General features: G+C 32.0%; 53 protein-coding genes and 1 riboswitch. Of the genes, 49 read left to right on the forward strand and 4 right to left on the reverse strand.

The features are described 5' to 3' along the window. Positions 1-351: 351 nt before the first annotated feature. The 32 genes from BLV37_RS09420 to BLV37_RS09575 all read left to right on the forward strand — a co-directional run bounded on the left by BLV37_RS09420 (position 352) and on the right by BLV37_RS09575 (position 36,358). A complete protein-coding gene (locus BLV37_RS09420; RefSeq protein ID WP_091730487.1) occupies positions 352-1,128 on the forward strand; it encodes an ABC transporter ATP-binding protein in 777 nt (258 codons plus the stop codon). A 25-nt stretch (positions 1,129-1,153) separates the two neighbouring features. Next, a complete protein-coding gene (gene cobU, locus BLV37_RS09425) occupies positions 1,154-1,714 on the forward strand; it encodes a bifunctional adenosylcobinamide kinase/adenosylcobinamide-phosphate guanylyltransferase (protein WP_091730490.1) in 561 nt (186 codons plus the stop codon). Between the two features lie 58 nt (positions 1,715-1,772). Next, a complete protein-coding gene (cobS, locus tag BLV37_RS09430) occupies positions 1,773-2,507 on the forward strand; it encodes an adenosylcobinamide-GDP ribazoletransferase (RefSeq protein ID WP_091730493.1) in 735 nt (244 codons plus the stop codon). After that, on the forward strand, positions 2,504-3,862 hold the full coding sequence (locus BLV37_RS09435) for a cobyrinic acid a,c-diamide synthase CobB (protein ID WP_091730496.1): 1,359 nt from the start codon (positions 2,504-2,506) through the stop codon (positions 3,860-3,862). The genes cobS and BLV37_RS09435 overlap by 4 nt, the downstream gene beginning before the upstream one ends. Positions 3,863-3,876: 14 nt before the next feature. Then, positions 3,877-4,392: a cob(I)yrinic acid a,c-diamide adenosyltransferase gene (locus BLV37_RS09440; protein WP_091730499.1), complete on the forward strand. Its 516-nt coding sequence runs from the start codon at positions 3,877-3,879 to the stop codon at positions 4,390-4,392. A 43-nt stretch (positions 4,393-4,435) separates the two neighbouring features. Then, a complete protein-coding gene (locus tag BLV37_RS09445) occupies positions 4,436-5,053 on the forward strand; it encodes a precorrin-8X methylmutase (protein WP_091730651.1) in 618 nt (205 codons plus the stop codon). A gap of 9 nt (positions 5,054-5,062) precedes the next feature. Beyond that, a complete protein-coding gene (gene cbiD / locus BLV37_RS09450; RefSeq protein ID WP_208975242.1) occupies positions 5,063-6,178 on the forward strand; it encodes a cobalt-precorrin-5B (C(1))-methyltransferase CbiD in 1,116 nt (371 codons plus the stop codon). Further along, positions 6,175-6,795 (forward strand): precorrin-6y C5,15-methyltransferase (decarboxylating) subunit CbiE, encoded by a 621-nt coding sequence (gene cbiE / locus BLV37_RS09455; protein WP_091730504.1) that lies wholly within the window; start codon positions 6,175-6,177, stop codon positions 6,793-6,795. Before cbiD ends, cbiE begins: the two co-directional genes overlap by 4 nt. Then, entirely contained in the window at positions 6,788-7,378 is a 591-nt protein-coding gene (gene cbiT / locus BLV37_RS09460) for a precorrin-6Y C5,15-methyltransferase (decarboxylating) subunit CbiT (protein ID WP_208975243.1), read from the forward strand. The genes cbiE and cbiT overlap by 8 nt, the downstream gene beginning before the upstream one ends. Positions 7,379-7,389: 11 nt before the next feature. Next, entirely contained in the window at positions 7,390-8,145 is a 756-nt protein-coding gene (gene cobM / locus BLV37_RS09465; protein ID WP_091730507.1) for a precorrin-4 C(11)-methyltransferase, read from the forward strand. Further along, positions 8,142-9,155 carry a cobalt-precorrin 5A hydrolase gene (gene cbiG / locus BLV37_RS09470; RefSeq protein WP_091730509.1) on the forward strand — a complete coding sequence of 338 codons (1,014 nt, stop codon included), beginning with the start codon at positions 8,142-8,144 and terminating at the stop codon, positions 9,153-9,155. The genes cobM and cbiG overlap by 4 nt, the downstream gene beginning before the upstream one ends. Further along, entirely contained in the window at positions 9,156-9,896 is a 741-nt protein-coding gene (gene cobJ, locus BLV37_RS09475) for a precorrin-3B C(17)-methyltransferase (RefSeq protein WP_091730512.1), read from the forward strand. After that, positions 9,893-10,654: a precorrin-6A reductase gene (gene cobK / locus BLV37_RS09480; protein ID WP_091730528.1), complete on the forward strand. Its 762-nt coding sequence runs from the start codon at positions 9,893-9,895 to the stop codon at positions 10,652-10,654. The genes cobJ and cobK overlap by 4 nt, the downstream gene beginning before the upstream one ends. A 47-nt stretch (positions 10,655-10,701) precedes the next feature. Continuing rightward, a riboswitch (cobalamin riboswitch) is annotated at positions 10,702-10,885 on the forward strand. A 148-nt stretch (positions 10,886-11,033) separates the two neighbouring features. After that, positions 11,034-11,813: a sirohydrochlorin cobaltochelatase gene (locus BLV37_RS09485; RefSeq protein WP_091730531.1), complete on the forward strand. Its 780-nt coding sequence runs from the start codon at positions 11,034-11,036 to the stop codon at positions 11,811-11,813. 29 nt (positions 11,814-11,842) lie between these two features. Then, positions 11,843-12,895, forward strand: coding sequence for an ABC transporter substrate-binding protein (locus BLV37_RS09490; RefSeq protein ID WP_091730534.1), 1,053 nt, complete (start codon positions 11,843-11,845; stop codon positions 12,893-12,895). Between the two features lie 82 nt (positions 12,896-12,977). Next, positions 12,978-13,982: a FecCD family ABC transporter permease gene (locus BLV37_RS09495; protein ID WP_244270516.1), complete on the forward strand. Its 1,005-nt coding sequence runs from the start codon at positions 12,978-12,980 to the stop codon at positions 13,980-13,982. A 1-nt stretch (position 13,983) separates the two neighbouring features. Then, a complete protein-coding gene (locus tag BLV37_RS09500; protein ID WP_091730536.1) occupies positions 13,984-14,766 on the forward strand; it encodes an ABC transporter ATP-binding protein in 783 nt (260 codons plus the stop codon). Positions 14,767-14,791: 25 nt separating this feature from the next. Then, positions 14,792-15,628 carry an ABC transporter ATP-binding protein gene (locus tag BLV37_RS09505; protein WP_091730658.1) on the forward strand — a complete coding sequence of 279 codons (837 nt, stop codon included), beginning with the start codon at positions 14,792-14,794 and terminating at the stop codon, positions 15,626-15,628. A 1-nt stretch (position 15,629) separates the two neighbouring features. Continuing rightward, on the forward strand, positions 15,630-16,364 hold the full coding sequence (locus BLV37_RS09510) for an ABC transporter permease (RefSeq protein ID WP_091730539.1): 735 nt from the start codon (positions 15,630-15,632) through the stop codon (positions 16,362-16,364). A gap of 17 nt (positions 16,365-16,381) precedes the next feature. Further along, complete coding sequence (locus BLV37_RS09515; protein WP_342026607.1) at positions 16,382-17,413, forward strand: magnesium chelatase ATPase subunit I; 1,032 nt, start codon at positions 16,382-16,384, stop codon at positions 17,411-17,413. Between the two features lie 14 nt (positions 17,414-17,427). Continuing rightward, positions 17,428-19,293: a VWA domain-containing protein gene (locus tag BLV37_RS09520; protein ID WP_176967939.1), complete on the forward strand. Its 1,866-nt coding sequence runs from the start codon at positions 17,428-17,430 to the stop codon at positions 19,291-19,293. An 84-nt stretch (positions 19,294-19,377) separates the two neighbouring features. Next, the gene (gene bchH, locus BLV37_RS09525) at positions 19,378-23,097 is read left to right on the forward strand and encodes a magnesium chelatase subunit H (RefSeq protein ID WP_091730544.1); all 3,720 of its coding nucleotides are present in this window, start codon (positions 19,378-19,380) and stop codon (positions 23,095-23,097) included. A 164-nt stretch (positions 23,098-23,261) separates the two neighbouring features. Further along, complete coding sequence (locus tag BLV37_RS09530) at positions 23,262-23,852, forward strand: histidine phosphatase family protein (protein WP_091730546.1); 591 nt, start codon at positions 23,262-23,264, stop codon at positions 23,850-23,852. Positions 23,853-23,884: 32 nt separating this feature from the next. Continuing rightward, positions 23,885-24,397 (forward strand): ECF transporter S component, encoded by a 513-nt coding sequence (locus BLV37_RS09535; protein ID WP_244270517.1) that lies wholly within the window; start codon positions 23,885-23,887, stop codon positions 24,395-24,397. 10 nt (positions 24,398-24,407) lie between these two features. Further along, a complete protein-coding gene (locus BLV37_RS09540) occupies positions 24,408-25,160 on the forward strand; it encodes an AIR synthase related protein (protein WP_091730549.1) in 753 nt (250 codons plus the stop codon). Positions 25,161-25,368: 208 nt separating this feature from the next. Continuing rightward, complete coding sequence (locus BLV37_RS09545; RefSeq protein WP_091730552.1) at positions 25,369-27,198, forward strand: LTA synthase family protein; 1,830 nt, start codon at positions 25,369-25,371, stop codon at positions 27,196-27,198. A 161-nt stretch (positions 27,199-27,359) separates the two neighbouring features. Then, the gene (locus BLV37_RS09550; RefSeq protein ID WP_091730554.1) at positions 27,360-28,088 is read left to right on the forward strand and encodes a hypothetical protein; all 729 of its coding nucleotides are present in this window, start codon (positions 27,360-27,362) and stop codon (positions 28,086-28,088) included. A 16-nt stretch (positions 28,089-28,104) separates the two neighbouring features. Next, positions 28,105-30,369, forward strand: a complete 2,265-nt coding sequence (locus BLV37_RS09555) for a DUF3160 domain-containing protein (protein WP_091730557.1) — start codon at positions 28,105-28,107, stop codon at positions 30,367-30,369. A 206-nt stretch (positions 30,370-30,575) separates the two neighbouring features. Then, positions 30,576-31,154 carry a 30S ribosomal protein S4 gene (gene rpsD, locus BLV37_RS09560; protein ID WP_091730560.1) on the forward strand — a complete coding sequence of 193 codons (579 nt, stop codon included), beginning with the start codon at positions 30,576-30,578 and terminating at the stop codon, positions 31,152-31,154. A 240-nt stretch (positions 31,155-31,394) separates the two neighbouring features. Further along, the gene (locus BLV37_RS09565) at positions 31,395-33,332 is read left to right on the forward strand and encodes a YgiQ family radical SAM protein (RefSeq protein WP_091730563.1); all 1,938 of its coding nucleotides are present in this window, start codon (positions 31,395-31,397) and stop codon (positions 33,330-33,332) included. 141 nt (positions 33,333-33,473) lie between these two features. Beyond that, the gene (typA, locus tag BLV37_RS09570; protein WP_091730565.1) at positions 33,474-35,297 is read left to right on the forward strand and encodes a translational GTPase TypA; all 1,824 of its coding nucleotides are present in this window, start codon (positions 33,474-33,476) and stop codon (positions 35,295-35,297) included. A gap of 512 nt (positions 35,298-35,809) precedes the next feature. Next, complete coding sequence (locus BLV37_RS09575; RefSeq protein ID WP_091730568.1) at positions 35,810-36,358, forward strand: TetR/AcrR family transcriptional regulator C-terminal domain-containing protein; 549 nt, start codon at positions 35,810-35,812, stop codon at positions 36,356-36,358. Positions 36,359-36,372: 14 nt separating this feature from the next. Here BLV37_RS09575 and BLV37_RS09580 read toward each other — a convergent pair whose 3' ends face one another. Then, positions 36,373-37,419 carry a hypothetical protein gene (locus tag BLV37_RS09580; RefSeq protein WP_091730571.1) on the reverse strand — a complete coding sequence of 349 codons (1,047 nt, stop codon included), beginning with the start codon at positions 37,417-37,419 and terminating at the stop codon, positions 36,373-36,375. A 217-nt stretch (positions 37,420-37,636) separates the two neighbouring features. On the opposite strand from BLV37_RS09580, the gene BLV37_RS09585 reads away from it, so the two are divergent. After that, positions 37,637-38,977, forward strand: a complete 1,341-nt coding sequence (locus BLV37_RS09585) for a radical SAM/SPASM domain-containing protein (RefSeq protein ID WP_091730573.1) — start codon at positions 37,637-37,639, stop codon at positions 38,975-38,977. A 49-nt stretch (positions 38,978-39,026) separates the two neighbouring features. On the opposite strand, the gene BLV37_RS09590 is transcribed toward BLV37_RS09585, so the two are convergent. Then, positions 39,027-39,974: a calcium/sodium antiporter gene (locus BLV37_RS09590; RefSeq protein ID WP_176967940.1), complete on the reverse strand. Its 948-nt coding sequence runs from the start codon at positions 39,972-39,974 to the stop codon at positions 39,027-39,029. A gap of 149 nt (positions 39,975-40,123) precedes the next feature. Here BLV37_RS09590 and BLV37_RS09595 point away from each other — a divergent pair, with 149 nt between their 5' ends. From BLV37_RS09595 to BLV37_RS09665, 15 genes are all read left to right on the forward strand, one after another. After that, positions 40,124-41,611 (forward strand): leucyl aminopeptidase, encoded by a 1,488-nt coding sequence (locus BLV37_RS09595; protein ID WP_091730578.1) that lies wholly within the window; start codon positions 40,124-40,126, stop codon positions 41,609-41,611. 73 nt (positions 41,612-41,684) lie between these two features. Further along, positions 41,685-42,038 carry a DUF2680 domain-containing protein gene (locus tag BLV37_RS09600; protein ID WP_091730581.1) on the forward strand — a complete coding sequence of 118 codons (354 nt, stop codon included), beginning with the start codon at positions 41,685-41,687 and terminating at the stop codon, positions 42,036-42,038. A 112-nt stretch (positions 42,039-42,150) separates the two neighbouring features. Beyond that, positions 42,151-42,696: a chromate transporter gene (locus BLV37_RS09605; protein WP_091730583.1), complete on the forward strand. Its 546-nt coding sequence runs from the start codon at positions 42,151-42,153 to the stop codon at positions 42,694-42,696. Position 42,697: 1 nt separating this feature from the next. Further along, a complete protein-coding gene (locus BLV37_RS09610) occupies positions 42,698-43,222 on the forward strand; it encodes a chromate transporter (protein WP_091730586.1) in 525 nt (174 codons plus the stop codon). Between the two features lie 102 nt (positions 43,223-43,324). Continuing rightward, positions 43,325-44,227, forward strand: coding sequence for a hypothetical protein (locus BLV37_RS09615; protein ID WP_091730589.1), 903 nt, complete (start codon positions 43,325-43,327; stop codon positions 44,225-44,227). An 82-nt stretch (positions 44,228-44,309) separates the two neighbouring features. Further along, positions 44,310-45,257 carry a DUF4349 domain-containing protein gene (locus BLV37_RS09620; RefSeq protein ID WP_091730591.1) on the forward strand — a complete coding sequence of 316 codons (948 nt, stop codon included), beginning with the start codon at positions 44,310-44,312 and terminating at the stop codon, positions 45,255-45,257. 94 nt (positions 45,258-45,351) lie between these two features. Beyond that, complete coding sequence (locus BLV37_RS09625) at positions 45,352-46,194, forward strand: aminotransferase class IV (protein ID WP_091730594.1); 843 nt, start codon at positions 45,352-45,354, stop codon at positions 46,192-46,194. 101 nt (positions 46,195-46,295) lie between these two features. Continuing rightward, positions 46,296-47,726 (forward strand): TldD/PmbA family protein, encoded by a 1,431-nt coding sequence (locus BLV37_RS09630; RefSeq protein WP_091730596.1) that lies wholly within the window; start codon positions 46,296-46,298, stop codon positions 47,724-47,726. Beyond that, positions 47,726-49,030 (forward strand): metallopeptidase TldD-related protein, encoded by a 1,305-nt coding sequence (locus BLV37_RS09635; RefSeq protein WP_091730599.1) that lies wholly within the window; start codon positions 47,726-47,728, stop codon positions 49,028-49,030. Before BLV37_RS09630 ends, BLV37_RS09635 begins: the two co-directional genes overlap by 1 nt. Positions 49,031-49,109: 79 nt before the next feature. Next, positions 49,110-50,870, forward strand: coding sequence for an ABC transporter ATP-binding protein (locus BLV37_RS09640; protein ID WP_091730601.1), 1,761 nt, complete (start codon positions 49,110-49,112; stop codon positions 50,868-50,870). Next, the gene (locus BLV37_RS09645) at positions 50,867-52,621 is read left to right on the forward strand and encodes an ABC transporter transmembrane domain-containing protein (protein WP_091730604.1); all 1,755 of its coding nucleotides are present in this window, start codon (positions 50,867-50,869) and stop codon (positions 52,619-52,621) included. Before BLV37_RS09640 ends, BLV37_RS09645 begins: the two co-directional genes overlap by 4 nt. Positions 52,622-52,803: 182 nt before the next feature. Further along, positions 52,804-53,313: a GyrI-like domain-containing protein gene (locus BLV37_RS09650; protein WP_091730606.1), complete on the forward strand. Its 510-nt coding sequence runs from the start codon at positions 52,804-52,806 to the stop codon at positions 53,311-53,313. A gap of 41 nt (positions 53,314-53,354) precedes the next feature. Next, positions 53,355-53,549, forward strand: coding sequence for a DUF4177 domain-containing protein (locus BLV37_RS09655; RefSeq protein ID WP_091730609.1), 195 nt, complete (start codon positions 53,355-53,357; stop codon positions 53,547-53,549). A gap of 140 nt (positions 53,550-53,689) precedes the next feature. After that, positions 53,690-54,130, forward strand: a complete 441-nt coding sequence (locus BLV37_RS09660; protein ID WP_176967941.1) for a hypothetical protein — start codon at positions 53,690-53,692, stop codon at positions 54,128-54,130. 187 nt (positions 54,131-54,317) lie between these two features. Further along, positions 54,318-54,686 (forward strand): SdpI family protein, encoded by a 369-nt coding sequence (locus tag BLV37_RS09665; RefSeq protein ID WP_091730614.1) that lies wholly within the window; start codon positions 54,318-54,320, stop codon positions 54,684-54,686. Positions 54,687-54,881: 195 nt separating this feature from the next. On the opposite strand, the gene BLV37_RS09670 is transcribed toward BLV37_RS09665, so the two are convergent. Beyond that, on the reverse strand, positions 54,882-56,663 hold the full coding sequence (locus BLV37_RS09670; RefSeq protein ID WP_091730616.1) for a M3 family oligoendopeptidase: 1,782 nt from the start codon (positions 56,661-56,663) through the stop codon (positions 54,882-54,884). Positions 56,664-56,866: 203 nt separating this feature from the next. On the opposite strand from BLV37_RS09670, the gene BLV37_RS09675 reads away from it, so the two are divergent. Then, positions 56,867-57,268: a C-GCAxxG-C-C family (seleno)protein gene (locus BLV37_RS09675; protein WP_176967942.1), complete on the forward strand. Its 402-nt coding sequence runs from the start codon at positions 56,867-56,869 to the stop codon at positions 57,266-57,268. A 36-nt stretch (positions 57,269-57,304) separates the two neighbouring features. Here BLV37_RS09675 and BLV37_RS09680 read toward each other — a convergent pair whose 3' ends face one another. Then, on the reverse strand, positions 57,305-57,565 hold the full coding sequence (locus BLV37_RS09680; protein WP_091730622.1) for a cysteine-rich small domain-containing protein: 261 nt from the start codon (positions 57,563-57,565) through the stop codon (positions 57,305-57,307). Positions 57,566-57,671: the final 106 nt, after the last annotated feature.

A 57,671-nucleotide genomic window follows, 5' to 3' on the forward strand; every position in this document is an offset into this window, starting at 1 on the left:
ATAGGAGATAATGATGAACAATTAGTAAAAGAGATATCCCAATCTTAACCGCTAACTGCAACCTCGCATTATTAGCATTCATCTTTGAAAACTACCTTGCTGTTGGTCTAATCAAAGAGATGCAGCAACTGAAGTAAGCAGAATATGACGAGTAAGTCAGGAAGCATGCTCTCTAAGCAATAACCAAATGGTTTTGCAAGGTGAGGAAGAATTATCCTTCGCTAACTATTCTTAATTCTATTTTAGCATTAGGATATCTCGATTAAACATTGTAATTAAAATTAAATAAAAATAAATATGCTTAGACACCTGAAAATCTGGGTCTAAACATATTATACGAGGTGTATATTTATGAATACAGCTGTACACATAGAAAAATTAACTTTTAAATACGATACAGATGAGGTTCTTAAAGACATAGATATTGAAATCCCAAAGGGAAGCTTCGTAGGTATACTGGGACCTAATGGCTCTGGTAAAACTACACTTTTAAAAAATATATGTAATATTCTTAAGCCAGATAATGGGAAGATTTTAATAAACAATAAAAATGTGTCAAATATAAAATACAAGGAGCTAGCTAAAATAATAGCTGTTGTCCATCAAACTTCTGAAATTCAATTTCAATTTTCAGTTTTTGATGTGGTTTTAATGGGAAGGTTTCCTTATTTAAGCAGATTTCAGAGTGAAGGAAAAAAAGATATAGAGATTGCAAAGGAAGCCATGCTAAGCACAGGTACTTGGGAGCTTAGGGACAAGAGCATCAATGAAATAAGTGGTGGAGAAAGACAAAGAGTTATGATAGCTAGAGCCCTAACTCAGCAGCCACAAATACTCATATTAGATGAGCCCATATCACATTTAGATATAAAATACCAAATTGGGATACTAGACTTATGCAAAAAGCTTAATGTAGAAAACCAAATAACAGTAATAATGACTCTTCATGATATAAATCTAGCAGGAAGATATAGTGACTATTTAATCCTTCTAGATAAAGGAAGGATTAAAGTCATGGATACTCCTGAAAAAGTTCTTACACAAGAGAATATATCTAATGTATATGATATTGAAGTAGATATTCTCAAAAGAAATGGAGATAAAACACCTTATATTATACCAATTTAGGAAGAGCAGATAGAGAGGTGATTAAATGTCTAGATTTATATTAATAACAGGTGGAGCGAGAAGCGGTAAAAGTAGTTTAGCGGAAGCTAAGGCTAAGGAGCTTGGTGAAAAAGTAGTATATATAGCTACTGCTATAGGCTTTGATGAGGGAATGAAAGAGCGTATTAAAAAGCATAGATCACAAAGGCCTAGTACTTGGACAACTATTGAAAGATATAAAAGCTTTGCAAGTCTTGAATTAGAGGAAGGATTTCTAGAGTCCGATTTAGTCCTTTTAGATTGTATGACTCTAATGGTATCAAATTTATTATTAGAAAATGATATAGACTTTGATACGTGCTCTATGTCTCAAATAGATAATATGGAGAATAGAATATTTAATGATATAAGAGAATTAGAAGAAGTGATTTATAAGCATAAGAAACAGCTTATAATAGTTACTAATGAAGTAGGAATGGGATTAGTACCTTCCTATAGACTAGGTAATATATTCAGAGATATTGCTGGTAGGGTAAACCAATATCTTGCAGATAAAGCTGATGAAGTATATTTTACAGTATCAGGAATACCTCTGAAGATTAAGTGATAAAAACTGCTTTCACCCTAAAGTCCATGAAGGATTTATAAAATTAAGTGAGGTTAATATGAAAAGTTTATTATTGATGATAACATATTTTACACGAATACAGATTAAGTACAACCATGAGTATAAAGATAGAGATTTTATTAAGGGAATAAAACTTTTTCCCATTATAGGTTTAATTATAGGCTTTATTATGTACATTCCTGTATTCTTAAAAGATATTATACACATTCCAGTCATAGTATTATTCTCTTGGTTAATATACATATGGATAACTGGTGGACTTCATATAGATGGCTTAGGGGATACCTTTGATGGTATATTTAGTAACAGGGATAAAAGTAGAATCCTAGAAATCATGAGAGATAGTAGAATAGGTACCTTTGGAGTACTTGGAATAATATTATTAATTATATGGAATCTAGTCCTTACTTATTATATAGATTTACACCTACTTATTATAGTTCCTGTAGTTGGCCGTAGTGCTGCTATATTGTCTGCAGCAGCTAGTAAATATGCTCGAGAAGGACAGGGTATGGGGAAAGCGTTTATAGAGAATTGTAGACAAAGGGAAGTTGTTTTTTCTTTGATATTCGTCATAGGATTAAGCTTTATAATTGGTTACCCAGTTAGTTTAATAGCCTTATTACCTACACTTGCTCTTGCTCTTTCCATAACAAAATATATTAATAACAAAATCGGCGGAAGTACTGGAGATACCATAGGCTTTATTATAGAAATATCTCAATCAGTATTTATTTTATTTACTTATATAATAAAGGGGATAATAGGATGAAAAGAGTAGTGATAGCAGGAACTCATAGTGGCTGCGGGAAAACAACAGTAAGTTTAGGAATAATGGCAGCACTTACTAAAAGAGGTAAAAAAGTAGCACCTTTCAAAGTTGGCCCTGATTATATAGACCCTAGCTTTCATAGCTTCGTTACAGGAAATCTTTCATATAATTTAGATAGCTGGTTATTAGATAGTGACACAGTAAAATATCTGTTTAACAAAAATAAAAAAGGAATGGATATATGCATTATTGAAGGTGTTATGGGAATGCATGATGGTTTTGGAATAGATAATAGCAATGGGAGCACAAGTCACGTAGCAAAAATAACAAAAACTCCAGTTGTATTAGTAGTTGAAGCAAATGCCATGTCTACAAGTGCTGCAGCTCTTATAATGGGTTATATGATGTACGACAAAGAGGTACAGGTTAAAGGAGTAATATTTAATAAGGTATGTGGTGAAAAGCATTATGAAATGTTAAAGCTTGTTGTGGAAAAAAATCTAGGAATAAAAGCTTTAGGATATCTACCTAAAAGAGATGATATTTCTCTGAAAAGCAGACATTTAGGTTTAATTCCAGCAGATGAAGTAGAAGAGCTAAATAAAAAAATAGATGATTTAGTAGAGCTTGTAGAAAAGCATATTGACTTAAAGTCCTTAGAGGAAATTGGAGACGTAGAAGAAATAGGGATTGTAGAAAATCCTGCTAAAGATATATATATGAAATATAAAAGTCTTAAAATAGGAGTTCCTAGAGACAAAGCCTTTAGTTTTTATTATGGAGATAACTTACAGTTAATGGAGGAAGCAGGGGTGAAGCTTTTACCCTTTAGTCCTATAAAGGATAAACAAGTACCTAAGGAAGTAGACGGACTCTATATAGGAGGTGGCTTTCCAGAGATATTTGCTAAGGAACTAGAAGAAAACATTACTATGAGGGAAAATATAAAGGATTTACTTAACAATGGACTTCCAGCATACGGAGAATGTGGAGGACTAATGTATTTAACAAATGGAATATTAGACTTACAAGGAAAATATTATAAAATGGTTGGATTTCTCGATACAGAATCTATGATGACTAATAGACTTAATCGTTTCGGATACATAAATGTAGAGACTAAAACTGGAATTAAAATAAGAGCACATGAATTCCATAGATCATCTATAGAAGAAAATGAAAATCTAGAATATTACTATCATGTAACTAAGTATAGGGAAAAGTTTATAGGTCAATGGAAATGCGGATTAACCAAAAATAATGTGGTAGCAGGATATCCTCATATTCATTTCTATAGTAATTTAGATTTTTTAAAAGAATTTTTAGATAAATGTATAGAGTTTAAAAACAGATAACCAGGAGGGCTGAAATGGATAAAGGATACGTTCATGTATATACTGGGAATGGAAAAGGAAAGACAACAGCAGCTTTAGGCTTAAGTCTTAGAGCAATATGTGCAGGGAAAAAAGTATATTTTGGTCAATTCATAAAAGGCATGGAGTATAGTGAACTGAAAAGTCAAAGCTTATTACCAAACTTTGAAATACATCAATTTGGGAGAGATTGCTTCATATTTAACGATCCAACAGAAGAAGATATAAAACTAGCGAAAAAAGGTTTGGATACATGTAAAGAAGTCTTAGCAGAAGGTAAGCATCATATTGTTGTACTAGATGAACTAAATATAGCCATATACTACAATCTTTTTACTGCCGAAGAAGCTATTGATGCAATAAAAAACAGAGCTTCTCATGTTGAGGTTATAGTAACAGGTAGATATGCAGATGAAAAACTAATAGAGTTTGCAGACTTGGTTACAGAAATGAAGGAAATAAAACATTACTATAAGCAAGGGGTTTCTGCTAGAAAAGGAATAGAGAACTAAAGCCCAAACACTATACATTAATCCATGAGGAGGGTCAATATTGATTGACTATGTAAAAAACCCTAAAGAAATAGAAGAAAAAAGCTTTGAAATAATAACAGAAGAATTAGGAGATAAAAAGTTTGAGGAAAGTATGGGAAAAATAGTTAAAAGAGTAATCCATACTACTGCAGATTTTGAATATGCAGAATTACTAGAATTTCATCCAAATGCTATTGAGGCAGGAAAGAACGCACTTAAAGAAGGATGCTGCATATATTCTGATACACAGATGATAATAGGTGGAGTAAATAAAAAAAGCCTTACCAAGCATGGAGTACAAATATTTAATCTTGTTCACAATGAAGAAGTAACCAAAATAGCTTTAGAAACAGGCATGACTAGATCTATGATAGCCTTAGAAAAAGCAGTAGCTGATAAAAATATAAGAATATTTGCAATAGGAAATGCTCCTACAGCTTTATTCACTTTAAAAAGATTAATAGAAGAGGGTAAAGCAAAGCCTGACTTGATAATTGGAGTACCAGTAGGATTTGTTGGAGCAGCAGAATCTAAAGAATCTATCAGAGACTTAGACATTCCCTATATAATAACTAGGGGCAGAAAAGGTGGAAGTACAGTTGCTGCAGCAATAATAAATGCTTTTTTGTATATGATATAGGATTGTGCTATGTTGGAACATTATATTGTAAAAGATGGTAAAAAGCTAAGATACGGATATACAACAGGCTCCTGTGCAGCTGCAGCAGCTAAAGCTGCTACAGAAATACTTTTTTCTAAGAAAATATTAGATACTATAGAAATAGACACTCCAAAAGGGTGGAAGCTTAAGCTTAAGGTAGAGGAACCATCATTTGACAATAGTAGTGCAACCTGCTGTGTAAAAAAAGATGCAGGAGACGACCCAGATTCTACTGATGGGATAAAAATATATGCAAAGGTGACTAAAAATCAAGAGGGAGAAATTAATTTAACAGGCGGCACAGGAATAGGTATAGTAACTAAGCCAGGGTTATCGGTGCCTGTTGGAGAATATGCTATAAATCCTGTACCTAGAGAAATGATTCGAACAGAGGTTAGCAAGACTATTCCTAAAGGTCAGGGTGTGGATGTACAAATATATGCACCGGATGGAGTACAAATTTCTAAAAAAACCTTTAATCCTAAACTAGGAATTGAAGGAGGTATTTCAATAATAGGAACATCGGGAATAGTGGAGCCTATGTCTGAGGAAGCGCTTAAAAGTTCCTTAGAGTTAGAGTTATCTATATTAAGAGAGCAAGGAATAAAAAAAATAATATATTCGCCAGGGAATTATGGCAAGGATTTTGGGATAAACAACAATCTAGATGAAAAAATATTGGTCAAAATCAGCAATTATGTAGGCTTTATGATAGACAAAGCGGTTGAATATAATATAAAAGAAATATTATTTATAGGACATATAGGAAAGCTAGTTAAAGTTGCTGCTGGAATTTTTGATACTCATAGCAAAGTGGCAGACGGTAGGCTTGAAACTCTTGCAGCAAACTGTGCATTACTTGGGGCAAATCAACAGCTTATACAGCAAATAATGGAAAGCAATACTACAGAGGAGGCTATAGACTATATTTTACTTAATAATATGGAAAAAGTATTTGATTTTCTTGCTCATAAAATAAGTAATAAATGCGAAGAAAGATCTTATAACCAGATAAAATTTGGAACAATAATCTTTTCTTTAAAGCATGGAATGCTGGGCATGTGCAGTAATGGGACTCTAATGTTGGAGGAATACAAGATATGAACAAGATATCAGTAGTTGGAATAGGACCAGGTCATAGAGATTATATATTACCTAAGGCGTCAAAAATTATATCTCAATCAGATGTAATAATAACAGGGAAGAGAAATCTTGAAAGTATAGATGGAGGCCATAAAATTACTTTTATAGTAGAAAATAATTTAGCCCAAATGATAGATTTCATTAAAGAAAATAGAAAAGACAAAAAAATATCAGTAGTAGTTTCCGGAGATACAGGCTTTTATAGTATGCTTAGATACTTAAAAAAACATTTTTCAAATGAAGAAATAGATGTAATAGCAGGACTAAGTTCTATGCAATATATGTTTTCAAGATTAGGACAAAGCTGGGAAAATGCATACTTAGGCAGCCTACATGGAAGAGAAAATGATTTTGTTAGCAAGGTTAAGAAATATGAAAAGGTAGGTTTACTTACTGATAACAAGTGGACTCCAGATAAGATTGCTTTTGAACTGATGAAGAATGGTATAAACGAAAAAACAATGTATGTTGGAGAAAATCTATCCTATGAAAATGAAAGAATAATAAAGGGTAGTATTAAAGAATTCACTGAAAAAAAAGAATATCAGATTTGCTTGGTGGTGATTAGCAATGAGTAAATGGCCATACGATACATCAGGTATACCTGATTGCATGTTTAAGCGAGGAAAAGTACCGATGACTAAGGAAGAAGTAAGGGCTATTACTATAAGCAAATTAAGGCTAAGAACTATAGATAAAATAGTAGATATAGGTGCGGGTACTGGATCAATATCTATAGAAGCCGCTTTAGTTGCGAATAAAGGGAAGGTATATGCAGTAGAAAAGAATGGAGAAGGAATAGAACTTATCAAGGAAAATGCTTATATTTTCCAAGCAAACAATATAGAAATAATCGAAGGAATAGCTCCAGAGGTATTATGTCAAATAGGAAAGGTTGACAAGGTAATACTAGGCGGCACTGGTGGTAACATAAAAAGCATATTTGAATGGGTATCCCATAATTTGAAATCGAAGGGCATAATAGTAGTTAATGCTATTACAATAGAAAATCTGTATAAATCCATGGAGCTTATGAAGGAAAAGGAGTTTGAAAATATAGAAGTAATAAGCGTTTCCATATCCAAAGGAAGACCAATAGGTAATTTAACTATGATGGAATCCCAAAATCAAATTTACATTATATCTGCTAATAGAAAATAAGGAGGACTTATATGAACAAGGCGTATTTTATAGGTGCAGGTCCTGGGGATCCAGAGCTTATAACAATAAAAGGCAAAAAAATAATAGATGAATCAGATGTAATAATATATGCAGGCTCTTTAGTAAATGAACAAGTATTAGAAAATAGAAAAGAAGGAAGTGTAGTATATAATAGTGCGTCTATGACCTTAGAAGAGGTTATAAAGGTAATAGCTGAAAGCATCAAGGAAGGAAAAAAAGTAGCTAGAGTCCATACCGGAGATCCTAGCATATATGGAGCTATAAGAGAGCAAATAGATGCCCTTGAGGAGCTAGGCATAGATAGTCAGGTAATACCTGGAGTTAGTTCCTTTACAGCTTCAGCTGCAGCTATAAAAAAAGAATTTACACTTCCTAATGTTTCACAGACAATAATATGTACTCGATTAGAAGGAAGAACCAAAGTGCCTGAGAGAGAAAGCCTTGAAAGCTTAGCATCACATAAAGCCTCTATGGCAATATTTCTATCAGTTCAAATGATAGACAAGGTTGCAGAGAGGTTAAAGGAGCATTATGATGAAACTACACCAGTTGCAGTAATACAAAGAGCTAGCTGGCAGGATCAAAAGATAGTAATAGGGAATCTTAGTAATATAGCTGAAAAAGTAAGGGCAGAAGGTATAAGTAAAACAGCTCAAATTTTAGTAGGTGATTTCTTAGGGGACGAATATGAATTGTCTAAGCTATACGATAAGAATTTCAGTCATGAATATAGGAGTGCTAAATGAACTGGGCTATAGTTGCATTAACAAAAGATGGAACACAGCAAGGAAAAAAAATAAAAAAAATACTAAATAATATTAACTTAGAAATATATACGTTGAAGAAATGGTCTGACGAAGAAACTTTAGTAATAGATAAAAAGCTTGAAGAATTTGTAGGAAGTATATTTCACAAATATGATATTATAATTTTTATTATGGCTACAGGTATAGTTGTTAGGAGCATAGCCAAGCATATAGTAAATAAAACTACTGATCCTGGAGTTTTAGTCATGGATGAGAAAGGACAGTTTGTTATAAGCTTATTATCAGGGCACTTAGGTGGAGCCAATGAGGCTGCTAAGCTATTGGCAGATAAAATGGGAGGACAGCCTGTAATAACTACTGCTTCAGATGTAAAGGGTTTAATAGCAGTAGATACTTTAGCTCAAAAATTAAACTGCCAAATATCCAGTATGGATAAGGCTAAAAATCTTACAGGCCTTATAGTTAATAATGAGTCAGTACTTATTAAGTCTAATATTAATATTGACATGAAATTACCTGACAATATATTAACAGAAGGAGAAGCAAAGGGTACAATTTTTATTACAAATAGAGTTATAAACAAATTTAGTGAATATGAGGTGCAGCTAATACCTAAAAACATAGTTATAGGTATAGGTTGTAGGTCGGGAATTAGTGGTGAAGCCATAGTTAATGCAATAAAAGAAGCACTAGATTTATTTAATATAGATTATAGAAGCATAAAGCATTTTGCGACAGTAGATATTAAGCAGAATGAAGCAGGAATATTTGATGCTGCAAAACATTTTAAAACTATTGTTAAGATAGTTAATAGAAAAGAAATAAAAAACATAGAACATGAATTTCATTGTTCTGAATTTGTAAGAAAATCAATAGGAGTAGGTGCTGTATGTGAGCCTTGTGCTTTATTGACTGCTTCTAAAGGACATTTTTTAATGAGAAAAAAATCTTATAATGGAATAACCTTATCCATATGGGAGGAACTATAGATGAATAAAGCAGGTAAAATATTTGTAGTAGGTTTAGGCCCTGGAGACAGAGCACATATGACCTTAGAGGCTAAGGCTGTCATAGAAAAATCAGATGTTATAGTTGGATACAAGACCTATATAGATTTAATAAAAGATATGATAGAAGATAAAGAAGTATTTTCTAGTGGAATGAAAAAGGAAATAGAAAGATGTACAGAAACTTTAGAAATCGCGAAACAAGGGAAAGTCGTATCTCTAGTCAGTAGTGGAGATTCAGGCGTTTATGGAATGGCTGGAATAATGCTGGAGGTAGTCTCCAAAGCTGAAAGTGACATTAAAGTAGAGATAATACCGGGAGTTACAGCTTCTAATGCTGCTGCTGCCTCATTAGGCGCACCTATTATGCATGACTATGCTACTATAAGCTTAAGTGATTTGCTTACAGATTGGAGCCTAATAGAAAAAAGGCTTCACTATGCAGGACAAGGGGATTTTGTAGTATGCTTATATAATCCTAAAAGTAAAGGAAGGCAAAAACAAATTGAAATAGCTAGAGAAATATTACTAAAATACAAAAAACAGGATACTATAGTTGGAATAGTCAAAAATGCTAAAAGAGATGGAGAAACAGTTGTTATAACTACACTTAAAGATATGTTAAAACACGAGATTGACATGTTTACTACAGTTATAGTAGGTAACTCAAATACCTATTTAGTAAATGGAAAGATTATAACCCCTAGAGGATACAAACTATGATATTGGTACTATCAGGCACAGCTGATGGAAGAAAAATAATAGAAATCTTGTCTAACATAGGGTATTCGATTATAGCATCCACAGCTACAGAATACGGGAAGTTGTTAGTTGAAGCTAATAATAATTCAGTAGAGATAGTATCTAAAAGATTAGAAAAACCTGATATGGAAAAGCTAATTCTTAAAAAGGGAATAAAATATATAGTAGATGCTACACATCCCTATGCAGAAAATGTTTCAATAAATGCAATAGCTGCAAGTAAATCTACAGGCATAGAATATTTAAGATTTGAAAGAAAAGGCAGACTTTATAGTGGAGTACAATATTTTTCAAGCTATAATAGTGCAATAATGCATTTGAAGGAAACCAAAGGAAATATTTTATTGACTACTGGTAGCAATAAACTACATATATTCACATCTTCGCTTGATATTAGTAGATTATACGCAAGGGTTCTTCCTACTTATTCTGTACTTAAAAAATGTGAGGATTTAGGATTGCTTCCAAAGCAGATAATAGCAATTCAAGGACCTTTTACAAAAGAATTCAATAAAGCTATGTATGAAAATTATAGAATAGAATCTATGGTAACAAAAGATAGTGGAGATGTAGGTGGAACTACAGAAAAAATACAAGGAGCATTGGAAACAGGTGTAAATGTTATCCTTATACAAAGGCCTAATATAGAGTACACAAACTTATGTAATAGCATAGAAGAAGTTATAGAGATTGTTAATAAGAGATATAAAAAACAGTAGTTGAACAGTAGTCAAACTACCGTTCCATTATCGACAAATTCACAATTAAATAGTTTAAAATTACAGGTTCTTTTAAAAGATTAATAGGGAAAGCGGTGTAAATCCGCTACAGCCCCCGCTACTGTAAGTGAGAACGAAATCATTATTTACCACTGGAATAATATTTCTGGGAAGGTTTTGAGAGTAGGAAGTACCACAAGTCAGGATACCTGCCTGTAAATTTTATAAATAAGCCTTCGGTGGGAAGTGGTTATTTTATGTATAGTTTTTTGTGCATAGATAGAACCATAGTTTTAAGGCTGTGGTTTTTTTATTTGCTTAAATACTACTCCACATTACAGAAGGATGAGCATTAAATATAAAACATAAGGAGGTAATAATGGGAAAAGGAATTATTGTAGCAAGCTTTGGTACTAGTTATAAAGAAACTAGGAGACTATGCATAGAAAGCATAGAAAACAGAATTAGAAGGGAGTTTAGTGGATACCAGGTAGAGAGAGGATTTACTTCTCAGATGGTAATCAATAAACTAAAAAAGCGAGATGGAATTGTAGTAAACAATGTCACAGAAGCCTTACAAGAAATGGAGCGAGAAGGAATAACTAAAGTTTTCATACAGTCTCTTCACATAATACCTGGACATGAATACAATAAGCTATTAAAACAGGTAGAATTATTTAAGGAAAAGCATAAGCATATTACAGTCCATGTAGGAGCTCCATTACTATATGATTCTTCAGATTATGAGAATGTAGTTAAAGCTATTGAAATTAAGGATCTTAAACAAAACGAGGCAGTAGTATTTATGGGACATGGTACTGATCATATGTCTGATAGGAGCTACAGTTTATTGGAGAAATATTTTAGAAAGGAATATTCAGAAGATATATTTATTGGAACTGTAGAAGGCAGCACTACCTTGGAACATATAATACCTCAACTTATAGAGAAAAAAGTGACCAAGGTTAAACTAATACCTTTTATGCTGGTGGCAGGAGATCATGCAATAAATGACATGGCAGGAGAGCAAGAGGATTCGTGGAAAAGCATATTGAAGAAAAATGGATTTCAAGTAGAAGTATCTTTAAGTGGACTAGGTGAAGATGAAAAAATACAAGATATATTTGTATTACATTTAAAGGATGTTATAAACAATTAATTAAATAAAATTACTAGGAGGAATACCCTATGAAAAAATCAAGAATAATATCACTGTTATTAATAATTGTAATGCTAACTACAATTTTTACCGGATGTAGTAAAGGCAAGGAAACCGAAAATAATATACCCAATAGTGCTAGTGAAAGCAATAATGAAGATGTAAAAACAGATGACAATGAAGAATCGAATGAAGTGGTATCAGAGTATGGAGTAACTATAAATAAAGACAATGTTGTATTTACAGATGCTAGAGAAAAAGAAGTAACTATAAAGAAAAATCCCCAAAGAGTAGTTTGTCTATATAACTCTTATCTTGATATTTGGGATAGTTGTGGTGGAGAAGTAATAGGTAGAGTGGAGGAGTCAGAGGAAAAGCCTGTTGAAAGAGCTATGTCAGCCGAAGTAGTTGGAACTTCAGGTGCTCCAAGTCTCGAAAAAGTATTGGCACTAGAGCCAGATTTAGTTATTGTTACTAATGGATTTAAGGTTCAAGCGGAAATGGTTCCAGTATTTGAACAAAACAACATACAAGTTATTTCCTTAGGCAATGATTACTTAGAAGATTATTATAAAACCGTAAGACTTTTTACAGGAATAACAGAAAGAGAAGACTTATATGAAAAACATATAAATGAAGTTAAAAAAGGTGTAGATGAAATTATAGAAAAGGCACCTAAAGATAAAAACTATAAAACTTTAATTATTTTTGCTTCTTCAAAGAGCATTACAGTTAGAAACTCTGACTCAATGGTAGGAGAAATGCTTAAAGATCTAAACACAATAAATATATCTGATACGGAAACTGATCCAGCAAATGCTAGAGTTTTCAGTATGGAAAAAATAATACAAGAAGACCCAGATTTTATATTTGTACAAACTATGGGAAGTGATAAAGAAAAGATAATGGAAAGAATAAAGCAAGATGTGGAAGACAATCCAGCTTGGGCATCACTTACGGCTGTAAAGGAAGGCAAATATATAGTTTTACCAAAAGACTTATATCTATATAAACCAAATGCAAGATATGCAGAGGCTTATGAGGGATTAGCAAAGATACTCTATCCAGAAGTGTTTAATTAAAAATATAACATGGCTGTACAGTACTTTAAAAAAGTACTGTACAGCTTAAACCAAAAACCAAACTTAAGGAGAAGAGAAAGACATGACTAACAGTGATACAAAAAATGAAGTGATGAAAAAAAAGTTCATTTTATTTATTTTTATATGCATTTCTATAGCTAGCTTTTTTATAAGCATAGGAAATGGGGCTGTAAATATATCACCTAAAGAAATAATAAATGCCATATTATTTGATAAATCTACAGTAAATTATCAAATAATATGGAATGTTAGATTACCTAGGACAATAGTAGCTGCACTTGTTGGTACATGTCTAGCTTTATCAGGATCTATTTTGCAGGGAGTTATGAGAAATCCTTTAGCAGGTCCTAATATTATAGGAGTTTCATCTGGAGCAGGGCTTATGACTTTAATTATCCTAATCCTTTTCCCAGATTTTTATTATCTTGCACCTATAGGAGCATTTACAGGAGCATTGTTAGCCACTTTGTTTATATACTTTTTAGCATGGAAGGAAGGCGTAGTTCCCACTCGATTAATTCTAGCAGGAGTAGCAGTATCTTCTCTTTTAGGTGCGGGAACTAATGCATTAATGACATTTTATCCAAACAAAGTAGCAGGGGTTATAGGATTTATGGTCGGTGGACTATCAGCAACTAATTGGAAGCATGTGTATACTATATTCCCATATGCAACATTAGGTATAATTTTACTTTTATTAATACCAAATAAATTGAACATATTAATGCTGGGAGATGAAGTTGCAACAGGACTTGGAGTAAATGTAGAGAAGACTAGATTTGTTTTTATTATTATTTCCTCCTTATTAGCAGGTAGTGCTGTTAGTGTTGTTGGACTTTTAGGCTTTGTAGGGCTAATAGTGCCACATATTACTAGATTATTTATTGGCTCAGATTATAGATACTTACTACCAGCAGCTATTTTCACAGGTTCAAGTATAGTTATGCTCTGTGATACTGTTGCGAGGTTGTTATTTGCCCCTACAGAAATACCTGTAGGAATTATTATGTCAGCTTTAGGAGCGCCATTTTTCTTGTATTTACTTAGAAGAAAGGGAGAATATTAACATGGAAATGAGAATTGAAAACATAAGCGTAAATTATGGAGAGAAAAGGGCTATTAGAAATGCCAATTTTGACATAAATACTGGACAAATAGTAACTATCATAGGTCCTAATGGTTCAGGAAAATCAACTTTGGTTAAGGCAATGAGCAGATGTATAAAGCCTACAGAAGGTAATATTTATCTAGAAGGCATAAATATAAAAAATATAAACACTAAAATTATAGCACAAAAGATGGCTATATTACCTCAAGTAAAAAATGTATCTTCAGATATTTCTGTAGAAGAACTAGTATCTTATGGTAGATATCCTCATTTAAAGTTTAGTAAGAGACTGGGAAAAGAAGATATTGAAATAGTAGATTGGGCCTTAGAAAAAACAGGGCTTATTCATTTAAGAAAAAGATTTGTAGCAACACTTTCTGGTGGGGAAAGACAGAGGGCATGGATAGCTATGTCATTAGCACAAAAACCAAAAATACTTCTATTAGATGAACCTACTACTTTTCTTGATATATCTTATCAAGTAGAAGTTTTAGAACTAGTAAAAGAATTAAATCAAACTTTAGGCTTAACTGTAGTTATGGTTTTACATGATTTGAATCAAGCTGCCAGGTATTCAGACAAGATATTAGTTATAAAAAATGGTGAGCTTTGTGAAATAGGAAAGCCAGACAAAATAATAAAAGAAAAATTATTGAAAGATATTTTTAAAATAAATGCAGATATATATGAAGACAAGATAAATAACTGCCCCTATTTTATACCAAGAAAAAAAGTTACTTAAATAAATGTGTTGGAAGTGATTCATGATGATACAGATTGAAAATGTTACCAAAATGTTTGATGATTTTGTTGCTGTAAACAATGTAAGTTTAAATATAGCTAAAGGAGACTTCATAGGACTTCTAGGACCAAATGGAGCTGGGAAAACTACTATTATAAAAATGCTTACAGGCTTGTTAAAGCCAACATGTGGGAGCATATATATAAATGGTGAAAAAATGTCCCGGGATAATAAAAAAGCAAAAGAAATATTAGGAATAGTTCCTCAATATACTAATCTAGATAAAGAGCTGACAGCATATGAAAATTTAGTTTTTGCAGCAAAGCTTTTTAGGGTTGGGGACTACAAAAATAAAACAATGGAGCTTCTTAAATTTATGGAGTTAGAAAATTATAAAGACAGAAAGGCAATGAATCTATCAGGCGGAATGGCTAGACGATTGATGATAGCAAAAGCATTAATAAACGATCCAGAAATCATATTTCTGGACGAGCCTACTGTAGGAATAGATTTAAATGGTAGGAGAAAAATATGGGATATTTTGAAAACAATGAAAACCATGGGGAAAACTATACTATTAACAACCCACTATATTGAGGAAGCCGATTATCTATGCAATAAGGTATGTTTAATAGATAAAGGAAAAATAATAGACAATGATACTCCTGACAATCTTAAGAAGGAACTAGGAATTTATACTATGGAATATTTTGATGAAGAAATGAAAACCAAGTATAAATTTTTCAAAAATAAAGAGGAAGCAATAAAATACTCAAATAAAATTATGAGTTTAAATTATACACTCAGGGAAACTACATTAGAAGATGTATTTTATAACTTTACAAATAGGAAGGTAATATAAAATGGAAGTATTTACTGTAATGTGGAGAGAATTTATTTTTTTTAAAAGGAGAATTGGAAAGATTACCTCTACTGCTATAATGACACCTATCTTATATCTTATAGCCTTTGGCTGGGGGCTAGGAAGAGATGTAATCATAGAAGGCTCTAGTTATATGCACTTTATAATACCAGGAATTATAGCCCTTTCTACCATGAACACTAGCTTTAACGCAGTAGCTATGAGAATAAATATATCTAAACTGCATGAAAAAAGCTTCGAATACTATTTAACCTCTCCTGTTAGAATGCCATTGATGGCATTAGGTCATATACTATCAGGAGCCTTAAGAGGTATGTATGCAGCCACACTTATTATCCTTGTATCTTATCTTTTCGGAATCAAGATAAATATAGATAGTTATTTTATATTAATTTGCTTTTTAAATAGCTTTTTATTCTCTGCTTTTGGATATGGAGCAGCACTATCAATAGATAGTCACTATGATATGAATAGGTTTACTACCTATATAATGACACCTATGTCTTTTTTATGTGGAACCTTTTTCTCTTTAAACAATCTCCCTTTAATGATAAAGAAAATAATAAGTGTTTTGCCTCTTTCTCATGCATCTATTTCATTAAGAAACATTGTTTTAAAAGGTGAGTTTGACTATAAATCCATTATTGTATTATTTACATATTCTATAATCTTTTATTGCTTTGGAGTTTACATGAGTTTTAGAGAAATGAAGTAGAAAGGAATGTGATCAGCTTGCATACAGAAAACAATACAAATTATCCCTTTACTGCAATAGTAGGTCAGGAAAGTATGAAAAAAGCCTTGATTCTTAATATAATTAACCCTTCAATTGGAGGGGTTCTTGTTAGAGGCGAAAAAGGAACCGGAAAGTCTACAGCAGTTAGGGCTATTGTAGATATTTTGCCTAGTAGAGGAGAAATAAAGGATTGCATATTTAGCTGCGACCCATTAGATTTGAGCAGAATGTGTGAAGAATGTAAGGAAAAAACAGTTAACAATGAAAATATTAATATAAAAGAAGGAAAAATGAAAGTAATAGAATTGCCTATTAATGCAACAGAAGATAGGGTAGCAGGAACACTAGACATACAGACTGCAATAAAAAAAGGCGAGAAAAAATTTGAGGCTGGAATACTTGCATTCGCTAATAGAAATATTCTCTATATAGATGAGGTAAATCTATTAGATGACCATATAGTAGATATGTTACTAGATGCTGCAGCCATGGGAATAAATAATATTGAAAGAGAGGGTATATCCTATTCTCATCCCTCAAGATTTATTTTAGTAGGCACAATGAACCCTGAAGAAGGAGATATAAGACCACAGCTTATAGATAGATTTGGCTTAGTTGTAGATGTAATTGGTGAAAGAGACAATAAAAATAGAATCGAAGTAATAAAGAGACGTATAGAGTTTGAAAAAAATCCAAAAACTTTCATTAAAAGTTATGAAGAAGAAAATAATAAACTTGCAGAAAAAATAAGTAAAGCTAAAAATTTATTAGAACAAGTTAATTATGATGATTCTATACTAGAGTCTACAGTTAAGCTTTGTATAAAGCTTGGATTAGATGGACATAGAGGAGATATAACTGCTATTAAAACAGCCATTACTATTGCAGCCTTTGAGGGAAGAACATTTGTCACTAGAAATGATTTAGTCCAGGCATTAAAGCTTGTTATACCTCATAGAATGAGAAAAATGCCATTTGAAGAGGGAAACATAGATATTAAAAATATTTATGAACTACTAGAAAGCTAATGGGAGGTATGAAATTGAGTAAATGCATATATCCTTTTCCTGCAATAGTAGGTCAAGAAAAATTGAAAAGGGCTATATTATTAAACCTTGTGAATCCTAGAATTGGTGGAGTGCTCATAAGTGGTGAAAAAGGAACAGGGAAAAGCACTATTGTCAGATCTATACCTTCCATATCAAGCTCTGTTAAAGTAATAGAGTTACCACTTAATATTACAGAAGATAGGTTAATAGGTGGCATTGATATAGAAAAAGCCATTATATTTGGTAGAAAAGAACTCGAAGAAGGCATACTTAAAAAGGCAGATAGCAATATACTATATATGGACGAAGTGAATCTACTAAGTGATAGTATTATGAATACTGTATTGGAAGTAGCATCTTCGGGATTCAATATTATTGAAAGAGAAGGAATATCTTATAAACATAGGTCTAAATTTGTACCTATAGGTACAATGAATCCAGAGGAAGGTAGTATAAAGCCTTTATTTTTGGACAAGTTTGGGCTTTTTGTATCTGTAAAAGGAGATACTAATTTTCAAAATAGAATAGAAATTATAAAAAGAAGAATACAGTATGAAGAAGATAAAATGAGTTTTTATCAGCAATGGCTAGGTGAATGTGAAGAATTAAATAATAAAATAGAAAAAGCGAAAACTATTTTAAGTCAAATTACTATATCGGAAGAATTATTAAATATAATAGCCGATACACTGAATGCTTTTGCCTGTGAAGGGAATAGAACAGAAGTAATAGTTGTAGAAACTGTAAAGGCAATAGTTGCAATAGATAATAGAATAGAAGGAAATATAGATGATATAAAAGAAGCCTTTAGCTATGTACTGCCACATAGAATGAGAAAAAAACCAAAGGACAAAGAAAACACCAACAATAATGGGGACAATCAAGAAAATCAAAATAATAATGAGCATAGTAATGATAAAAACAATGAGATGGAAGATAGTGAAAGTCATGTAGAAAACATGACAAGTGACTTTGATAGCAAAGATGTAAAAGATTCACTATCAGATATAGAAGTTATAGAGAATATAGGGAATACTTTTAAAGCTAAAAATATGTATTTTAAAAATAAGGATAATAGATTTAGAAAGGGCTCTGGTAGAAGGAGCTTATCTAAAACCGAATCAAAGCAAGGAAGATATATAAGATACAGATCTAAAAACAAAGAAATAAGAGATATATCATTAGATGGAACACTAAGAGCAGCAGCTCCTTATCAAAAATTTAGAGAAAAAAATGGAGTGGCCATAGCCATAAAAAATAGGGATTTAAGAGAGAAAATACGAGAAAAACCAACAGGAGTGACTATATTTTTCCTAGTAGATGCTAGTGGCTCTATTTCAGTAAGAAAGAGAATGGAGGCAGTAAAAGGAGCTATAATGTCATTGCTAACAGATGCTTATGAAAAAAGAGACAAGGTTTCTCTAATAGCCTTTAGAAAAGAATCATCAGAAATTTTATTACAGACTACTAGAAGCGTAGAATTAGCAAAAAAACATTTAAGTGAATTACCTTCAGGTGGCAAAACACCTCTTTCTGCAGGAATGGATAAGGCCTATAACTACATTAAAAGCCAATGGATTAAAGATACAGATATGATACCACTATTAGTTCTAATATCAGATGGGAGAGCAAACGTATCTTTAACAGGAGAAGACCCCTTAGTAGAATGTAATGAAATTGCTGATAAAATTAGAAAAAAAGAAATAAAATCCTTAGTAATAGATACAGAAAATGGATTCTTTAAATTTGGAACATTAAAAGAGCTTTCTAGAAGAATGGGAGCAACTTATTTAAGTATAGAAGATTTAAGTGATAAATCCATATATAATTCTGTAAAGAATTTGACAATCTCTAACTAGCTAATTTAAAGACGAGTTTATTAAGAACAAATCAGATAATTATTATTTTATTTATGGCAGTTATCATATGGAGGAGATAGATAAATGTATAAATTAGTCGTAGTAAGTGTATCTAACCCTGTTATAGCAGATATAATAGAGGCTAAAAAAACTATTGAAGAAAAATACAAGAGTATTTTAGAAGTTAGGCTTTTTTTCGTTGGGAGAAAAGTAGAAGAAAAGGACTTAAAAGAAATAGAAGATACTATATTAAAAGGAGACTTTATAATACTTGATTTAATGGGAAGTGGAGAAAAAGTAGGTAAAACTTGCTTTAACGCATGTAAATCAAGTAATGGAAACATAGTGGTCATAGGCAATTTAGGTAGAAATAATTTAAACAAAATTTCAAAGCTAGGAAGCTTTTATGTAGACGAAATATCAAGTAAATTAAATAAGTCCAATAAAAAAATGCTTACAGACGAAATCTTAAATATGGCAAAGGAAGTAGAACTTTTAGAGAAAAATATTCCCATTGAGAAACGTAAGGATATTATCAACTATGTAAACATAGGAAGGTATTGGAAGAACGCTGGCTTAGAGGAAATAACAAATCTACTATATTTAATATTAAGGGATTATGGTAAATATGAAATGCTTCCAAAACCTAAGCTTCCTACTGAATATAATCCAATATCAATTTGCAAACCTACAAATATGAAAAGATTTGAAAATATAAATGAGTATGTGGCTTCGGGATATGTGGATTATCAAAAACCTACAGTTGTTATATTTTACTATGGGAATAGCTCTCCAAATAGGATACAAAAAGCCATAGGCAAAATATCAAATAGAATATCTGAATTTGCCAATATAATACCTATAGCATTTATGTCCTATGGAAGAAGACATTTGCAAGAAGTTGAAAAAATACTTTTCTCACCGACTTCTCCAAGCGTAGATGTAATATTAAACTTCATGTCATTTAGGTTAGGCTCAGGCCCCATGGGAGAAGATGAGCATGAAGCTATGGAATTGCTGAAAAAGATAAATGCTCCTGTACTACATCCATTTTTTATGCCTAAAAGACAAATAACTGAATGGTTAAGTTCAGAAAGGGGGATTAGCACTGCTGAATTTTTGACTACAGTCATGCTGCCAGAGCTAGATGGAGCTATAGAAACCTATCCTGTAGGAGCAATTGTTGAAAATAAATGGAACGAAGAATATGGAGTTGAATTAATAGAAGTAGATATTATTGAGGATAGAGTAATAAAATTGATAAATAGGATTAAGAAATGGATTGAGCTTAGGTATAAAGAAAATAAAGATAAAAAAGTTGCAATTATATGTTACAATTACCCACTATCAGAAGGAAACATATTCGGTGGTGCATTTTTAAATACCTTTGAATCTATAGAGAATATACTTAGCAGGCTAAAAAAAGAAGGCTATAGTGTAGAGGCTTTAACTAAAGAAGAATTAATGGACTATTTTACTGCTGGTAAAATAGTGAATTCTGGTAAGTGGGGAGAAGATCAGCTAAGTGAACACATGATTAAGTATGATTCTAAAAAATACATAGAGGAAATGAATAACACATTATATTACAAAGAAACTTGTAGTCAGTGGGGAGAAGCACCTGGAAATATAATGACAGAGGGAGATAAATTTTTAATACCAGGGAAGGTAATTCAAAATGCATTTATAGGCTTACAGCCTACTAGAGGAATACATGAAAATCCAGAAAAAGCATATCATGATAAAGCTCTCACACCTCATCATCAATATCAAGCATATTATAAATGGTTAAATGAAGAGTTTAATGCAGATATAATGATACATGTAGGAACGCATGGAACACTTGAATTTCTAAAAGGAAAAGAGTGTGGAATGTCATCTGATTGTTATCCAGACATGCTTGTATATGATATACCACATGCTTATATATATAATTGTACTAATCCAGCAGAATCTTCAATAGCAAAGAGAAGATCCCATGCAGTGCTAGTAAGCTATCAACCACCGCAATTTGTCCAAGGAGAGCTATATGGTGATTTGATAGAAATAGAATCATTAATAAATGAATACCACGTTTCAGAGCAAACAGATCCTACTAAATGTAATGATATTTTCAATAAAATAAAGAAAAAGGCAGAGCAATCAAATATAATTATTGAGGATCTAGATACTTTAGAAAATGAGCTTTATAGAATGAAAAGATCCTTAGTTCCTTATGGACTTCATACCTTTGGGAAAGGATATACAGAAGAGGAAGCTACTGAGTATATGAAGTTTATATTAAGATATGATAGATCTGAGGCAAAGTCCTTAAGAAGACTAGTATGTGAAAAAAATGGACTAGATTATGATGAAATTTTACAAACTAATAAAATAGATATTCTGCAAGAACTAGATGATAGGTCCTCAAAAATAGTAGATAATTTTCTGAAAGGAATAAAGGTAGAGAATGCATATCATGATACATTAAATTATGGGAAAAAGCATATGGAAAATGCAAAAAAGTGTAATGAAATGGAAGGACTTTTAAAGGTATTAAATGGTGAATACTTAGGAGCAAAATTAAGTGGTGATATTTTTAGAAATCCAGAAGTATTACCAACAGGGTATAATTTATTTCAGTTTGATCCTTATTCGGTACCTACTGAGGTTGCTTATGAAAGAGGATGGAGAATAGCAGAAAATACAATAGAAAAATTTATAGACGAAAAAGGAACATATCCTAATAATGTGGCTATAGTATTATGGGGAATAGAAACTTCTAGAACACAAGGAGAAACCTTAGGGCAGATCTTAAGCTATTTAGGAGTTAGAATATTAAAGCAAAAAGGCCAGTTTAATTTTAAATATGAAATTATTCCCATTGATGAGCTGAATAGGCCTAGAATAGATGTAACTATTGATATGTCTGGATTTTTTAGAGACATGTTTCCTAATATGGTAGAAGAGTTAAACAATATATTTAGAGATATTTATCTTTTAGAAGAGCCTGAAGAGCTAAATTATTTTAAAGCCAATAGTAAGAAAATTTATGAAAAGCTTATAAACCAAGGGTATTCAAAGGAAGAAGCAGAAGAACTATCATATGCTAGACTCTTTGGACCAAGAGAAGGAGAATATGGCAACGGTGTTACGAAACTAATAGAAAATAAAAACTGGGACATGGAATCTCAAATAGGAGAGTTATTTATTCAAAACACAGGAAATGTATATACAAAAAATTATAGAGGGAAAAAAGTTGAAGGTTTGTTTGAGGATATTTTATCTAAAGTAGATATAGTAACTCAAATAAGAAGTTATCATGGATATGAAGTTACAGACTTAGATGATTTCTATGGACATTTTGGGGGCTTATCTAAGGCTGTTGAAGTGTCTAAGGGTGAAAAACCTTTAATATATATTAATGACACTACTGGGGAAAAGATAGAAACTGATAATGTTGAAAATTCAATAGAACGTGGAGTAAGGACTAGATTATTAAACCCTAAATGGATAGAAGGTATGCTTCAGAATAAATATCATGGTGCTCAAAAAATAGAAAAGATATTTAAAAATCTAATAGGCCTTTCATCAACTACAAATGGAGTTAAAGGCTGGATATTTGATAGCTTACATTCCACTTATATTTCAGATGAAAACATGCGTGAAAAGATGAAGGAAAATAACAGATGGGCATACTTAGATATATTAGAAAGAATGTTAGAAGCAAATGAAAGGGGATATTGGAAATCAAGTAAAGAACAGTTAGAGGAATTACGGAAAGTGTATTTCCAAGTGGAAGGTAGCATAGAGGAGAAAATATGATATAATTTTTGTATGTATAATCTTAAAGCTAATATCATATAAAACGCAGGAAATAATTTGTGTGGAGTAATCTGCCTTATAATTATTCAAACTTAGAATAGGGAAGAGGTGAGAATTTAGCAGGTATGATTATTGATTATATTCATACCTGCTAAAGAAAAATTATGAAGTTTATATTAGTTAGGCATGGAGAGACAGAGGCTAACATAGGAGGAATATATAGCGGATGGACAGATTTTCCTCTAACTGAAAAAGGAAATAAGGACATACAAGCTACTGCAAGGGCATTAAAGAGATATGCGGATATAGATATAATATATTCAAGCCCATTAAATAGAGCCTTAAGCACTGCTAAAGCTATATCAGCAGCTATTAATAAAGAAATTCAGGTAGTTCCTAATTTGAAGGAAATGAATTTTGGTATATTTGATGGAAAAGAAAGAGAATACATTCAAAAAAACCATTCTAGTGAGTGGGATTCTTGGCTTAAGGACTATGTAAACTATAGAATACCACAGGGAGAAAATTTATTAGATGTGTATGATAGAATAGTAGATTTTATAGAAATGCTTATAGAAAAAGACAAGAGCTGTATAATAGTCACTCATGGAGGTATTATACAGACCATGATTACACATTTACTAGACTTAGGCTTGGACAAAATGTGGCATTTTCAATGTCTGCCTGCAGGATATGTTGAGATAGAGTATGTAGATAATTTTGGGTATTTAAGGAGACTAGAACATTGTAACTAAAAATTCTTTTATTTAAAACTGGAGGAGTTAAATTGAAAACATGGGAAACTTTATACGATACAAAAAACATTACTAAACTAACTTATTGTGGAATGCTTATAGGATTATCTGCAATAGGCTCTATGATAAAGATAAGTGGAAGCATTGCTTTTGATTCTATGCCAGGCTTTTTTGCAGCATTATTTTTAGGGCCTTGGGCAGGTGCTGTTGTAGCAGGGCTTGGACACCTATTAACGGCACTTACAAGTGGCTTTCCATTAACCTTACCTATGCATTTAGTGTTAGTATTGGAAATGGGGCTATTTGCTTATTTATTTGGAATTATATATAGAAAAAGAGGGAGCATAGTCGCTTCTATTGTGGCTATTATTTTAAACGGACCTGTAGCATCACTTTTTGCAGTGCCTATGTCTATTGTTTTAGGACTTCCATTTAGTGGGTGGCCACTATTCAGTGTTGTTATTTTGCCTCTTACGTTGGCATCCATAGGGAACGTAGTTTTAGCTCTGTCAGTATTTAAGGTAATAAATAAAAGGATTAGATAGGATTGATTTTATGAAAATATTTAAATTTAGAGACTTAACCCTTATAGATATAAATGAAGAACAGCTTATGGTAATCTCCTGTGATTCATCAGGAGGCATAGGAAATAAAGAAAAGGATGTGGTTAAGGTAGAACCGGAGGTGTTAGGCTATTTTACAACACAGGTGGCACTTATGGAAATACTAGCCATTGGAGCCACGCCTATAACCATAGTTAATGCATTATCTGTAGAAATGAATGATACAGGAGAAAAAATAATTAAAGGAATAAAAAAAGCATTACAGCCCTTAAATCTCCTCCAAGCTGAAATAATAACAGGAAGTACGGAGGAGAATATTCCTGTATGCCAGACTGCAATGGGGATTACCGTAATAGGGATAATAGATAAAAGGAATTGGAAAAAACCAAAGACCATAGAGAATTCTCTTGCTGTATTAGTGGGTATCCCTAAAGTTGGATATGAAGTATTGGAGGATAGAGGAAGAGAAATATTATCTATTAGCCATCTACTGGGATTGAAAAGTAATCCTAACATTTATGAAATTCTTCCTGTAGGCTCAAAGGGCATACTCTATGAGCTAAAGGAAATGGCAAGGACTAATAATTTAGCATATTGCTTAGATGATAATATTTCGTTAGATTTATATAAATCAGCAGGGCCTGCAACCTGTGCTATTATTTCAATAGCTGAAGAAGAATACGATAATCTTAAAAATAATATTTCTATACCTGTTAATAAAATAGGAAAATGGATTAGATTATAAGGAATATTATTATATTTTCTCAAAAAAGTAAGGCTCTGTTAGGTAGGCCTTATATTATTTAAATGAACTAATTATGGTTTGCAATATAATATGAAAACTGCTAAAATTTTTATTGTATGGGTACATGATATGAAATGATAAAAGAGAGCTTATAGCTTTTTTAAATAATTATTTTTCCCAATTCTAATTTAGATAGGAGCAGAATATTATGAATGATATAATAGGGATTGACAAAATAAAAACAAAAATAGAAAATAACAACATGTTAAAAAGTATAATTATTTCTTTATCTTTAGTGTTATTAAGCATTTTAATAATGTCAGTAACCTTTGTTTTTTCAACTGCTGTATTTGATCCAGCATTATTTAAGAGCTATTTTTCTGGGAAATGGCTTTTATTGATGAATTTTATACCTATTTTTTTGTTTATGGTACTAATGTATTTAATATGGAACAGGATGTGGGCAGCTTATTCAGCTACTAGCTTAATTTTTGTTACTATGTCCTTGGTAAATAAGTTTAAATTAATGTATAGAGATGACCCTTTTACATTTATAGATATAAGGCTAGTAAGGGAATCCTTAATAATGGCTAAAAGCTATAGCTTGAAGCCAGGCTCTAGAGTGATTATATTGATAGTAGGATTGATTTTAGTTGCAGTAGTGTTGAAGCTATTTTTTAAGTTTAAAATCATATCTCCTAAAATTAGAATATCACTTTTAATAGCCTTGATTCTTATGAGTACTTTAATATTTAATGGCTTTTATTTTAATCCTAAAATATATAATGAAGTGGGAGACAAAACACTAATAAATATATGGGTTCAGTCAGACCAATTTAAATCAAAAGGCTTTGTATATCCATTTATATATAGTATTACCTATGCCAAGGAGGTAGAGCTAGAAGGGTACAATGAGAAAAAAGCTGAAAAGGATTTGTTTAAATATGACTATAAGGGTATACCAGAAGATGAAAGGGTTAATATTATTGCTATAATGCTAGAATCCTATAATGACTTTTCTGAATTTAATGGTGTGGACTTAGGCATTGATATATACCAAAACTTTCATGAGATACAAAAAGAATCCATACAAGGAAAGCTTGTAACAAATATTTTTGCTGGAGATACTATAAAAACCGAAAGAGCTTTTATTACGGGATTTTATAATCATCCCAAGTATTTTAAAACTACTAACTCCTTTGCTTGGTATTTTAAAAAGCAGGGATATAAAACTGAAGCAATGCACCCGATCACAGGCTCATTTTATAATAGACGCAATGTAAATGAATATTTAGGCTTTGATTCCTTTGAACATTATGATAATAAGTATAAATTCAAGGAAAAATCAAATTTAGAGGACTGGCATTTCTTTGATTCTATAATAGAAGGCTATGAAAACAATAAAGCTGAAAACAAGCCTTACTTTCATTTTTCAGTAACATACCAAAATCATGGACCTTATTCTAATGAAAGGCTTACAGAAGAAGAATATTTAAAAAATAAAAATCATTATGATGAAGGCACCTATAATATGGTTAATAATTATTTTGCAGGCATAAATCAAACAGATAAGGCTTTAAAGAAAATAATTGACTATTTTAGAAATGAAGAAGAACCAACAATAATAATAATTTTTGGAGACCATAACCCTTGGTTAGGTAAAGATCATGTAGGGTATGATATGATGAACATTGACTTAGACCTGTCTACAGTAGAAGGATTTAAAAACTATTATCAAACTCCTTATATAATCTGGGGAAATAGTGGAGCAAAGAAAATGTTTAATAAGGATTTTATAGGAGAGGGGAATACCATAAGTCCTAATTTCCTTATGCCAGAGCTTTTTCATTATCTAGGCTGGGAAGGCAATGAATACATGCAGTATTTACTAAATGTTAAAGAAAAATTTGATGTTATGCATAATCTTTATTTCAAAGAAAATGGAGAGTTTAAATCAGAATTATCTCAGGAAAATAAAAAGCTCTGGGAAGAGTTCTTAAATGTAGAGCATTATTATAGTCAGAACTTTAAAGAATAATCACAAATTAAGGAAAAGTAAGGGGAATTCTATTTTTACTTTTCCTTTTTTTATACATTCAATTCATAAATAGATGGAACAAAATAGGGACTTATTACGTCAATAAAATGAATAGTAGAATATTTAACATAAAACATATATATACAAAGGGAGGTGCCCTATTGTATTTAGACAAAAAACAGAAGATAATCATATATTCTGTTTCTTTATCTATAATAATTGGAATAATCATAGTGAAATATAATGTGAATAAAAGTCCTCTAAGCTTGGATTTAAACAAGAATCAAAGGCTAATAGACTATACTTATAATGATAAATGGCTTTTTTCTATTATAGAAGACAAAGAAATAGATAATACCAAAACCTATATTTATATATATAAAGGGGAAGTATCTTCTAATAAGATAAACTGGCATAAGATAGCTCAATATGATTTTACTGAGGTTCTACCCTGGAAGATTGAAATAGGGAGTATTGACTATACAGATGGTTTACAGGTAATCATGGCTGTTAACAAAAGTACTCATTTTGACAAAGAACAAAGAGATAGACTTTTTGTATTCAACTGGGATGGAGAAAAGCTTTATAAAAAATGGACAGGATCAAGGCTAGGCTACAATTTAAAGGACTTTTATATTATGGATTTTTTAGATATTAAAGGAGATGAATTAGTAGCCATTGATGTAAATGCTAATGGAGAAGAAAGAATATTAGTTTACTATTGGATGGATTTTGGATTTTTACTTTTAGCTCAGAGCGAGTTTTATAGCAGTATAAAAGAGGTAAAATACATAGATAATAATATATTAGAGCTAATATACATAGAAAAGGGGAAAAAGTTTAAATCTAAGGTGTCCGTTAGAAATGGATGGCTTTTAGAAGCCGATTAAAAGGGGAGGAATAACTGTGAGAAGATTGTCTTTATGCTTAATAATAATTATGGTAATGAGCAGTTTTTTAGTAGGTTGCAATAATGAAAATGTTATTAATCCAGGAGAAGGGCCTATAAATAAAGAAGAAGCTCCAAAAGGTAAGCAATCTAGTATAGACTGGACGATTCCAGAGGAGATACACAATATCCACATACCTTACAATCCAACCGCATATGAGGCAAAGGTACTTCCCTATACTATTGCAGAGGATTTATCAAATATTGAAAACATAAATCAATTTTCAGGGTTTACTCATGAACAAAAGAAGATGCTTTCTAAAAATGGCTTTGTTGTACTACCTAGTAGAGATACAAAAATCTACTATGCATACGAAGAAAATGAATATCTTGGTGTACCAAATTTCGTTACTACAGACTCAGTACTACACTTATACCATCAGTTTTTTGACAAATCACTTATATTCCTTGAAGGAGAAATATTGTATAAGGATTTAGAGGCATTGACAGATAGAATGCTTATTAAATCTATAGAGCTACTTAATGAAATAAAGGATGAAGAGCTAAAGGATATTCAGAAAAGCAATATAGCTTATTTTCTAATAGCTAAAATGCTTTTAGAAGGAGATTCAAATATAGAGGTTTCCTTAGACGAGGGTATAATGGCTTTAGCAAATAGTGAATATGCACTTATCCAAGAAGCTGGTGGCTATGGGGACTCGCCTTTATTTCACATTAAGCTAGATTATTCACAATTCATAGTAAGGGGACATTATACGAGAAATGAAAATCTTGAAAAATTCTTTAAGACAATGATGTGGTATGGATTTACTCCTATTGAGCTAATGAATCTTAGAACGGAGGAGCTATATTATGAAAATACCATAAAGGCATTATTAATGACTTATACTGCATTTAGAGAATATGAAGGCTACAATGATATTAAAGCATGGAATAATATATATGAGCCAACTGGATTTTATGTAGGACAATCAGATGATATAAACCTTTTAGATATAAAGGATATGATTATTGGGGTATTTGGTGAAGATGTAGATATAAATAAAATCATTGATAAAGCCTATTATGATAAAATACACCAAGGAGTAAAAGATTTAAGAAAAGCCGAAATAGTTGGAAGCTTCATGACAAAGGATGAAACTAAAAGCTTTAAGTTTATGGGACAGAGATATATTTTAGATGGGTATATTATGCAGGAATTAATGGATGTATATTATAGACCTGTTCCTAATGGATTAGATGTAATGGGAGTATTAGGTAGTAAATATGGGGAAGACCTGTTATTTAAATTCTATGAGCCTCAGAAGCAATGGAGCTTATACGCGGAAAGATACAATCATTTGAAAGCAGAGATTGAAAGCTATTCAGATGAACTATGGCAAAAAAATCTATATAATGGCTGGCTTTGGTCAATTCAAAAACAATTAACTGAATTCCACAAAGACTCTGGTATGCCAATATTTATGACAAATGATTCTTGGAAGAGTAAATCGTTGAATACAGCTTTATCGAGCTATGCAGAGCTAAAGCATGATACGGTATTATATGGTAAACAGCCTGTTGCTGAAATGGGAGGACCATTAGAGTTTGCAGATCAGCATTATGTAGAGCCTAATATAGAATTATATGATACATTACTCTGGTTAATGAAGTACACTGTAGAAAACCTAGAAGCAAGAGGATTGTTAAATGACAGCTTAAAAGAAGGAAGCAAAGAGTATATTAAGCTACTTGAGCTTTTAAAATCTACTTCTCAGAAAGAGCTTGATAATGAACCTCTTTCTGAGGATGAAAAAATGAACCTATTATGGATTGGTGGAGTAATGGAAAATATAATAAACTGCTACACCTATGGTAGTGTATCTAAGGAAGAACTACTTAATGGAGCATATCCAATAGAAAAAAGTGCAATGCTCATATCAGATGTGGCTACAGTCCCTAATCATCATTATTTAAGTATGGGAACAGGGTATTTTGATCACATATATGTAGTTGTACCTGTTGAAGATAAATTATATTTAACTAGAGGGTCAGTATATTCTTATTATGAATTCCTTAGCGACAAACGATTAACTGATGAAGAATGGTGGGAGCTTCATGGACTTAAAACCATAAAGGATTCAGGCTTTGAATACTTAGAATATGGAGAACCATCTAGCAAATTACCAGCTCAGCCTTTCTGGGTAAGCACATTTAAATCTAAAACTAATAATGTAGACATAGAGCCTTTAGAGGTTGATTGGGAAAAATTAAATGAATAACTTTAAAATCCACCTATGCAGGTGGATTTTAAAGTTAATATGTTTAATGATTTTATTCATGCCAAACATAACAATATTACTATAGTTTTTTAACTAAAATCATTCATAATGATAATAAATATCATTTGCTAGTTTTTATCAAATGTTGTATAATAATTATTGGCTGCTGGATTCAATTATATTAATATTTCAAGGAGGAATTATATTTGGCAAGACCAATGGGTCCAAGATTTAAAATTGTAAGACGTCTTGGCGTAAATGTATTTAATCACCCAAAAGCTCTAAAAAGAGGAGCTAAACAACAGTCAAAACAATCCGATTATGGAAAGCAGCTAATGGAGAAGCAAAAGTTAAAGGCATATTACGGAATGTTAGAAAAACAATTTAAAATATATGTAGATGAGGCGCTATCCTCTCCTGGAAATCCTGGAGAAAACCTAGTCCAAAGGCTAGAGTGCCGTTTAGACAATTTAACTTATAGACTAGGCTTTGCATCTACCTTAAGACAAGCTAGACAAATGGTGGTTCATGGTCATATACTTGTAAATGAGAGGAAAACAAATATACCTTCATACAAGGTGAAGGTGGGAGACGAACTTTCATTAAGAGAAAAATCAAGAAATAACGAAATGTTCGTAGAAAACTTTAAAAGCAATGAACTGTATTTAAACTATCTTCAAAAAGATATAGAGAGCTTTTCAGGAAAGCTAATAGCTATACCTAAAAGAGAAGAAGTACCTATAGAAGTTGTAGATTCATATATTATAGAGCTTTATTCTAAATAAAATCAACCTAAGACTCCATAACAATGGAGTCTTAATTTATATATTTTAGATATTTTTCTTAGGGTTTATGTAGCATTGAAAAGCTAAAAATGATATAACTATAGATAGTATTAAAGTAGAATCAAGTGAAATAATAGCTTTAGTCATATAATCGCAGATAGTATGGGGAGTTGACCTTTTGAGAGAGTCCTATACTTCCTATCAAGATTAAGCTTTATATTAAAATAAAGGAATGATTAGATGTTTCAATTTTTACCTATAAATAAACAGGATATGGAAGAAAGAGGCTGGGAGCAGCTAGATTTTATACTGATTACAGGAGATGCGTATGTAGACCATCCTTCCTTTGGAGCAGCAATAATTGGAAGATTATTGGAAAGCGAAGGGTTTAAAGTAGGCATAATAGCTCAGCCTGAATGGACAAATATTAGGGACTTTAAAAAGCTAGGTGAGCCTAGGCTTGCTTTTTTAGTTACTGGTGGCAATATTGATTCTATGGTAAATCACTATACAGTAGCTAAGAGAAAAAGGCGACAGGATGCATATTCACCCGGAGGAGAGATGGGTCTTCGACCAGATAGAGCGACCATAGTCTATAGCAATAGGATAAAGGAAGCCTATAGCCATGTACCTATAATATTAGGTGGCATAGAGGCTAGCCTTAGAAGACTTGCACATTATGATTATTGGGATAATAAGATAAGACGTTCTATATTATTAGACTCTAAAGCAGATTTATTGGTTTATGGCATGGGGGAAAAACAAATAGTAGATATAGCTCATGGATTAGAAAACGGCATAGATATCCATTATTTAAATTTTATTAAAGGAACAGTGTATAAAACTAAAAGTATAGACCATATACATGAAGGTGTTTTACTTCCATCCTATGATGAAATAATAGAATCGAAAAAGAAATACGCAGAAAGCTTTATAGCTCAGCATAACAACATGGATTCAATATGGGGAAAAACATTAATAGAGCCATATAGAGATATATATGTAGTAGAAAATCCACCTGCTAAACCAATGGAGCAATCAGAACTAGACAGAACATATTCATTACCATATATGAGAGCCTATCACCCAATATATGAGAAGGCAGGAGGAATACCTGCAGTAGAGGAAGTGAAATTTAGTATAATTAGCAATAGAGGCTGCTTTGGAAGCTGTAGCTTTTGTGCACTTACCTTTCATCAGGGAAGAGTACTGCAATCTAGAAGCCACATATCTATAATAACAGAAGCAGAAAAAATCGTCTGGGAGCCAGATTTCAAGGGCTATATACATGATGTAGGAGGTCCGACGGCTAATTTTAGACATAGAGCATGTGACAAGCAAGTAAAGCATGGTGTATGTAAGGATAAGCAATGTCTTTTTCCAGAGCCATGTAAGCAATTAAAAATAGATCATAAGGATTATTTAAGTCTTTTACGAAAACTTAGAGGGCTGCCTAATGTAAAAAAAGTATTTATTCGTTCAGGAATAAGATACGATTATTTAATACATGATAAGGATGATGAGTTTTTTAGAGAACTATGTCAGCATCATGTAAGTGGACAGCTAAAAGTAGCTCCAGAGCACATTTCACCAAATGTTTTAGAAAAAATGGGCAAGCCAAATAAAGAAGTGTATAATAGCTTCGTGAAAAAATACAAAAAGATAAACAAAGATCTAGGCCTAAATCAATTTATAGTACCATATTTAATGTCTAGTCATCCTGGGTCTACATTAAAAGAAGCAGTAGAGTTAGCAGAGTATTTGAGAGATTTAGGATATATGCCAGAACAGGTGCAAGACTTCTATCCAACACCTGGAACACTATCTACATGCATGTACTATACAGACTTAGACCCTAGAACCATGAAGGAAGTATATGTGCCTAAAAACCCACGTGAAAAAGCAATGCAAAGAGCACTTATTCAATACAGAAATCCTAAAAATTATGAATTAGTACATGAAGCACTTATAAAGGCAGACAGAAAGGATTTAATAGGCTATGGAGAGAAATGCTTAATATGGCCTAGAAAAAAAGAAAATGAAGGAAAAGACAATAGAGATAGAAAAAATATTAAAGGAAAAGATTCAACAAAAAGCAAGAAATATAAAGGAGTAAAGTACAAGACTAAGAGTAGCACTAAACCAGATAAAAGCACTAGTAGAAGAAAGAAAAAATAGTTAATACTGAATAGAGGAAACTAATATTTAGGAAAGGCAGCTTCTTTAAATTACATTTTAGAGTATAATTTTCTTGATTTCTACACTCGTTGTGATAGAATATTTTTTGTTGAAATTTTTTAATTGGAAAGAGGAGTAATAGTGAAAACAAAAAGAGAAGATATAAGAAATCTAGCTATAATTGCCCACGTTGATCATGGAAAAACTACACTTGTAGATCAGCTTTTAAGACAAAGTGGAATATTTAGAGAAAACCAAGTAGTACACGACAGGGTCATGGACTCAAATGACCTAGAAAGAGAAAGAGGCATAACAATATTATCAAAAAACACAGCAGTTTATTATAAAGATACAAAGATTAATATTATAGATACACCTGGACATGCTGATTTTGGTGGAGAGGTAGAGCGTGTTCTTAAAATGGTAAATGGTGTAATCCTAGTTGTAGATGCTTTTGAAGGTGCTATGCCACAGACTAAGTTTGTATTGAAAAAGGCTTTAGAATTAAACCTGCCAGTAATAGTATGTATAAATAAAGTAGATAGACCAGAAGCAAGACCTAATGAAGTTATAGATGAAGTGTTAGATTTATTTATTGAGCTAGGTGCAGACGAAAGTCAGCTAGAATGTCCATTTGTATTTGCATCTGCAAAAAGTGGAACAGCCTCATTAGACATGAACTCACAAAAGGACAACATGGAGGATTTATTTGAAACAATAGTGAAATATATCCCAGCACCAGAGGGTGAAAAAGATGAACCTCTTCAAGTCCTCATATCTACCATTGATTATAATGAATATGTAGGTAGAATAGGTATTGGAAAGGTTGAAAGAGGTAGCATTAAAGTAAACGAACCAGTGGTCATAGTAAACTATCTAGAGCCAGAAACAGTTAAAAAAGTAAAAATAACTAAAGTTTATGAATTCGAGGGGCTAAATAGAGTTGAAGTGGAAAGTGCTAACATAGGAAGCATAATCGCAGTATCAGGAGTTGAGGGCATACACATAGGAGATACTATATGTGCACCTGAAAATCCAGAGCCACTTCCTTTTATTAAAATATCCGAACCGACTATAGCCATGACATTTTCTGTTAACAATAGTCCCTTTGCAGGACAGGAAGGAAAATTCGTAACCTCAAGGCAAATTAGAGAAAGACTTTTCAAAGAGTTAAATACAGATGTAAGCCTAAGGATAGAAGAAACAGATTTAACTGATTCCTTTAAAGTATCAGGTAGAGGGGAGCTTCATCTTTCAATACTAATAGAAACCATGAGAAGAGAAGGCTACGAATTCCAAGTATCAAAGCCAGAGGTTCTATATAGAACCATTGATGGTAAAAGGCATGAGCCTATAGAAAGGGTTACAATAGATGTGCCTGAGGAATTTGTTGGTTCAGTCATAGAAAAGCTAGGACAAAGAAAAGGTGAATTAGTAACCATGACTCCATCTAATGGAGGATATACTAGGCTAGAATTTTTAATACCTGCTAGAGGTCTTATTGGCTATCGTTCAGAGTTCATGACCGATACCCGAGGTAATGGTATATTAAACTCAGTATTTGAAGGATACCAGCCTTATAAAGGAGATATACCTAGAAGACCACAGGGCTCATTAGTAGCTTTTGAATCTGGAGAGGCTGTAACATATGGGCTTTATGCAGCACAGGAAAGAGGAATACTCTTTATTACACCAGGAACTAAGGTATATGCAGGTATGGTAGTAGGACAAAATGCAAAGTCTGGAGATATAGAAGTAAATGTATGTAGAAAAAAACAGCTTACAAATACTAGAGCGTCTGGGTCAGATGATGCATTAAGACTTTCACCACCTAAGATTATGAGTCTTGAAGAAGCATTAGAATTCATCGAAAATGATGAGCTCTTGGAGATTACTCCAGAAAGCATTAGAGTAAGAAAAAGCATATTAGACAGCAATTTAAGATATAAATCCAATAGAAAATAGACAATAGAGTATATTGAGAATTTATTCATACAGACTAAACCATAGTAGATTTTCCTATACTATGGTTTTTTTATGACCTAACCCGATTTCCTGAATGCTTTTATCAGGAAATCGCTGGTAGGTCAAACGCAACGAGAACCAAATTTATGCGAGCGATAGCGAGCAAATAAATTTGATTTTCGAGACTGCGGCAAATGACCTAACCCGATTTCCTGAATGCATTTATCAGGAAATCGTTGGTAGGTCAAACGCAACGAGAACCAAATTTATGCGAGCGATAGCGAGCAAATAAATTTGATTTTCGAGACTGCGGATGATATTTTTGAATTAATATATTACTAATATCTTTGGCTTTTCTAATTAATAAAATAAATTGACAAAATATATCATAATATGTAACATAATATTTAAAGAATATCTTATTTTAGCACAATACTAATATATATTTGGATGCTTTAAATACTAAATGGAATTTGCATATTAGGGCAATTGTTTTGAAAGGTGGGATAGATATGTCTGACTCATCAATTACAAAGATGGCATTAGCAAATGCTATGAAAGAGCTAATGACAGAATTACCATTGCATAAGGTTAGCATCTCAAATATTGTAGAAAAATGCAATTTAAGTAGAAAAAGCTTTTACTATCATTTCAAAGACAAATATGATTTAGTAAATTGGATTTTTTATACAGACTTTGTATCTAATTTTCAAAAAAATACAGACATACTAGACTGGAACTTGATTAAAAGTATATGTGAGTTTTTTTATGAAAATAAATTTTTTTACTCTAATGTTCTTGAAGTAAGAGGTCAAAACTCATTTTATGATTATTTTGGAGAGATATTGTCTCCAATCATTGAACTGCATTTTGAGGATATGTTTGAGGAATCAGAAGACAAAAATTTTTACGTTATATTCTTTACAGATGCCATTAGAACATCTATTGCCCGTTGGCTGCTAGAGGGAGCTAAAATTTCTCCTAATAAATATGTAAAATTGTTAAAAACCGCAGTTACTGGAATTGCACTTAAAATTGTAGAAGATATGGATTTAGATTAAAAGCAAGTTATCTGTTAAAGGCAACTTGCTTTTGGCATTATTTGAGATAAAATTATGGAGAGATTTTCATATTTAATATTAAAATCAGAAATCATATCATATTCTGTAGATACTACTGTACCATCATGAAATATTTTTAAAAAACAAGATTTATCGGAAATAATCTGACTAATATAACTTATGTCCTCATAGAAATCAATTAAAAATAAAGGATATATTTGATTTGTTTTTGCATTCTTAACATATACATTAACTGCTTTTTCACTCTCCAAACTACATTTTTCAGATTTAATTAAAAGAGCAAATATACAATTCAGTTTTTTTATTTCCTCTATCCACTTATGATTTACTATAAAATTTATATTGTCATCATCATATACAATACTTGCACCAAATAAGCATTTGTTTTCTAGTAGCATTTTCATCGCTTTAGTAAGCTGTGGAGATGGATTGGAATCATCTACATATATTGAAATAACAGCATTTCCATATTCTCTAAGTCTTTGAGCATGGATTTTATTTATTGATTCGGCATGAGCATGTATTATAAAAGCACATTCCGGATTTTCTCTAAAAATCTGGAGAAACGGGTCTAAATTAGAAGTCTTATATCTAGTAAAAAAGAAATAAGTATATATACCAATCTCTTTTCCTTCCTCTATAACCTTTGTTATCTCAGAAGCTGTCATTGGATTTTCAGCCGTATTTTGGAAATCAAATTCAATTGTCCATGGAACCCTATGATTATTTTTCTTTTCATATTCTCTTATTTTATTTACCCCATATGTCCAGCTATTTAAGCCAATATTAACTCCAAAGGTTTTTATTATATTTTGATCTACATTATCGAAAACATTAGAAATAAGCTCATAATATATACTATTTTCGTTAGAGAGAATTCTTTGAGCTAATTTAAAAAAATCTTTTTGAAAACGACCCTTTGCGAAATAAACACCTAAATCTGTAAGATTTCGTATATTACGCTTCAAATCGGACTTAGGAGCGTATAGTCCTTTATTTATTGCTGAAATTATCATTATTCTAGAAACTTTATTATTCAATAATTACCACTCCCTTTCCTTTGTTTCTTTAACTATAAATTTATATTTGTTATTTGTAAATAATCAAAATACAAAAGTGTGAAAAAAGGTAACAATTCTTTAGAAGTGTGTAAAATTGGGACAATTTATGTTTTTGACCAATGACTTCTAAAAATATAACCTTCATAATAGATTATAGAAGGAGAATATGAATTTATAGGAAAAGGGGAGAAAAGCTATGGGTGAAAAAACAATCGTAGAAAACATACAATCATTTGGCTTAAAAAAAGTGTTGAACTACTTAGACAGCGATCCGGATGCCAATATTCCTAAAATCCTTGACTGGGTAGAAAAATTTGATAGAGAAGGCACTGTAAAGGGACAGCTTAAAACATTCCGAGACGTAGTAGAAGATAAAGGAGGAAATTGGTACAAACTTATAAAAAGTCTGTGGACAGATGTGGATGATGGTGTAAGAAAAACCTTGTTTGAAAACTTTATAATTAACGCTACTATTGTTGGTGGACAAAGACAAGAAAAAACTAGAAAAGAAAACAATTGTAATGTTCCTTGGGCTATTTTAATGGACCCTACCTCTGCATGTAATCTACACTGCACTGGATGCTGGGCTGCAGAATATGGGAACCGCTTAAATATGGATATAGATACATTAGATAATATCATTAAACAAGGTAAAGAAATGGGTATCTATATGTATATATATTCTGGTGGTGAACCACTTGTTAGAAAAAAAGACATTATAAGTCTATGTGAAAAACACAAAGACTGTGCATTTCTTGCTTTTACTAATGGAACTTTAATTGACGAAGATTTTGCAAATGAAATGCTACGGGTTAAAAATTTTGTACCAGCTATTAGTGTAGAAGGCTTCGAAGAAGAAACAGATTTCAGACGTGGAGAAGGTACATATAAAGCAGTAATAAAAGCAATGGAAATTCTAAAATCTAAAAAATTGCCTTTCGGTATATCCTGCTGCTATACTAGCAAAAATACTGAAACTATAGGTAGTGAAGAATATTTTGATGATATGATAGAAAAGGGTGCAAAATTTGCATGGCTCTTTACCTATATGCCTGTAGGCAAGGATGCAGTACCCGAATTATTAGCGACACCTGAACAAAGAGAATATATGTATCATCAGGTTAGAAAATTCCGTAGTACTAAACCCTTATTTACTATGGATTTTTGGAATGATGGAGAATACGTAAATGGATGTATTGCAGGTGGGCGAAACTATCTTCATATCAATGCTAATGGAGATATTGAACCCTGTGCATTTATTCACTATTCTGATTCAAACATTCGGGATAAGTCTTTGCTAGAAGCATTTAAATCACCTTTATTTATGCAATATCGTGAGAACCAGCCATTTAACAATAATCATTTACGTCCTTGCCCACTACTAGATAATCCAGGAAGGTTAACAGCTATGGTGGAAAGGTCTAGAGCTAAATCTACTGACATGGAAAATCCAGAGGATGTACGTGAACTAAGTAGTAAATGTGAAGATGCAGCTAAAAACTGGGCGCCAGTTGCAAATAAACTTTGGAACAGATAAAAACAAAAACCACTTCTTTGTAAATAACAGGAAGTGGTTTTTCATCTAACTACATATGCACACTATACATAAACACCAAGTATGAAATATAAATTATCAGCAACGCCAATCCTTGAACTCTATAAATCCTTTTACTAATAAATGAAGGAATAACTAATACTAGCATTACTAAAAGGGCAACAGGAAAATCTAGGAACAAATTTTGCTTTAGAATCTTAAGAGGAGCTACGAAGGCAGATATACCAGTAACCATAGTTATATTCAATATATTTGCTCCTAATATGTTACCAATAGATATATTTGCATGCCCCTTCTTAAGAGCTGTAAGAGCTGTTGCAAACTCAGGTAGAGATGTACCTACTGCTATTAATGATAATGCAATAACTGATTCAGGAACTCCTATACCCTTTGCTAATATGACACCACTGTGAACTAATATCTCAGAGCCTGCTAATATGGCAACAGCTCCCAATACGAAGAATAGTCCAATTTTTAGCTTCATTTTAGAATCTAGATGAAGCTTTTGCTTGACTGGCTTCTTATCCAGTTTATTTTTTAAGATAAAGAAATCAAAGACTATATAGACTATTAGCATAGTAATAAGAACTATAGCGTCTGATTTGTTTATTCTTCCATCAATAGCCAAATAAGCCATTATCACAAAATATAATATCATAAGTAAAGATTTAAGCTTGAAGAAGTTACTAGTAATTTTACTAGGCTTAATTATGTTAATAAAAGCGAGAATTAAGCCAATATTGCAAATAATTGACCCGACTGCATTACCTATACTAATTGTAGTATAGCCATCTTCAGCAGCTGATATGGACACTAGGGCTTCAGGCAATGTTGTTGCAAGACTTACAATAGTAGCTCCTATTAGAACCTCAGGAAGCCCAGAAGCTCTTGCTATTGAAATTGCAGATTCTGTAAACCAATCTCCACCTTTAACTATCAGTAATAATCCAATACAGAAAAATAAAATTGCGTATATCAAGCTAATGGCCCCCTAAGATTAAATTTCTTTAGTTCATATTTATTATAAAGAATAAAAAATATACATATAAAAAGATTGAATGAAGGAAAATCTATTTAAATATAGAAATGTATAAGTATGAGAAATATTTTATGTAGAGGAGTGTTTTTATGACATTAGAAGTATTAACCAAAAAAGCATCTGATGGTTTTTCAGAAGCTATTGTATTACCATGTTTTCAAGAATTAGAAGTATTAAAAATTACTTTTCCTGTAAAAGAAGTAGAGGAAATGGTAAAGCATTTAATATCTGAAGAAGAATTTACAGGGAAATATAATGAAGTTCAAAGCTTTAAGCTACCTAAAAAAGATTATCCTAACAAGGTTATCTTACTAGGTTTAGGTAAAGGAGAAGAATTAGACCTAGAAAAAATAAGAAAAGCTTCTGCAAAGGCTATGAAAGAAGCAATAGGATTAAAGGCAAAAAGTGTAGACTTTTATCCAGTTGAAATAAAGGAAGGATATTCATTAAGCCAAGCTTCAAGGGCAATGACAGAGGGAGTATTACTCGGGAGCTACAAATTTGACAAATATATAGAGGACAAAAAAGAAAATCCAGTAAAAAACATATATTTTATAGGAAATGATATTGATCATATCCAAGATTTAAGTAAAGGTGTAGAGGAAGGTAATATACTCAGTAAAGCTACCTTGTTAGCGAGAGACATGGTTAATGAGCCTGCAAATGTACTTACCCCCGCAAAGCTAGCCTCTATTGCGGAAAAGTCAGGTAAAGAAAATGGCTTTGAGGTTGAAATTTTTAAAGAAGATAAAATTCAAGAGCTTGATATGGAAGCATTCCTAGCTGTAGGAAGAGCATCAGAGAACAGACCTAGATTAATAGTAATGAGATATTTTGGTGACAAAGAAAGCAATGAGATAATTGGACTTATAGGTAAGGGACTAACATATGATAGTGGGGGTCTTTGTATAAAGCCTAAGGATAGTATGGTAAATATGAAAAGTGACATGGGTGGAGCTGCTTCTGTAGTTGGTGCAATGGAAGCTATAGCAAAGAGAAGGCTTAAGGCTAATGTAGTAGCAGTAGTTGCAGCATGTGAAAACTCCATAAATGGTAATGCTTATAGAACTGGGGATATAATAGGCTCTATGGCAGGTAAAACTATATTTATTGGTAGTACAGATGCTGAAGGTAGACTAACTCTTGCTGATGCTATTCACTATGCTATAGAAAAAGAAAAAGTAACAAGGGTGTTGGATATAGCTACACTTACAGGAGGGGCCATAGTTGCTTTAGGAGGAGGAGCAACACTTGTTGTATCGAATGATGATGAGTTTTATGAGGCTTTAGAATCCGCATCAAAGGTAACAGGTGAAAAGGTATGGAGAATGCCAGCCTTTGAAGAATATAGAGAATTGCTTAAATCAAAGGTTGCAGATTTAACTAACTCTGCTGGAAACCCACAAGCTATAACAGCAGCTTTATTTGTAAAGGAATTTGTTCAAGATAAGCCTTGGATACACATGGATATAGCAGGAACAGCATTTACTAGCAAAGCCTCTGAGTACATTGCAGAAGGAGGAACTGGAGTAGGAGTAAGAACTCTTTATGAAATGGTAAAAAAACTAAATAAATAAATTTATTAATTCATATTTCCTTCACATTCTCTTTCTATAATTAAGATACAAAATATGAAGGAGGTATTTAATTATGAAAAAGAAAATAATCACTTTAACATTGGTAGCAATTTTTGTGCTCTCAATGGGAGCTATGGCATTTGCAGATTCTAAGGTTGATGTACCAAGCTGGTTTAATGAAATGATTAGCTGGAAAAAGGACAGAGTTAATGAAGCTCTAAAGGCTGGAGATATTACAGAAGAACAAGGCAAATTACTTAATGAAAGAATTGAAAGCATGGTAAAGTACCACGAAGAAAAAGGATTTAATTTTCCAGCAGATTGTTTAGACCCTAATGAAAGAGGAGCGGGGAGAAGAACGATGAATGGATTTAAGCAAGGTCAAAGAAGAGGCACAATGAATGGATTTAGATGGAACAATAATTAATTAAAGTGGAGCTACCTAATAACTAGGTAGCTTTTCATTTTTTATCTACACTTTTCTCTAATTATTTGATAAAGTAGGTATAGATCCTTTAAACAGAAAAAGAGGTGTAATAATGAAAAAATATTTAGAAATGTTCTCTGTTTTTTTCAAAATAGGAGCCTTTACTATAGGTGGAGGCTATGCTATGGTTCCACTTATTGAAGCAGAGGTAGTAGACAAGAAAAAATGGATTGAAAAGGATGAATTTATTGATACCTTAGCATTAGCGCAAGCCTCCCCTGGACCAATTGCAGTAAACACTGCTGTTTTTGTAGGATTTAAAATGGACAGATACAAGGGTGCATTTTTTACTACTCTTGGTTCAATATTACCGTCTTTTTTAATAATACTAGCCATTGCTATGTTTTTTAGACAGCTAAAGGATATGGAGGCTGTTGAAAATGCTTTTAAAGCAATAAGACCTGCTGTAGTAGCATTGATAGCAGTTTCAGTCATTAGCTTATCAAAAAATTCAAGATTAAAGGGAATTGGCTATTTAATTCCTATAGTAGTTGCATTAGCTGTTAAATATCTAAAAATCACCCCCATATTATTTATCATCTTAGCTGCTATTGGAGGCAATATCTATGTAAATGTAATTAAAAAAGGGGGAGCTTAAAATGATTTACTTAAAGCTTTTTATTACCTTTTTTAAAATAGGTCTTTTTAGCTTTGGTGGAGGTTATGCTATGCTTCCTCTTATACAAACTGAGGTAGTAGATGTTAATAGCTGGATTAGTATCAGTGAATTTACTGATATAGTTGCTATTTCTCAGGTAACACCAGGCCCTATTGCAGTAAATAGTGCCACCTACATAGGATATACTGTTACAAATAGTGTAATTGGTTCTTTTTTTGCTACATTAGGAGTAACGCTGCCTTCTGTAATCATTATGCTTATTATTTGCAATTTTTTCTTTAAATTTAAAAACAATAAATACGTTGAAAATGCTTTTGTAGGCTTAAGACCCGTTGTAGTAGGCCTAGTTTTATCTGCTATGCTACTTCTAATAAACAAAGAAACCTTTATTGATTATAAAAGTATTATATTTTTTGCCTTAGCCTTTTTAGCTACATGGAAGCTTAAAATGAATCCTATATTAATCACACTTTTAGCTGGAATAGCAGGATATTTTATTTATTAGATACGTATTAACAGGATCTAATTATAAATATATAAATCTAATAGAGAAATCATAAATTATAAAAGAAATCATCTTGGATATACTAAATCCGAGGTGATTTTTTTGTACATCTATACAAGGAAAATAAAAATTTTAAGGCTTATAATCTTTATAGCTATAATAGCTCTGTTATTGACTTCATGTGCACAAAAACAAGAAAAACCAATGATAGAAAAAGAAACAGAAAAAATACCAGAGTCATTGAAGCAAATGGTAGAGAAGACAGAAGAGCTAATGGATAAACTAGAAGGCATAATAGAAGAGAGTAAAAAACCTGAAATAACAGAAAAAGAAGCTGAGGAAGGGAAAAAATCAACAGAAGATAAAAATAATGAATCTAATGAAGAAGCTAAAAACTCGAAAGATAAAAGTCAAGACCCATCTAAAAACAAAGAAGCTGAAAAAACAATGGAAACATCACAGAAAAAACAGGAAAAGATAACCTCTATGTGGGATGATGCAAAAAAAATCTCAAAGGAAATACATTTTTCCTGGAGTGAGTATGAGCTATTAGCAATGGAAAAAGGGCTTAAAGAGAAAGAAATCTCAAGTTTTGAAGATTCATTAAATAATCTAACCGTGTCAATAGATGAGAAAAGTATATTAAACTCACTTAACTATTCAAATAGCTTGAGCTTTAATATGTCACCTTTTTTTGATACATATAAGGGAAACAATGAAGGATATTTAATGAGAATAAAACATTACATTAGACAGGCATATTTAAATGCTATGAAGGATGAGTGGAATAAAAGCATAGAAAACATAAAAGAAGGATTAGAGGCAATGAACATAGTAAGAACAAGGATAAAACTTGATAAAAAAGATCAAGACCTTATGGAAAAGCTAAACCTATCAATGATCAATATGAATTCATCCATATCTAAAGAGAACCTAGAGCTTTTAAAGGTAAAAAGAGATATTACCTTAAAAAACATTGATAGCATAATGGGCAAGGTACATTAAGACTTCTATAGCTTTATGCTGCTTGGAACAAAACATAATTGACTATCGTCTAATAGGTATAAATATAAAGGTGGTGGTTATTATGTTATTAAAGAGTAAAAAAAGAATATATATAATTTCATTGTTTATAATTCTTACCTTAATAATATCAGGCTGTTCTTCTAAAAGCTCTTATCCTATGGATAAAGCACAATATGAAACTGCTGAAGTATCAGAAGCAGCTAAACCCTCCGATAACTCTGTAAAATTTGGTAGTGCTTCAATGATGGATAGAGATGCTTATAATGAAGTAGAACCTGAAAACCAAGCAACTGATGGTAGAAAAATAATAAAAACTGCACAGCTTGAGCTAGAAACAACTGAGTTTGATAAGGCTACGAATGCAGTAATCGATAAGGTCAATTCTGTAGGAGGATATATAGAAAACTCAACTATTACAGGTGGTAGAAAAATCAATACGGAAGACTTTAGAAATAGAGAAGCATCATTTGTACTTAGAGTTCCAGAAAAGAGCTACAAAGCGGTATTAGATGATTTAATTACAATTGGAAATATAATAAGAAATGAACGTGGGGGCTCTGATATTACAAGTGAATATTTTGATTCAGAGGCCAGACTAAAATCCTTAACAATTCAAGAAGAAAGATTACTAGAAATACTTAAAAAAGCAGATAAGGTCACAGATATTATTGAAATCGAAAGAGAGTTATCAAATATTAGGTATCAAATAGAAAATCTAACAGGTACCTTAAGAAAATGGGATAATCTTGTAAGCTTTGCAACAATAAATGTGCATGTTTATGAAGTGAGAGAAATTACAAAGCCAGAGCCTATAACATTAGGAGACAGGATAGAAAACGGATTTAAAAATTCTATAAAAGGCATTATTACTGTAGGTAAAGAGCTTGTAGTACTTATAGCTACCTTAATTCCTGTAATCATACTAACATTGATCATATTAGCAGCAGTATTTTATATAATGAAAAAAGCAAAAAAAGGTAAAGGTAAGGATAAAGGTAAAGAAGAATAATTAATATTTAAAAAATAATAGAAAGAGATTTCTATTATTTTTTTGTTACCAGGGTTATAATATATAATAGGATAAATTTCTAGGGGTGCAGAACATGGATAACGAGGCTATATTAAATTATTATATGTACAATTCTACTTTGTTGCCTAGCTGTGATGATAGAGGCTTTGTAAAAGCCACCTCTCCATTAATATACGAGGTTATTAGAATAATTGATGGTGTTCCAATTTTTTTAGAGGATCACTTAGAGAGAATGAGAAAGTCTGCTAAGCTTATAGGCAAGACAATAAGAAGAACTGATGAAGAAATAAAAGATGAAATACACAAGCTGATAGCTGCCAACAGTGAGTACAATTTAAATATAAAGTTATTATGTGGAGACTTAGATCAAGAAGAACAGACTTTTATAATTTATTTTATAAGGAGCAGTTATCCTGAAAAGGAAATGTATGAAAGTGGAATACATACTATTTTGTACTATTTAGAAAGGGAAAACCCTAATGCTAAAATAGTTAATAATGAAATAAGAAAAAGAATAAATGAAGAGATAAAAAAGCAGAAGGCTTATGAAGCTCTTTTAGTGAATAATAAGGATTACATTACAGAAGGCAGTAGGTCTAATATGTTTTTTGTAAAAGGCAGTAGAGTATATACGGCTCCACCGGGAGATGTGCTATTAGGCATAACAAGAAACGAAATCATGAAGATTTGTAAGGAAGAAAATATCCATGTAGTAGAAGAGGAGATTCACCAAGAATCTTTAAAAAGTTTGAACGGAGCCTTTATGACAGGAACATCAGTTAACGTGCTTCCCATTACCACAATAAATAATATTGAGCTCCATTCAACAAGTAATCCTATAATAAAAAGAATTTCAGAAGGCTATCTAAGAAAAATACAAAGCTATATTAATGAAAGAAAAGACTGTGTCAAATAGGGCACAGTTTTTGTTTTGGGAAATGATTGCAATGTTTACAAATTACTGTTAAAGTGAAATTATAAGTTAATATCTAATCTTAATAAATCGGGAGGTGTGTTATGAAGGTACATATGTCAATATATTTGACAAATCAAAAAAAGACACTAAAGAAGCTAATAGAATTACTGTCTGAGGACTTCAAATATGTTTCTGTCTTAGGCACAGATACATGTGGTAAATCTTATCAAGTTAGAAGAACAGGAGTAAGCATAAACGATACAGACTGGGCTGAGAGAGGGTTTGTAGCAAGAATCCATAATGGATACAATTATTCTGAGTATTCCTTTAATGAGCTTAGAGAAGAAGGTATAGAAGAGCTAATCCAAAATATTAAAGAAAAGATTAATGAGGATATAGAAAAATTGAAAGCGTCTTCCATAAAAGTTAGCTCTTACCCTTTAATTGAAGAAGAGAGAATTACAGATAAGCTTTTTAAAATAGTAAAAATACTTCCTGAAGAGGTAACAGCAGAAGAAAAAATTAAAAAAATGACTAGAATAAAAGATGAAGCCTTTAATTATTCCGAGCAACTAGTAGATTTTAGAATATCATATGAGGAATGTCATGTATCTAAAGTTTTCATATCACAGAATAAAGAGCTAGAGCAATCCTACATATGGGGGCAGGGAAGCATGTTTGCAATAGTTAGAAGGGATGATAACACTAAATACTATTATGATAGTGTGTCCGGATTAAAAGGCGTTGAAATACTTGATGAGCTACAGCACAAAGCAAAGGATGTAGTAAGGCTTGCAGAAAAGCTTTTAGATGCTAAAAAAATTATTCCAGGAGAATATGATGTAATATGTTCGCCAGGTATAGCAGGCTTAATAGCACATGAAGCCTTTGGTCATGGGGTAGAGATGGATATGTTTGTTAAAAATCGAGCAAAGGCTGCTGAATATATTGGTAAGGAAGTGGCATCAGAACTAGTAACTATGCATGACGGAGCAGCAGCTGCCGAAAATGTATCCTCTTATTATTTTGACGATGAAGGAGTTCTTGGAACTGATACTATAATCATAGATAGGGGAATCCTTAAAACTGGGATATCAGACTTGTTATCGGCTCTTAGATTAAAAACAACACCAACAGGAAATGGAAAACGAGAATCCTTTGAGAGAAAGGCTTATGCTAGAATGACTAACACCTTTTTCTCAGGTGGGGATGACAAGCTTGATCATATGATTTCTTCAATAAAAGAAGGATATCTTCTTGATGTGATGCTAAGCGGCATGGAGGACCCTAAGGATTGGGGAATACAATGTATGATTCTTATGGCGAAGGAAATAAAAGATGGAAAATTTACTGGCAATATTATGTCTCCTGTTATTATGACTGGCTATGTACCAGATGTACTAAGCTCTATCTCTATGGTATCTGAGGAAGTAGAAATATTTGGCTCAGGAGCTTGTGGAAAAGGCTACAAGGAATGGGTAAAGGCAGCTGATGGAGGTCCATATATCAAAGCAAGAGTGAGGTTGGGATAATGATAGAGAAAATTAAAAATATATTATGGAATGTTAATGGTATAGATGGTTGGAAAATAGACGAAAGAATAATAGAATCAAAGGAATTATTTTTTATAAAAAAAGAGCTTGATATGAATAGAGCTAAGGATGTTCATCATATTAAAGTTACTGTGTATAAGGACTTTGAAGAGGATGGTAAAAAATATAGAGGCTCTTCTACAACCTCTATACATCCTACAATGATAGAGGAAGAAATAAAAGAGGCAATTAATAGTGCATTATATGGAGCTAGCTTTGTGAAAAATGAATACTATCCATTAGTTAAACCAAAGGTAGAGATACAGCCTATAATGGAAAATAAATTTACAAAACCATCTCTATCAAGCTGGATGCCAATACTAACAGATGAAATTTTTAGGAGCGACAATTATACTAATGGATGGATTAATTCAGCAGAGCTTTTCTTAAATAAGATATATACAAGAATATTAAATTCAGAAGGCCTAGAAGTATCATATGAAACATACAGGGGAGAACTAGAATTTATAACTAATTGGAAGGAAAACGGAGAAGAAGTAGAGCTTTATAAGGATCTTATATTTTCTGATTATGATGAAGAATTAATAACGAAATCCGTAGACGAAATGCTAACCATGAGTAGAGATAAAGCCATAGCTAAGCCTACACCAGTTCTCAAGGATGTGGAGGTAATATTGTCAGGAGAACCTGTAAAAGAGTTTTTCAGCTATTATTATGACCAGGCAGGTGCTCATTCAGTATATGAACAATTTTCTATTGCTAAGCTAGATAAAAGCATACAAGGGGACAATATAAAAGGAGATAAGGTTAATATGTATCTTGACCCTTACTTAGAAAACTCAACGCTATCAGCTCCATATGATTCAGATGGACTTAGATTAAAAAAGGTTTCCTTATATGGAGATGGTATATTAAAAAGATATTGGGGCAATACGAGATATTCACATTATTTAGGTATAGAGCCTACAGGAAGCATAAGAAATATTATAGTAGATGGAGGAAGTAAAGAGATAGAAAAGCTTAAGATAGGTAAGTACCTAGAAATCAAAGTGTTTTCAGATTTCCAAATGGATACATTAACAGGTGATTTTGCAGGAGAAATAAGATTAGGCTGGTATAGTGACGGTGAAAAGGTAATACCAGTAACAGGAGGTTCTATCTCAGGCAATATAAATGAAGTCCATAAGGAAATGTATCTATCTAAAGAGCTGCAAAAAACAAATAACTTTAAAGGACCTGAGTCAATCAAGCTATTAAATGTGAGCATAGCAGGAGTAGAGTAATAAATAAACGTTCTTATATTGACTTTAGAATCAGTATAAGGACGTTTCTAAATTTTGTGCTTTAAGCATAGTGAGAGGAATGAGAGTAAAGATGAAATCTGAAATCAAATCTTATTTAAAGCTATTGTCCAAATATTTACATGGTCAAAAGATGAAGGTTTTATTACTGTCTCTTGTCCTTATATGTGGAATCATTTTACAGCTAATCAATCCACAGATCGTAAGGAGCTTTATAGACACCGCCCTAAATAATGATAATTATTCACTACTAACTAAAATGGCGATTTTATATGTTTCTCTAGCTATTATTCAACAGCTTTTATCCCTAGTAACAACCTACCTGGCGCAAAAAGTCGGATGGAGTGCAACTAATTCTTTAAGAGAGGATTTAGTAGAGCATTGCTTACATCTGGATATGGATTTTTATAAGGGGAAAAGACCAGGAGAGTTAATAGAAATAATTGATGGAGACGTAAATATATTATTCAATTTCTTCTCTAGAATGGGAATTGTACTAGTAAGCAATAGCATACTCCTTATAGGAGTACTCCTTATGTATTTCAGAGAAGATTTTAGGATAGGAATTGCACAGGTGATTTTTTCTGCCATTGCTTTTTGGGCCTTGATGAAATTTAAAAATATTGGGACAAAATATTGGAAGGAAAACAGAAGGATAACCACAAAGATTTTTGGATTTGTTGGGGAAAGCATTAGTAATACAGAAGATGTAAAGGGAAATGGAGCTAAGGACTATGTTATGCATAGACTTCATAAGCTTCAAAAGGAATGGCTTCCAAGTAGAAAAAAATCTAGTGTTGCAGGCTGGAGTATGTTTATGGTAATGCTTGCACTTCAAGCCATTGGCTTTGCAATTTCTTTTATCATTGGTACATATTTATGGAAAAGGAATGTTGTTTCTATCGGAACAATATATCTATTTTTCAATTACGCTAATTACCTTGTAAGACCTATTGATGCTATACAAAGACAGCTACAGGATATGCAAAGTGCTGGTGCAAGTATTTCACGAATAGAAGAGCTATTGCTTAGGGAAAGTATAGTGAGAGATAGTAAAAGTAATTTAATTATTGATAAAAATCCTCATCTAACAGTAGACAATATAACCTTTGGCTATGAGAAAGATGAAGAAATACTAAAGAATATATCCTTTAAAATAGAAGATAGCAAGAATATAGGACTTCTCGGAAGAACAGGAAGCGGTAAAACTACTTTAGCAAGACTGCTCATAAGATTTTATGATGTAAACTCTGGTGAAATAAGACTCGGTAATCATAATATAAAGGATATATCATTACAGGAGCTAAGAAGTAAAGTTGCATATGTTACTCAAGAAGTACAATTATTTAACGGAACCATAAGGGACAACCTTACTTTTTATAACGAAGCTATAAGTGATGACCTTATATATGAAGCTATCAGAGAAATAGGCCTGCAAGAATGGTTTGATAAGTTCCCAAAAGGCTTAGACACTGTCCTTGGGACAAATGGAGTTGGACTTTCGGCGGGAGAAGCACAGCTTTTAGCTTTTATAAGAGTACTATTGAAAAATCCATATATGATTATTTTAGACGAGGTTTCTTCAAGATTAGACCCAGAAACAGAAAGACAACTACAAAACACAATAATAAAATTGCTTCAAGGAAGAATTGGAATAATTATTGCACATAGAACATGGACTATAAATTTTGTTGATGAAATAATGATTTTGGAAAATGGAAAAATTTTAGAATATGGAAAAAGAGAAGAGCTTGAAAGTGATATAGACTCGCAATTTTATAATTTATTGAAAACTGGACTTCAAGAGGAGGCAGTAGTATGAAAAATTTCAAAATGATTTTAAAAATATTGAAAAATAAACCTATTGCTTTTTTAAATAGCTATATCACTTATCAATTAGCAACTATGTTTCCTTTAGTAACAGGTCTATTAATGAGAGAAATTTTTAGCAACTATGAAAAGGGGAAGACAGACACAACAGTCTGGTGGTTTATAGGATTTTTTATTGCTGTTCTTTTAGCTAGAATTGTTTCTGTTTACTTTTACTCAATAACAAATGCAACATCAAGGTTTGTGTCAAGCTCCTTAGTTAGAGTTAATCTTTTAAACAAGATAATGGAAAAACCAGGCGCAAAGGCTCTAAACAAATCTAATGGAGATACACTGAATAGCTTTCGAGAAGATATAGGACAAATTGAAGATTTTATCACAGTATGCTTCAATGAATTCCTTAGTGTATTCATATTTTCAGCCTTGTCCTTATTCGTGCTAATAAAAATAAACTACAAAATAACCTTGCTGGTATTCTCTCCCTTAATATCAGTAATAATAATTGTAAGAATGACAGGAAATAGAATAACAAAATACAGAAAAGATAACAGAAAAGCAACGGGAGTAGTATCCTCAGCTTTAGGAGAGATGTTTACAAATATCCAAGCTATAAAGGTATATGGCTCTGAAGAAAGCATGAAGGAAAACTTTAAAAAGCTGAATACAGCGAGAGAAAAGTTTGCCATAAGAGACAATATGTTTACACAGCTTTTAATGTCGATTTATGAAAATATTCTTAGTATAGGAACTGGAATGATATTAATAGTTGTATCCTTTTCAATTAAAGAAGAAAAATTTAATTTAGGTGATTTCACTATATTTATATACTATATGAACTTTATATCCTCCTTCATTCAGTATTTTGGCAATGTTATGACAAAATACAAGCATACTGCTGTAGCCATCAAAAGTATTTCAGATATAAGTGAAGGAATAAATAGAGAAAATCTTGTGGAAAATACTCCTTTATATATTAAGGAAGAGATACCGGAAATTCAAGAAAATAATCTTGAAGATGGGGATAAGCTAACAGCTTTATCCACCGAAAATTTGACTTATCTTTACCCAGAGACAGGTGGAGGAATAGAAAATATAAGCTTAAATGTAGAAAAAAACACATTTACAGTTGTAACAGGTAGAGTAGGGTCAGGTAAAACAACACTCCTAAGAACTTTATTAGGATTACTAAAGCCTCAAGATGGGAAGGTGTATTGGAATAATAACCTGGTAAATAAACCAGATGAATTTTTTATTCCGCCAAGGATAGCTTATTCTCCACAAATACCTCATTTTTTTAGTACAACCGTGGAGGAAAATATACTGCTAGGGAAGGATAAAAACAAGTCAGATATAAACAATGCAATATATTTAGCTGTTATGGAAAAAGATATAGAAAATATCCAAAATGGTATACATACTGTCATTGGCACCAATGGAGTAAAGCTTTCAGGAGGTCAGCAGCAAAGGCTTTCGGCAGCAAGAATGTTTGTAAGAGATGCAGAGTTATTTGTGTTTGATGATATTTCTAGTGCACTAGATGTTGAAACAGAAGAAGCTTTATGGACAAGACTTTTTGAAAAAGAGAATGCCACCTGTATAGCAGTTTCAAATAGAAGAGGGGCATTAAAAAGAGCTGACAACATAATTTTACTCAAGGATGGAAAAGTTATGGCACAAGGAAAGCTTGATGAGTTGCTTGGAAACAATGAAGAGATGAAGCTAATATGGGGAGAGAGCATATAAGATATTCTAATGTAGGGAATGATGAGGATATAATTTTAAGTAGAGAAATTATCCATATATTAAAATAATAAATTAAGATTCTTTGATAAAATGAATATAGAAAAAATCAATTATGCTTAGCTAATGAGAGGAGCAGAATAGATACAATTAAAGATTATTTATTATAAAGGAGGTTATTATCAGTGGTAGAAATTATCAAGATTTATAAAGAAAAATTTCCGTCTCTAAGGTTAATCGGAAAGCGATATACTGATAAGGACAGGGACTCATTTGGCAGTTTTAGTAACAAGTGGAATGAATGGTTTGAAAAAGGTTATTTTAAAACCTTAGAAGAATTAGGGAGTTTGCCAGAAAATGAAGGTGCTTATCTTGGTTGTATGAGATGTACAGACGAGTTTGAATATTGGATAGGCATGTTTTTTCCAGAACAGACACCAGTTCCAGAAGATTATATGTATGTTGACATTCCCTCAGGTTATGTAGGCATTTGTTGGATTTATGGTCGTGAGGATAATGGAGAAATCTATGGGCAGGAGCCACACGATATATGTATGTCTAAAATTAAAGATGAAGGATGGAAGGTTGAAAATAATGCTTGGGTTTTTGAGCGTTATAATTGTCCACGCTTTACAACACCAGATGAAAATGGGAAAATAATTTTAGATTATTGTATCTATTTAAGAGATGAGTAACAATAATATATTTATATTTGCAGAACAAAGGAGGAAATCAAATGGAAAGATGGGAGTATTCAACAATTAAAATAAAACTTAAGGGTTTCAGCGGAGGAATACTGGAAACAGAAGATTTCGATTACGAGCTAAATAAGCTTGGAGAGCAAGGATGGGAGTTAGTTTCCTGCTTTTCAACAAATGGAGCAAATGGATATGGTAGAGAAGCAATAGCAGTATTTAAGAGAAAAAAATAATATTTTTACTAAAACATGTACTCTGAAATAAAAAATAAAAGTCTATAGCACCTGAATATGACATATTGTTGCCCAAGATTTTAAGGTAGGTTGCAGAGATTAATTGATTGAGAGGAGATGACATAATGTTATATATATTTATGGGACAAAGCTGCACAGGAAAGTCAACTGTAGCTAATAAATTAAAAGAACTTATAGATGTTGAAGTCTTTGCGGGCAAGGATTATTTAAGGCTAGCAAAGAATGAAAATGAAGCTTGGAGATTATTTTACGATAAGTTATCAAATGCAGCTCTTAATAAAGATTCATCTAAAGAAATTGTTATATATTTAATAACAGAGAAAAAGCAGTTTAACAAAATAAGTAGTATTGAAGATTCATATAAGGTGAAGTTTACTGCTTCTTTAGACACAATAAAATCACGATTTGCACAAAGAATGCATGGTAAATTACCACAGCCCGTTGAGAAAATGCTTGAGAAACAATATGAAGAATGGGAAAACATAAAAGGAGACATGAATGTAGATACAACGGAGAATAACGACATTGAAAAAATAGCAAGATTAATATTAGATGTATAGGATATTCATATAATTGCTCAAATAATGAGCTATACGGGATTATCTAAAACGAGGCATTTGCGCAAGGGTTCATGAAGGTGCAATCTTATGACGTATTTTAGATTTACACGTAATTGTATTTGGAAAAACCTTGCTATTGGGGTCTTCAAGGGTATAAATATTAATATATTGGATTAGGAGGGGGTCAATGATGAAATCTTTTATTTCGGTTTTAATTTCAGTTATAATAATTCCAACTTTAATGATTACATTTGGAATGGTATGGAGAAAACACCCACCTAAAAATATAAATTGGATATACGGTTATAGGTCTAGAAGGTCTATGAAGAATAACAAGACATGGGAATTTGCTCACTTATATCAAGCAAAAGTGTGGCGTTGGAGTGGGATTATTCTTTTAATATTTTCTCTAATTTTCGCATTACTATTTAAAAAAAGTTATAAAGAAATACCAGCTTGGATTTTTTATATTGAGTTAGCCATCATGGTATTATCAATATTGCCAACTGAATTAGCACTTTCTAAGAGATTTGACAAAGAGGGCAAATTAAGATAAAACACACTATTCTCTGAAAGAATAGAGATATATCTGGAAAGGGAGAAAGCCATAGATAATTACTAAGGTGGCTGTTGTATATAACAACAGCCTTAGCTTTAAGGATTTCTGCGATACAACAACATAAAAAGATCTAGGAATATTGTAGTTATTTGAAAAATTACAATACTCTCCAGATCTATTTAAATTAACTCTTTATTTTAATGCATCTGCAAGCTGGATAAATCTTTCAATATCTTGTTCTACAAGCTTTAATGAGCTTCTCCAGAAATCTACTGAACGAACATCAATACCTACCATTTTAGTAACATCGGCGATATTGTTTTTTCCAGTAGCTACGAGCAGTTTATTGTATTCAGGGACAAAAGCATCTCCACGTTTTAGATACTCTGCGTATATGCCCTTTGCAAATAAAAGTCCAAATGCATATGGGAAGTTATAAAAGTTTCTTTCAGCAGAATAGTAATGTGTTTTATTAACCCACATATAGGGATGTAAATACTCATGATCCAGACCATCACCATAAGCTTCCTTCTGTGCATCTAGCATCATTTCCTTAAAATCCTTTACAGATAATGCAGCATCCTTTCTTCTTTCAAACAAATTAGTTTCAAATATATAGCGACTCAATATATCTACTATAACTTGCCCTGCATCAGATATGGAGGATTCTAAAATACTAAATGCTTCCTCTTGAGATGCTTCTTTTAAAGCTGCATTTACAACTATTGTTTCACAAAAGATAGACGCTGTTTCAGCTAATGGCATAGGATAGGTACAGTTTAATATAGGTTCATTTTTTAAGCAATGTCCATGGTATCCATGCCCAAGCTCATGAGCCAAAGTAGTCATATTGCTAAAGCTACCATTGAAGTTAGACATGATACGACTTTCTTTTATTGAGCGAAGATTAGAGCAAAATGCTCCTCCACGTTTTCCTTCTCTTGGCTCTGCATCTATCCAGTTATTTTCAAAGGCATTTTTGGCAAAATCAGCAAGCTCATCACTAAAGGTTCTAAAGTTTTTTACAATATAATCTCTAGCTTCCTCATATGTAAAAGTAATATTTACATCTCCCATAGGAGCAAACATATCATAAAAAGGAAGTCCATTAGAATGGCCTAAAAGCTCAGCTTTTCTTCTATAGTATTTGCGAAAGGCAGGTAGGCTTTCCTTCATTGCAGCAAGCATTGCATCAAGGGTTTCCTTATCCATTCTTGAACTAACTAAAGTTTCTTCTAGAGGAGAAGAATATCCTCTAAGCTCTGAGGTAGTTATTACTTCACCTTTAATACCATTTAAACAAGCAGCAGATGATTCTTCAATTTTTTTATAAGCCTCTAGCTCTGCATAGTAAGCTGTTTTTCTTATTTCAGGGTCTTTTTCAAATGCCATGTTTCTCACTGCAGGAAGTGGTAGCTTTTTCTCTTCTCCATTTAATTCAACATCTACTAATAGAGTAGATGTAATCATATTTTGAAGATTAGTCCAAGCTGTAGAGCCTGTGTTTTTCATTTTAGATATTATCATTTCTTCTTTTTCATCTAGAAGATATTTTGCATTATTTGCTGCTTCTTTAATTATAAAACTGTGCTCCTTTAGTATATCTGATGAAGCTAACAAATTATCAAGATTATCAATGCTTCCAATCCATTTTTGGTAGCTTACAAGTGCTTTGGTTATTTCAGAATATTTTATATCTAGCTTATCATAAACCTTTAATGCTTGTTCATTTTTCGCATCTACACTGGCTGTGAGTCTTGCATATGCAAGTAGTCTAGTATATAGAGTATAAAATTCGGAAAAATTCTTAACATATTTTTCTGCTTTTTCTACTGCATTTTCAGTTGAATTAAAATTTAGTTCAGTCCATTCCTTTAGCTCATCAATTTGTTCATATAGCCTTTCCATATCAGAGTTAAATTCCTTTGATTCAAAGGATGGGTAAAGCTTATCTAAATTCCATCTCATATTCATAAAATCGCCTCCATTAATAAAATACTTTACATATTTAATAATACATTTAATTAATAGGTTTTTCAACAAAAATATTTAGACACTCGAAACAATTTGCTATTTAAATTATATTTATATTAATATATAATAATATACAAGTATTTTAAACTAGAGATGAAGCTATGAAGAACAGATTCTATACACATGCTAAGGAGGGAATAAATGTGTTAAAAGATTTATTGCTAAATGGATATGGAAATGAACAGGGATATAATTGTGCCGAAAAAATATTGCATGGTGCTAATGAGGCATACAAGCTGAATCTAGATAAAAAATTTTTAAAGCTTGCGGCAGGCTTTGGTGGTGGCATGGGCATAGAAAGTGTTTGTGGTGCACTTACAGCAGGGATAATGGTCCTAAGCCATCTTTTTGTAAGCCATAGAGCGGGAGAAAGCACTAGAATAAAGGAGCTAACATCTGAATTTTTGAACAAGTATGAAAGGGAAATGGGCAGTATAAATTGTGCTCCATTGAAGGAAAAATACAGAGATGAAGTAAAGAAATGTGGAGATGTTATCATAAAAGCCGCAGAAATATTAGATGAAATAGTAGCTAGGGAAATGTAAATGCAGTGGATTAGTTACCACTGCATTTAGAATATCCTAGTCTTTTTCACTTCCTATTTTAATTACACTTTCCATCTTACTCATTATATATTCATATCCTCCAGGACTGTGAGGAATTATACAATTAGAGCAGTCCTTTATTCCATAATTATAAATAAAACCTCCTCCACATTTGTCCTTTAGCATGTAGAGTGGACAGTAGCAGAATAAGCAGTTAAAGCTTTCAGTATCCTTGACTTTATGACAAGGAAAGAACTCGCATTTTGAATTCTGCATAAACTTATAGTTTTGACTCATCGTTCCCCCTCCTTATTTTACTGCTTATAATATATTCATACATATATTATATAATAAACATATACATAATTAAATAATATAGATTATATTTACAGCAAACATAACA

The organism is Proteiniborus ethanoligenes, from assembly GCF_900107485.1.
GTDB lineage: Bacteria > Bacillota > Clostridia > Tissierellales > Proteiniboraceae > Proteiniborus > Proteiniborus ethanoligenes.

Bases quoted from the DNA above. Each gene is read 5' to 3' on its own strand.
- BLV37_RS09495 (WP_244270516.1), top strand. From the start codon at position 12,978: ATGACTAACAGTGATACAAAAAATGAAGTGATGAAAAAAAAGTTCATT.
- cobS (WP_091730493.1), top strand. From the start codon at position 1,773: ATGAAAAGTTTATTATTGATGATAACATATTTTACACGAATACAGATT.
- cbiG (WP_091730509.1), top strand. From the start codon at position 8,142: ATGAACTGGGCTATAGTTGCATTAACAAAAGATGGAACACAGCAAGGA.
- BLV37_RS09500 (WP_091730536.1), top strand. From the start codon at position 13,984: ATGGAAATGAGAATTGAAAACATAAGCGTAAATTATGGAGAGAAAAGG.
- BLV37_RS09665 (WP_091730614.1), top strand. From the start codon at position 54,318: ATGATGAAATCTTTTATTTCGGTTTTAATTTCAGTTATAATAATTCCA.
- BLV37_RS09635 (WP_091730599.1), top strand. From the start codon at position 47,726: ATGATAGAGAAAATTAAAAATATATTATGGAATGTTAATGGTATAGAT.
- BLV37_RS09420 (WP_091730487.1), top strand. From the start codon at position 352: ATGAATACAGCTGTACACATAGAAAAATTAACTTTTAAATACGATACA.
- BLV37_RS09490 (WP_091730534.1), top strand. From the start codon at position 11,843: ATGAAAAAATCAAGAATAATATCACTGTTATTAATAATTGTAATGCTA.
- BLV37_RS09625 (WP_091730594.1), top strand. From the start codon at position 45,352: ATGGATAACGAGGCTATATTAAATTATTATATGTACAATTCTACTTTG.
- BLV37_RS09540 (WP_091730549.1), top strand. From the start codon at position 24,408: ATGAAAATATTTAAATTTAGAGACTTAACCCTTATAGATATAAATGAA.
- BLV37_RS09595 (WP_091730578.1), top strand. From the start codon at position 40,124: ATGACATTAGAAGTATTAACCAAAAAAGCATCTGATGGTTTTTCAGAA.
- BLV37_RS09485 (WP_091730531.1), top strand. From the start codon at position 11,034: ATGGGAAAAGGAATTATTGTAGCAAGCTTTGGTACTAGTTATAAAGAA.
- cobK (WP_091730528.1), top strand. From the start codon at position 9,893: ATGATATTGGTACTATCAGGCACAGCTGATGGAAGAAAAATAATAGAA.
- BLV37_RS09655 (WP_091730609.1), top strand. From the start codon at position 53,355: ATGGAAAGATGGGAGTATTCAACAATTAAAATAAAACTTAAGGGTTTC.
- BLV37_RS09605 (WP_091730583.1), top strand. From the start codon at position 42,151: ATGAAAAAATATTTAGAAATGTTCTCTGTTTTTTTCAAAATAGGAGCC.
- BLV37_RS09660 (WP_176967941.1), top strand. From the start codon at position 53,690: ATGGGACAAAGCTGCACAGGAAAGTCAACTGTAGCTAATAAATTAAAA.
- cbiE (WP_091730504.1), top strand. From the start codon at position 6,175: ATGAACAAGATATCAGTAGTTGGAATAGGACCAGGTCATAGAGATTAT.
- BLV37_RS09510 (WP_091730539.1), top strand. From the start codon at position 15,630: ATGGAAGTATTTACTGTAATGTGGAGAGAATTTATTTTTTTTAAAAGG.
- BLV37_RS09645 (WP_091730604.1), top strand. From the start codon at position 50,867: ATGAAAAATTTCAAAATGATTTTAAAAATATTGAAAAATAAACCTATT.
- cobU (WP_091730490.1), top strand. From the start codon at position 1,154: ATGTCTAGATTTATATTAATAACAGGTGGAGCGAGAAGCGGTAAAAGT.
- BLV37_RS09600 (WP_091730581.1), top strand. From the start codon at position 41,685: ATGAAAAAGAAAATAATCACTTTAACATTGGTAGCAATTTTTGTGCTC.
- BLV37_RS09640 (WP_091730601.1), top strand. From the start codon at position 49,110: ATGAGAGTAAAGATGAAATCTGAAATCAAATCTTATTTAAAGCTATTG.
- bchH (WP_091730544.1), top strand. From the start codon at position 19,378: ATGTATAAATTAGTCGTAGTAAGTGTATCTAACCCTGTTATAGCAGAT.
- BLV37_RS09585 (WP_091730573.1), top strand. From the start codon at position 37,637: ATGGGTGAAAAAACAATCGTAGAAAACATACAATCATTTGGCTTAAAA.
- BLV37_RS09630 (WP_091730596.1), top strand. From the start codon at position 46,296: ATGAAGGTACATATGTCAATATATTTGACAAATCAAAAAAAGACACTA.
- BLV37_RS09505 (WP_091730658.1), top strand. From the start codon at position 14,792: ATGATACAGATTGAAAATGTTACCAAAATGTTTGATGATTTTGTTGCT.
- BLV37_RS09610 (WP_091730586.1), top strand. From the start codon at position 42,698: ATGATTTACTTAAAGCTTTTTATTACCTTTTTTAAAATAGGTCTTTTT.
- BLV37_RS09575 (WP_091730568.1), top strand. From the start codon at position 35,810: ATGTCTGACTCATCAATTACAAAGATGGCATTAGCAAATGCTATGAAA.
- cobM (WP_091730507.1), top strand. From the start codon at position 7,390: ATGAACAAGGCGTATTTTATAGGTGCAGGTCCTGGGGATCCAGAGCTT.
- BLV37_RS09670 (WP_091730616.1), bottom strand. From the start codon at position 56,663: ATGAATATGAGATGGAATTTAGATAAGCTTTACCCATCCTTTGAATCA.
- cbiD (WP_208975242.1), top strand. From the start codon at position 5,063: ATGTTGGAACATTATATTGTAAAAGATGGTAAAAAGCTAAGATACGGA.
- BLV37_RS09680 (WP_091730622.1), bottom strand. From the start codon at position 57,565: ATGAGTCAAAACTATAAGTTTATGCAGAATTCAAAATGCGAGTTCTTT.
- BLV37_RS09435 (WP_091730496.1), top strand. From the start codon at position 2,504: ATGAAAAGAGTAGTGATAGCAGGAACTCATAGTGGCTGCGGGAAAACA.
- BLV37_RS09440 (WP_091730499.1), top strand. From the start codon at position 3,877: ATGGATAAAGGATACGTTCATGTATATACTGGGAATGGAAAAGGAAAG.
- BLV37_RS09565 (WP_091730563.1), top strand. From the start codon at position 31,395: ATGTTTCAATTTTTACCTATAAATAAACAGGATATGGAAGAAAGAGGC.
- BLV37_RS09530 (WP_091730546.1), top strand. From the start codon at position 23,262: ATGAAGTTTATATTAGTTAGGCATGGAGAGACAGAGGCTAACATAGGA.
- BLV37_RS09620 (WP_091730591.1), top strand. From the start codon at position 44,310: ATGTTATTAAAGAGTAAAAAAAGAATATATATAATTTCATTGTTTATA.
- cbiT (WP_208975243.1), top strand. From the start codon at position 6,788: ATGAGTAAATGGCCATACGATACATCAGGTATACCTGATTGCATGTTT.
- BLV37_RS09545 (WP_091730552.1), top strand. From the start codon at position 25,369: ATGAATGATATAATAGGGATTGACAAAATAAAAACAAAAATAGAAAAT.
- cobJ (WP_091730512.1), top strand. From the start codon at position 9,156: ATGAATAAAGCAGGTAAAATATTTGTAGTAGGTTTAGGCCCTGGAGAC.